The 55,461-nt window shown below is 69.5% G+C and carries 56 protein-coding genes and 4 pseudogenes (1 of these 60 only partly in view); 37 read left to right on the top strand and 23 right to left on the bottom strand.

Going from position 1 to position 55,461, the window contains the following annotated elements:
• Both ACIO5D_RS35615 and ACIO5D_RS35610 read left to right on the top strand, forming a co-directional pair.
• Positions 1-133 carry the 3' portion of a TerD family protein gene (locus tag ACIO5D_RS35615; RefSeq protein WP_363611937.1) on the top strand. It extends 449 nt beyond the left edge of the window, so 133 of the gene's 582 nt are visible here — the last part of the coding sequence; its start codon lies off the left edge, out of view; the stop codon is at positions 131-133.
• Between the two features lie 240 nt (positions 134-373).
• Positions 374-1,354 carry a TerC family protein gene (locus ACIO5D_RS35610; protein WP_363611939.1) on the top strand — a complete coding sequence of 327 codons (981 nt, stop codon included), beginning with the start codon at positions 374-376 and terminating at the stop codon, positions 1,352-1,354.
• A gap of 99 nt (positions 1,355-1,453) precedes the next feature.
• Here ACIO5D_RS35610 and ACIO5D_RS35605 read toward each other — a convergent pair whose 3' ends face one another.
• Together ACIO5D_RS35605 and ACIO5D_RS35600 are read right to left on the bottom strand one after the other, a co-directional pair.
• Positions 1,454-2,107 (bottom strand): MBL fold metallo-hydrolase, encoded by a 654-nt coding sequence (locus tag ACIO5D_RS35605; protein WP_363611941.1) that lies wholly within the window; start codon positions 2,105-2,107, stop codon positions 1,454-1,456.
• 89 nt (positions 2,108-2,196) lie between these two features.
• Positions 2,197-3,000 (bottom strand): maleylpyruvate isomerase family mycothiol-dependent enzyme, encoded by an 804-nt coding sequence (locus tag ACIO5D_RS35600; RefSeq protein ID WP_400800242.1) that lies wholly within the window; start codon positions 2,998-3,000, stop codon positions 2,197-2,199.
• A gap of 270 nt (positions 3,001-3,270) precedes the next feature.
• Here ACIO5D_RS35600 and uvrA point away from each other — a divergent pair, with 270 nt between their 5' ends.
• The 11 genes from uvrA (at position 3,271) to ACIO5D_RS35545 (ending at position 16,312) form a co-directional block, all read left to right on the top strand.
• Positions 3,271-6,180 carry an excinuclease ABC subunit UvrA gene (gene uvrA / locus ACIO5D_RS35595; protein WP_400653781.1) on the top strand — a complete coding sequence of 970 codons (2,910 nt, stop codon included), beginning with the start codon at positions 3,271-3,273 and terminating at the stop codon, positions 6,178-6,180.
• A gap of 105 nt (positions 6,181-6,285) precedes the next feature.
• The gene (locus tag ACIO5D_RS35590; protein ID WP_400757858.1) at positions 6,286-6,723 is read left to right on the top strand and encodes a Rieske (2Fe-2S) protein; all 438 of its coding nucleotides are present in this window, start codon (positions 6,286-6,288) and stop codon (positions 6,721-6,723) included.
• A 51-nt stretch (positions 6,724-6,774) separates the two neighbouring features.
• Positions 6,775-8,877, top strand: a complete 2,103-nt coding sequence (gene uvrC / locus ACIO5D_RS35585) for an excinuclease ABC subunit UvrC (protein ID WP_400653783.1) — start codon at positions 6,775-6,777, stop codon at positions 8,875-8,877.
• 124 nt (positions 8,878-9,001) lie between these two features.
• Positions 9,002-9,907 carry an RNase adapter RapZ gene (rapZ, locus tag ACIO5D_RS35580; protein WP_363611951.1) on the top strand — a complete coding sequence of 302 codons (906 nt, stop codon included), beginning with the start codon at positions 9,002-9,004 and terminating at the stop codon, positions 9,905-9,907.
• Between the two features lie 190 nt (positions 9,908-10,097).
• On the top strand, positions 10,098-11,069 hold the full coding sequence (gene yvcK / locus ACIO5D_RS35575) for a uridine diphosphate-N-acetylglucosamine-binding protein YvcK (RefSeq protein ID WP_400654037.1): 972 nt from the start codon (positions 10,098-10,100) through the stop codon (positions 11,067-11,069).
• A complete protein-coding gene (gene whiA, locus ACIO5D_RS35570; RefSeq protein WP_148642545.1) occupies positions 11,060-12,040 on the top strand; it encodes a DNA-binding protein WhiA in 981 nt (326 codons plus the stop codon). The genes yvcK and whiA overlap by 10 nt, the downstream gene beginning before the upstream one ends.
• Positions 12,041-12,348: 308 nt before the next feature.
• Positions 12,349-13,353, top strand: coding sequence for a type I glyceraldehyde-3-phosphate dehydrogenase (gene gap / locus ACIO5D_RS35565; protein WP_400653786.1), 1,005 nt, complete (start codon positions 12,349-12,351; stop codon positions 13,351-13,353).
• Between the two features lie 147 nt (positions 13,354-13,500).
• Positions 13,501-14,706, top strand: coding sequence for a phosphoglycerate kinase (locus ACIO5D_RS35560; protein ID WP_363611958.1), 1,206 nt, complete (start codon positions 13,501-13,503; stop codon positions 14,704-14,706).
• A gap of 4 nt (positions 14,707-14,710) precedes the next feature.
• Positions 14,711-15,496, top strand: coding sequence for a triose-phosphate isomerase (tpiA, locus tag ACIO5D_RS35555; RefSeq protein WP_363611960.1), 786 nt, complete (start codon positions 14,711-14,713; stop codon positions 15,494-15,496).
• 87 nt (positions 15,497-15,583) lie between these two features.
• Positions 15,584-15,820: a preprotein translocase subunit SecG gene (secG, locus tag ACIO5D_RS35550; protein ID WP_363611962.1), complete on the top strand. Its 237-nt coding sequence runs from the start codon at positions 15,584-15,586 to the stop codon at positions 15,818-15,820.
• A gap of 204 nt (positions 15,821-16,024) precedes the next feature.
• Complete coding sequence (locus tag ACIO5D_RS35545; RefSeq protein WP_030308030.1) at positions 16,025-16,312, top strand: RNA polymerase-binding protein RbpA; 288 nt, start codon at positions 16,025-16,027, stop codon at positions 16,310-16,312.
• An 80-nt stretch (positions 16,313-16,392) separates the two neighbouring features.
• Here the strand turns inward: ACIO5D_RS35545 and pgl are convergent, their stop codons facing one another.
• The 5 genes from pgl to tkt all read right to left on the bottom strand — a co-directional run bounded on the left by pgl (position 16,393) and on the right by tkt (position 23,324).
• Positions 16,393-17,181: a 6-phosphogluconolactonase gene (gene pgl, locus ACIO5D_RS35540; RefSeq protein WP_363611964.1), complete on the bottom strand. Its 789-nt coding sequence runs from the start codon at positions 17,179-17,181 to the stop codon at positions 16,393-16,395.
• Complete coding sequence (gene opcA / locus ACIO5D_RS35535; protein WP_400800239.1) at positions 17,178-18,338, bottom strand: glucose-6-phosphate dehydrogenase assembly protein OpcA; 1,161 nt, start codon at positions 18,336-18,338, stop codon at positions 17,178-17,180. Before opcA ends, pgl begins: the two co-directional genes overlap by 4 nt.
• The gene (gene zwf / locus ACIO5D_RS35530) at positions 18,335-19,924 is read right to left on the bottom strand and encodes a glucose-6-phosphate dehydrogenase (RefSeq protein WP_363612024.1); all 1,590 of its coding nucleotides are present in this window, start codon (positions 19,922-19,924) and stop codon (positions 18,335-18,337) included. Before zwf ends, opcA begins: the two co-directional genes overlap by 4 nt.
• Positions 19,925-19,985: 61 nt before the next feature.
• Positions 19,986-21,125 (bottom strand): transaldolase, encoded by a 1,140-nt coding sequence (tal, locus tag ACIO5D_RS35525; RefSeq protein ID WP_363611968.1) that lies wholly within the window; start codon positions 21,123-21,125, stop codon positions 19,986-19,988.
• 99 nt (positions 21,126-21,224) lie between these two features.
• Positions 21,225-23,324: a transketolase gene (gene tkt / locus ACIO5D_RS35520; protein ID WP_400800236.1), complete on the bottom strand. Its 2,100-nt coding sequence runs from the start codon at positions 23,322-23,324 to the stop codon at positions 21,225-21,227.
• A gap of 476 nt (positions 23,325-23,800) precedes the next feature.
• Here tkt and ACIO5D_RS35515 point away from each other — a divergent pair, with 476 nt between their 5' ends.
• A complete protein-coding gene (locus tag ACIO5D_RS35515) occupies positions 23,801-24,742 on the top strand; it encodes a heme o synthase (RefSeq protein ID WP_363611972.1) in 942 nt (313 codons plus the stop codon).
• Between the two features lie 79 nt (positions 24,743-24,821).
• On the opposite strand, the gene ACIO5D_RS35510 is transcribed toward ACIO5D_RS35515, so the two are convergent.
• Entirely contained in the window at positions 24,822-25,463 is a 642-nt protein-coding gene (locus tag ACIO5D_RS35510) for a DUF2461 domain-containing protein (protein WP_363611974.1), read from the bottom strand.
• Between the two features lie 72 nt (positions 25,464-25,535).
• On the opposite strand from ACIO5D_RS35510, the gene ACIO5D_RS35505 reads away from it, so the two are divergent.
• Positions 25,536-25,871 carry a hypothetical protein gene (locus tag ACIO5D_RS35505; RefSeq protein ID WP_363611976.1) on the top strand — a complete coding sequence of 112 codons (336 nt, stop codon included), beginning with the start codon at positions 25,536-25,538 and terminating at the stop codon, positions 25,869-25,871.
• A 109-nt stretch (positions 25,872-25,980) separates the two neighbouring features.
• On the opposite strand, the gene ACIO5D_RS35500 is transcribed toward ACIO5D_RS35505, so the two are convergent.
• Positions 25,981-26,970 (bottom strand): heme A synthase, encoded by a 990-nt coding sequence (locus tag ACIO5D_RS35500; RefSeq protein ID WP_400800262.1) that lies wholly within the window; start codon positions 26,968-26,970, stop codon positions 25,981-25,983.
• A 222-nt stretch (positions 26,971-27,192) separates the two neighbouring features.
• Between ACIO5D_RS35500 and ACIO5D_RS35495 the strand changes: the two genes are divergently transcribed.
• Together ACIO5D_RS35495 and ACIO5D_RS35490 are read left to right on the top strand one after the other, a co-directional pair.
• Complete coding sequence (locus tag ACIO5D_RS35495; RefSeq protein ID WP_400653797.1) at positions 27,193-28,527, top strand: choice-of-anchor A family protein; 1,335 nt, start codon at positions 27,193-27,195, stop codon at positions 28,525-28,527.
• A 301-nt stretch (positions 28,528-28,828) separates the two neighbouring features.
• Positions 28,829-29,518 carry an LAETG motif-containing sortase-dependent surface protein gene (locus ACIO5D_RS35490; protein ID WP_400800234.1) on the top strand — a complete coding sequence of 230 codons (690 nt, stop codon included), beginning with the start codon at positions 28,829-28,831 and terminating at the stop codon, positions 29,516-29,518.
• Positions 29,519-29,715: 197 nt separating this feature from the next.
• Here ACIO5D_RS35490 and ACIO5D_RS35485 read toward each other — a convergent pair whose 3' ends face one another.
• Positions 29,716-29,976, bottom strand: a complete 261-nt coding sequence (locus tag ACIO5D_RS35485) for an RICIN domain-containing protein (protein WP_400800231.1) — start codon at positions 29,974-29,976, stop codon at positions 29,716-29,718.
• Between the two features lie 25 nt (positions 29,977-30,001).
• Between ACIO5D_RS35485 and ACIO5D_RS35480 the strand changes: the two are divergent.
• Positions 30,002-30,142, top strand: a pseudogene (locus ACIO5D_RS35480) (IS5/IS1182 family transposase); the annotation flags it as partial.
• An 11-nt stretch (positions 30,143-30,153) separates the two neighbouring features.
• Here ACIO5D_RS35480 and ACIO5D_RS35475 read toward each other — a convergent pair.
• Positions 30,154-31,323 (bottom strand): damage-control phosphatase ARMT1 family protein, encoded by a 1,170-nt coding sequence (locus ACIO5D_RS35475; RefSeq protein ID WP_400800229.1) that lies wholly within the window; start codon positions 31,321-31,323, stop codon positions 30,154-30,156.
• 191 nt (positions 31,324-31,514) lie between these two features.
• Between ACIO5D_RS35475 and ACIO5D_RS35470 the strand changes: the two genes are divergently transcribed.
• From ACIO5D_RS35470 to ACIO5D_RS35455, 4 genes are all read left to right on the top strand, one after another.
• On the top strand, positions 31,515-32,042 hold the full coding sequence (locus tag ACIO5D_RS35470; protein WP_400800226.1) for a hypothetical protein: 528 nt from the start codon (positions 31,515-31,517) through the stop codon (positions 32,040-32,042).
• A 35-nt stretch (positions 32,043-32,077) separates the two neighbouring features.
• Complete coding sequence (locus tag ACIO5D_RS35465) at positions 32,078-32,473, top strand: hypothetical protein (protein WP_400800223.1); 396 nt, start codon at positions 32,078-32,080, stop codon at positions 32,471-32,473.
• A gap of 258 nt (positions 32,474-32,731) precedes the next feature.
• A complete protein-coding gene (locus tag ACIO5D_RS35460; protein WP_363611990.1) occupies positions 32,732-33,235 on the top strand; it encodes a hypothetical protein in 504 nt (167 codons plus the stop codon).
• 136 nt (positions 33,236-33,371) lie between these two features.
• The gene (locus ACIO5D_RS35455; protein WP_400800221.1) at positions 33,372-33,902 is read left to right on the top strand and encodes an SgcJ/EcaC family oxidoreductase; all 531 of its coding nucleotides are present in this window, start codon (positions 33,372-33,374) and stop codon (positions 33,900-33,902) included.
• A gap of 272 nt (positions 33,903-34,174) precedes the next feature.
• Here the strand turns inward: ACIO5D_RS35455 and ACIO5D_RS35450 are convergent, their stop codons facing one another.
• Positions 34,175-34,498 (bottom strand): hypothetical protein, encoded by a 324-nt coding sequence (locus tag ACIO5D_RS35450; RefSeq protein ID WP_363611994.1) that lies wholly within the window; start codon positions 34,496-34,498, stop codon positions 34,175-34,177.
• Between the two features lie 9 nt (positions 34,499-34,507).
• Complete coding sequence (locus ACIO5D_RS35445; protein WP_400653810.1) at positions 34,508-35,017, bottom strand: helix-turn-helix domain-containing protein; 510 nt, start codon at positions 35,015-35,017, stop codon at positions 34,508-34,510.
• Between the two features lie 279 nt (positions 35,018-35,296).
• Between ACIO5D_RS35445 and ACIO5D_RS35440 the strand changes: the two genes are divergently transcribed.
• Both ACIO5D_RS35440 and ACIO5D_RS35435 read left to right on the top strand, forming a co-directional pair.
• Entirely contained in the window at positions 35,297-35,866 is a 570-nt protein-coding gene (locus tag ACIO5D_RS35440; protein ID WP_400653812.1) for a DUF3291 domain-containing protein, read from the top strand.
• A 47-nt stretch (positions 35,867-35,913) separates the two neighbouring features.
• A complete protein-coding gene (locus tag ACIO5D_RS35435) occupies positions 35,914-36,081 on the top strand; it encodes a hypothetical protein (protein WP_400653814.1) in 168 nt (55 codons plus the stop codon).
• An 84-nt stretch (positions 36,082-36,165) separates the two neighbouring features.
• On the opposite strand, the pseudogene ACIO5D_RS35430 reads toward ACIO5D_RS35435, so the two are convergent.
• Together ACIO5D_RS35430 and ACIO5D_RS35425 are read right to left on the bottom strand one after the other, a co-directional pair.
• Positions 36,166-36,360, bottom strand: a pseudogene (locus ACIO5D_RS35430) (hypothetical protein); the annotation flags it as partial.
• Positions 36,361-36,412: 52 nt separating this feature from the next.
• A pseudogene (locus ACIO5D_RS35425) lies at positions 36,413-36,505 on the bottom strand (hypothetical protein); the annotation flags it as partial.
• Between the two features lie 359 nt (positions 36,506-36,864).
• On the opposite strand from ACIO5D_RS35425, the gene ACIO5D_RS35420 reads away from it, so the two are divergent.
• From ACIO5D_RS35420 to ACIO5D_RS35395, 6 genes and pseudogenes are all read left to right on the top strand, one after another.
• A complete protein-coding gene (locus ACIO5D_RS35420; RefSeq protein ID WP_400800218.1) occupies positions 36,865-38,046 on the top strand; it encodes an ice-binding family protein in 1,182 nt (393 codons plus the stop codon).
• Positions 38,047-38,306: 260 nt separating this feature from the next.
• The gene (locus ACIO5D_RS35415; RefSeq protein WP_400653818.1) at positions 38,307-39,035 is read left to right on the top strand and encodes a DUF5819 family protein; all 729 of its coding nucleotides are present in this window, start codon (positions 38,307-38,309) and stop codon (positions 39,033-39,035) included.
• Positions 39,025-40,158, top strand: a complete 1,134-nt coding sequence (locus tag ACIO5D_RS35410; RefSeq protein ID WP_400653820.1) for an HTTM domain-containing protein — start codon at positions 39,025-39,027, stop codon at positions 40,156-40,158. The genes ACIO5D_RS35415 and ACIO5D_RS35410 overlap by 11 nt, the downstream gene beginning before the upstream one ends.
• 30 nt (positions 40,159-40,188) lie before the next feature.
• On the top strand, positions 40,189-40,596 hold the full coding sequence (locus ACIO5D_RS35405) for a thiol-disulfide oxidoreductase DCC family protein (RefSeq protein ID WP_400653822.1): 408 nt from the start codon (positions 40,189-40,191) through the stop codon (positions 40,594-40,596).
• Between the two features lie 350 nt (positions 40,597-40,946).
• Positions 40,947-41,225: pseudogene (locus tag ACIO5D_RS35400) on the top strand (DUF6879 family protein); the annotation flags it as partial.
• A gap of 197 nt (positions 41,226-41,422) precedes the next feature.
• Positions 41,423-41,698, top strand: coding sequence for a hypothetical protein (locus ACIO5D_RS35395; protein ID WP_400653824.1), 276 nt, complete (start codon positions 41,423-41,425; stop codon positions 41,696-41,698).
• 196 nt (positions 41,699-41,894) lie between these two features.
• Here the strand turns inward: ACIO5D_RS35395 and ACIO5D_RS35390 are convergent, their stop codons facing one another.
• The 6 genes from ACIO5D_RS35390 to hemC (ACIO5D_RS35365) form a co-directional block, all read right to left on the bottom strand.
• Positions 41,895-42,704, bottom strand: a complete 810-nt coding sequence (locus ACIO5D_RS35390) for a hypothetical protein (RefSeq protein WP_400653826.1) — start codon at positions 42,702-42,704, stop codon at positions 41,895-41,897.
• A gap of 570 nt (positions 42,705-43,274) precedes the next feature.
• On the bottom strand, positions 43,275-43,478 hold the full coding sequence (locus ACIO5D_RS35385) for a DUF397 domain-containing protein (RefSeq protein WP_400653828.1): 204 nt from the start codon (positions 43,476-43,478) through the stop codon (positions 43,275-43,277).
• A gap of 112 nt (positions 43,479-43,590) precedes the next feature.
• A complete protein-coding gene (locus ACIO5D_RS35380; RefSeq protein ID WP_400653830.1) occupies positions 43,591-44,445 on the bottom strand; it encodes a hypothetical protein in 855 nt (284 codons plus the stop codon).
• A gap of 872 nt (positions 44,446-45,317) precedes the next feature.
• Positions 45,318-46,103 carry an IS21-like element helper ATPase IstB gene (gene istB / locus ACIO5D_RS35375; RefSeq protein ID WP_400653832.1) on the bottom strand — a complete coding sequence of 262 codons (786 nt, stop codon included), beginning with the start codon at positions 46,101-46,103 and terminating at the stop codon, positions 45,318-45,320.
• Positions 46,100-47,242, bottom strand: coding sequence for a Mu transposase domain-containing protein (locus ACIO5D_RS35370; protein ID WP_400653834.1), 1,143 nt, complete (start codon positions 47,240-47,242; stop codon positions 46,100-46,102). The genes istB and ACIO5D_RS35370 overlap by 4 nt, the downstream gene beginning before the upstream one ends.
• 201 nt (positions 47,243-47,443) lie before the next feature.
• A complete protein-coding gene (hemC, locus tag ACIO5D_RS35365) occupies positions 47,444-48,382 on the bottom strand; it encodes a hydroxymethylbilane synthase (protein WP_400653836.1) in 939 nt (312 codons plus the stop codon).
• A 99-nt stretch (positions 48,383-48,481) separates the two neighbouring features.
• Here hemC (ACIO5D_RS35365) and hemC (ACIO5D_RS35360) point away from each other — a divergent pair, with 99 nt between their 5' ends.
• Positions 48,482-49,408 carry a hydroxymethylbilane synthase gene (hemC, locus tag ACIO5D_RS35360; protein WP_400653838.1) on the top strand — a complete coding sequence of 309 codons (927 nt, stop codon included), beginning with the start codon at positions 48,482-48,484 and terminating at the stop codon, positions 49,406-49,408.
• Here hemC (ACIO5D_RS35360) and ACIO5D_RS35355 read toward each other — a convergent pair.
• Positions 49,405-50,376, bottom strand: coding sequence for a hypothetical protein (locus ACIO5D_RS35355; RefSeq protein ID WP_400653840.1), 972 nt, complete (start codon positions 50,374-50,376; stop codon positions 49,405-49,407). The two genes, hemC (ACIO5D_RS35360) and ACIO5D_RS35355, sit on opposite strands and share 4 nt — an antisense overlap.
• 34 nt (positions 50,377-50,410) lie before the next feature.
• Positions 50,411-50,584 (bottom strand): hypothetical protein, encoded by a 174-nt coding sequence (locus ACIO5D_RS35350; RefSeq protein WP_400653842.1) that lies wholly within the window; start codon positions 50,582-50,584, stop codon positions 50,411-50,413.
• Positions 50,585-51,450: 866 nt separating this feature from the next.
• Here ACIO5D_RS35350 and ACIO5D_RS35345 point away from each other — a divergent pair.
• The 6 genes from ACIO5D_RS35345 (at position 51,451) to ACIO5D_RS35320 (ending at position 55,049) form a co-directional block, all read left to right on the top strand.
• Entirely contained in the window at positions 51,451-51,726 is a 276-nt protein-coding gene (locus ACIO5D_RS35345) for a hypothetical protein (protein ID WP_400653844.1), read from the top strand.
• Complete coding sequence (locus ACIO5D_RS35340) at positions 51,686-52,231, top strand: DUF6879 family protein (RefSeq protein WP_400653846.1); 546 nt, start codon at positions 51,686-51,688, stop codon at positions 52,229-52,231. The genes ACIO5D_RS35345 and ACIO5D_RS35340 overlap by 41 nt, the downstream gene beginning before the upstream one ends.
• A 39-nt stretch (positions 52,232-52,270) precedes the next feature.
• Positions 52,271-53,122: a helix-turn-helix transcriptional regulator gene (locus ACIO5D_RS35335; protein ID WP_363612008.1), complete on the top strand. Its 852-nt coding sequence runs from the start codon at positions 52,271-52,273 to the stop codon at positions 53,120-53,122.
• Between the two features lie 468 nt (positions 53,123-53,590).
• Positions 53,591-54,043, top strand: a complete 453-nt coding sequence (locus ACIO5D_RS35330) for an NUDIX domain-containing protein (RefSeq protein ID WP_363612010.1) — start codon at positions 53,591-53,593, stop codon at positions 54,041-54,043.
• Positions 53,968-54,549 carry a hypothetical protein gene (locus ACIO5D_RS35325; protein WP_400800215.1) on the top strand — a complete coding sequence of 194 codons (582 nt, stop codon included), beginning with the start codon at positions 53,968-53,970 and terminating at the stop codon, positions 54,547-54,549. The genes ACIO5D_RS35330 and ACIO5D_RS35325 overlap by 76 nt, the downstream gene beginning before the upstream one ends.
• A gap of 146 nt (positions 54,550-54,695) precedes the next feature.
• The gene (locus ACIO5D_RS35320) at positions 54,696-55,049 is read left to right on the top strand and encodes a hypothetical protein (protein ID WP_400800212.1); all 354 of its coding nucleotides are present in this window, start codon (positions 54,696-54,698) and stop codon (positions 55,047-55,049) included.
• Positions 55,050-55,461 lie beyond the last annotated feature (412 nt).

Below are 55,461 nucleotides of genomic sequence, written 5' to 3'. Positions count from 1 at the left end.
CCCGCACACCGGGCAGATCATGGCGAAGGTGTTCCGCGAACCGGCCGGCGGCTGGGGGATGCTGGCGATCGGCGCACCGGCCCGCGGCCGGACCTTCCAGGACCTGCTGCCGGCGATCGAGCCCTTCCTGTAGGCCCCGGTCTGTAGGCCCCGACCGAGAGGGTTCTTTACCTTCTTTACCTTCCTTTGGCCTTCCTGTTACTCTCGATGGCAGCGGAGGGGAGTATTCCCCCGCAGCTGTCCCGTCATCACGGGTGCCCCGAGCGGCGCCCCGGGGCGCTGGTCCGTGCGGCGCCCCGGAGCGGGCCCGGCGGGCGGAAGAGACCTCCGGCAGTGACGATGTCTGTCTCGCCTACCTGCCGGAGGAGCAGTAGTGGACGTTTCCGTAGCCATGTGGGTCTCAACGATCGGTGTGTTGATCGCACTGATCGTGGCCGACTTCTTCATCGGAGGGCGCAAGCCGCACGAGGTCTCCATCAAGGAGGCCGGTATCTGGACCGCGGTCTGGGTCGTGCTGGCGCTGATCTTCGGCGGGTTCCTCTGGTGGCACTCCGGCTCGACGCCGGCCGGTGAGTTCTTCGCCGGTTACATCACCGAGAAGTCGCTCAGTGTCGACAACCTCTTCGTGTTCATCCTGATCATGGGCAAGTTCGCGGTGCCCAAGATCTACCAGCAGCGTGTGCTGATGTTCGGTGTGATCATCGCGCTGGTGCTGCGCGCGGGCTTCATCGCCGGCGGCGCCGCCCTGGTCTCCACCTTCTCCTGGGTCTTCTACTTCTTCGGCGCGTTCCTGGTCTGGACGGCCTGGAAGCTCATCAAGGAGGCCCGCGCCGAGGAGGCCGACGAGGAGTTCGAGGAGAACCGCCTGCTCAAGTCCATCGAGCGGCGCTTCCCGTCGACCGACGTCTACCACGGCACCAAGCTGTTCATCCAGGAGAACGGCCGTCGGCTGATGACGCCGATGCTGATCGTCATGCTGGCGATCGGCACCACCGACGTCCTGTTCGCGCTGGACTCGATCCCCGCGATCTTCGGTCTCACCCAGGACCCGTACATCGTCTTCACCGCCAACGCCTTCGCCCTGATGGGTCTGCGGCAGCTGTACTTCCTGATCGGCGGGCTGCTGAAGAAGCTGGTCCACCTCTCGTACGGGCTGTCGGTGATCCTCGGCTTCATCGGCGTGAAGCTGGTGCTGCACGCGCTGCACGAGAGCGGTGTGCACGTGCCGGAGATCAGCATCCCGGTCTCGCTGGGCGTCATCGTGGTGGTGCTGGCCGTCACGACCGTGACCAGCCTGATCGCCGCGAAGAAGCAGGACCGCAGCGGCGACCACCCGGAGAAGATCGACGCCTGATCCACCGGCCCCGGCCGGACGAGCACGGCGGACCCGCGACCGAGCAGTGGTCGCGGGTCCGCCGCCTTTCCGCTTCCGGGAGCCCGTCGGGCCGGGGGGCTACCAGCCGCGCTCGCGCCACTCCTGGAGGTGCGGGCGCTCGGCACCGAGGGTGGTGTCGTTGCCGTGGCCGGGGTAGACCCAGGCCTCGTCGGGCAGGACGTCGAAGATCTTCTCGTTGACGTCCCGGAACAGGCTCTCGAAGGCTGCCGCGTCGCCCCAGGTGTTGCCGACGCCGCCCGGGAAGAGGCAGTCGCCGGTGAACACGTGCGGGTGGCCCTGCGGGTCGTCGTAGACCAGCACGATCGCGCCGGGGGTGTGGCCGACCAGGTGCCGGACGGTCAGCTCGACCTGGCCGACCCGGACCGTCCCGCCGTCCTCCAGCAGCACTTGGGTCGGCACGTCGATGCCCTCGGCGTCGTACCGCCCGGCGGCGGTCCGGGCGCCGGTGGCCGCGACCACCTCGGCCAGTGCGCCCCAGTGGTCGTGGTGCCGGTGCGTGGTGACGACGGTGGCCAGGCTCTCGCCCACCGACTCCAGCAGCACCGGCGCCTCGGCGGCCGCGTCGATCAGCAACTGCTCGTCGGTGGCCCGGCAGCGCAGCAGGTAGGCGTTGTTGTCGTACGGGCCGACGGCCACCTTGGTGATGATCAGATGGGCCAGCTCGCGCACGTCCGGCGGTCCGCCGACCTTCACCGCTCCGTGGTACGTCATCCGTCCGCTCCTCGTCGTGTCGGGTCCGCCGGGCACCTCGCCCGGCCGAGTCGTCGCTGCTGCCAGCATGGTCGGCCGACCGCCCGGTGTCAGCCCAGGGGCGGGAGCGACGGCAGCGCGGTGCGGGCGTCGGCGAGCTGGACGCCGCCCCGGTGGACCTGGAGGCCGTCGCCGTCCGAGCGGCCGGCGAGCCAGGCGGCCAGCGCCCGCACCGGGCCCTCGGCGGTCAGCCCGGGTGCGTCCGGGGCCGCGCCGATCCGGGCCCGGTCCTCGGTGTCGTCGGCGATCAGCTCGACCGGGGGCAGTTCCGCGCTGTCGGCCAGCCGTGCGGCCAGGCGATGGAATTCGGCCACCGCGAAGGACTCCGGCCAGTGCGCGGGGGTGTGACCGGCGTCCAGGTCGACGTGGTGGTACTCGAGCTCCATCAGCCGCTTCCAGGGGATCTCCGCGGCCTCGAAGGTGTAGCCGGCCCGGTGGCGCACCTCGGCCGACCAGGCCTCGGCGGGCAGCTCCGCGGCCGCGGCGGCGAACCGCTCGGCGGACTCGCGCAGGTCGGCGAGCTGCGCGTCCAGCGGGCGCGGCGCGCCCTCCTCGATGCCCTGGTCGCGGGCCTCGGCGCTGGCGTACTGGGGGATGTCGGTGCCGGTCCGGGCCCCGTTCAGCAGGTTGACCAGGGAGTCGGCGTTGCGGGCGAGGTGGGCCAGCACATGCCCCCTGGTCCAGCCGGGCAGGGCCGAGGGCTCGGCGACCGCCTCGGGCTTCAGGCCGGCCACGGTGTGCAGCAGCCGCCCGGTGCTCTCGGCGGCCAGACGCAGCCGCTCGGCGGCCGTGGCTGCGGGGGTGGTGGCGGTGGCGGCTGCGGAGCCGGCGGTGTCGGTCTGCGGGTCGGTCATCGGTCGGGCCCTCCGATCGGCTGGTTCTCGGCGTTGCCCGCGCGGGGCTCCGCTCGTTGACCAGCCGACGCTACCGCTGATCCCGGCCCTGAGCAGGAGCTTTTTCGGACTGGGTGCGGACGCGCCAGGTCACGACCGCACTCGTTCGGGTGAACTCCACTGGACATGGTCGAGAATCGAACGCATGAGCTATAGGCTGGCTGCCGCATCCTGGAAGAAGTACACATCTCACCGCAAGCCATCTCGCCCCGGAGAAAGGCGCCAGAAGCAGTGGCCGACCGCCTCATCGTCCGCGGTGCTCGCGAGCACAATCTGAAGAACGTCTCGCTCGACCTGCCCCGCGACTCCCTCATCGTCTTCACGGGCCTCTCCGGCTCCGGCAAGTCCTCGCTCGCCTTCGACACGATCTTCGCCGAGGGCCAGCGCCGCTACGTGGAGTCGTTGTCCTCCTACGCCCGTCAGTTCCTCGGGCAGATGGACAAGCCCGACGTCGACTTCATCGAAGGCCTCTCCCCGGCCGTCTCGATCGACCAGAAGTCCACCAACCGCAACCCCCGTTCCACCGTCGGCACCATCACCGAGGTGTACGACTACCTGCGCCTGCTGTTCGCCCGGATCGGCAAGCCGCACTGCCCGCACTGCGCCCGCCCGATCGCCAAGCAGTCCCCGCAGGCCATCGTCGACAAGGTGCTGGAGCTCACCGAGGGCACCCGGTTCCAGGTGCTCAGCCCGGTGGTCCGCGAGCGCAAGGGCGAGTTCGTCGACCTGTTCGCCGACCTCCAGTCCAAGGGCTACGCCCGCGCCCGGGTGGACGGCGCGACGATCCAGCTCGCCGAGCCGCCCAAGCTCAAGAAGCAGGAGAAGCACACCGTCGAGGTGGTCATCGACCGCCTCACCGTCAAGGAGAGCGCCAAGCGCCGGCTCACCGACTCGGTGGAGACGGCCCTGCGGCTCTCCGGCGGCATGGTCGTGCTCGACTTCGTCGACCTCCCGGAGGACGACCCCGAGCGCGAGCGGATGTACTCCGAGCACCTCTACTGCCCGTACGACGACGTGTCGTTCGAGGAGCTGGAGCCGCGCTCGTTCTCCTTCAACTCGCCGTTCGGCGCCTGCCCGGACTGTTCGGGTCTGGGCAACCGGATGGAGGTCGACCCGGAGCTGGTCGTCCCCGACGACGAGAAGTCGCTGGACGAGGGCGCCATCCACCCCTGGTCCGGCGGCCACACCAAGGAGTACTTCCAGCGCCTGATCGACGCGCTCGCCGGCGAGCTGGGCTTCCGCACCGACATCCCCTGGGCCGGGCTGCCGGCCCGCGCCAAGAAGGCGCTGCTGTACGGGCACAAGCACCAGGTCGAGGTGCGCTACCGCAACCGCTACGGGCGCGACCGGTCCTACACCACGGGCTTCGAGGGCGCGGTCCCGTTCATCCAGCGCCGGCACACCGAGGCGGAGAGCGACAGCAGCCGCGAGCGCTTCGAGGGCTACATGCGCGAGGTGCCCTGCCCGACCTGCGAGGGCACCCGGCTCAAGCCGGTGGTGCTGGCCGTCACCGTCGAGGGCCGCTCCATCGCGGACGTCTCGGCGATGTCGATCAGCGACTGCTCGGACTTCCTCGGCGCGATGAAGCTCAACGCCCGGGACAAGCAGATCGCCGAGCGCGTCCTCAAGGAGGTCAACGAGCGGCTGCGGTTCCTGGTCGACGTCGGCCTGGACTACCTCTCGCTCAACCGGGCGGCCGGCACCCTCTCCGGCGGCGAGGCCCAGCGCATCCGGCTCGCCACCCAGATCGGCTCCGGCCTGGTCGGGGTGCTCTACGTGCTGGACGAGCCGTCCATCGGCCTGCACCAGCGCGACAACCACCGCCTGATCGAGACCCTGGTCCGGCTGCGGGACATCGGCAACACCCTGATCGTCGTCGAGCACGACGAGGACACCATCAAGATGGCCGACTGGGTGGTCGACATCGGCCCGGGCGCCGGCGAGCACGGCGGCAAGGTGGTGCACTCCGGCTCGCTGAAGCAGCTGCTCACCAACAAGGAGTCGCTGACCGGCCAGTACCTCGCCGGCAAGCGCTCCATCCCGATCCCGGCCGGCCGCCGCGAGCGGGACAGGAAGCGCCAGCTGACGGTGCACGGCGCCCGCGAGCACAACCTCAAGGACGTCACGGTCGGTTTCCCGCTCGGGACGTTCACCGCGATCACCGGGGTCTCCGGCTCGGGCAAGTCCACCCTGGTCAACGACATCCTCTACACCCACCTCGCCCGGGAGCTGAACGGCGCCCGCAGCGTGCCGGGGCGGCACACCCGGATCACCGGCACCGACCTGGTGGACAAGGTGGTGCACGTCGACCAGTCGCCGATCGGCCGGACGCCGCGCTCCAACCCGGCCACCTACACCGGCGTGTTCGACCACGTCCGGCGGCTCTTCGCGGAGACCCAGGAGGCCAAGGTCCGCGGCTACCTGCCCGGCCGGTTCTCCTTCAACGTCAAGGGCGGCCGCTGCGAGAACTGCTCGGGCGACGGCACCATCAAGATCGAGATGAACTTCCTGCCGGACGTCTACGTGCCGTGCGAGGTCTGCCACGGTGCCCGGTACAACCGGGAGACGCTGGAGGTCCACTACAAGGGCAAGTCCATCGCCGAGGTGCTGGACATGCCGATCGAGGAGGCGCTGCACTTCTTCGAGGCCGTCCCGGCGATCGCCCGGCACCTGAGGACGCTCAACGACGTCGGCCTCGGCTACGTCCGGCTCGGCCAGTCCGCGCCGACGCTCTCCGGCGGTGAGGCGCAGCGCGTCAAGCTCGCCTCCGAGCTGCAGAAGCGCTCCACCGGGCGGACGGTCTACGTGCTCGACGAGCCCACCACCGGCCTGCACTTCGAGGACATCAGCAAGCTGATCAAGGTGCTCTCCGGGCTGGTGGAGAAGGGCAACACGGTGATCGTCATCGAGCACAACCTCGATGTGATCAAGACCGCCGACTGGGTCGTCGACATGGGCCCCGAGGGCGGTTCCGGCGGCGGCACCGTGGTTGCCGAGGGCACCCCGGAGCAGATCGCGGCGGTCTCGGAGAGCCACACCGGCAAGTTCCTCCGGGACATCCTCCCGGGCGAGTTCACCGACGCCCCGGTCGCTCCGGTCAAGGCGAGGGCCCCGCGCAAGCGGGCCGCCGCCAAGAAGTAGCGCGCGACATCCCGCCCGGCCGCCCCCGTCGACGGAGGCGGCCGGGTAAGCGCCGCATAGACTTCCGCCGACGCGCGCAGCAGCCGATCCCAGGAGTGAACCACGATGTCAGAGGCCCCCGAGAGCCCCGCCACCTCCCGCCGCACCCTGCTCTGCGGGGCGGCGGCCGTCCTCGCGGCCGGCGGCGGCGCCCTGGCGGTCTCCGGCTGCTCCTCGTCCTCCTCCGACTCCTCAGGTGGCGCCAAGTCCCCGGTGGACGTCGGTCCGGCGGCCGGTGTGCCGGTCGGCGGCGGCACCGTCTACCGCGACAAGAAGATCGTGGTGACCCAGCCGACGGCGGGGGAGTACAAGGCGTTCAGCGCCAAGTGCACCCACGCCGGCTGCATCGTCGACCAGGTCAAGAACCAGCAGATCCAGTGCCCCTGTCACGCCAGCCGGTTCGGCATCACCGACGGCGCGGTGCAGGACGGTCCGGCCCCCACCCCGCTGCCCGCCTACACCGTCGTGGTCGAGGGCGGCAACCTCAAGGTGACCCCGAGCTGAAGCAGTTGATCTCCCCTCCGCAGCCCCGGCCCGACTCGGTACGGTGGACCCATGGCTGACCCGTCCACCTACCGCCCGGCACCGGGTGCGATCCCGACCTCACCGGGTGTCTACAAGTTCCGCGACGCCCACGGGCGGGTCATCTACGTCGGCAAGGCCAAGAGCCTGCGGCCGCGGCTGTCGTCCTACTTCCAGGACCTCGCCGGGCTGCACCCGCGCACCGCGACGATGGTCACCACCGCCGCCTCGGTGGAGTGGACGGTGGTCTCCACCGAGGTCGAGGCGCTCCAGCTGGAGTACTCCTGGATCAAGGAGTTCGACCCCCGGTTCAACGTCAAGTACCGCGACGACAAGAGCTACCCGGAGCTGGCGGTCACCCTCGGCGAGGAGTACCCGCGGGTCCAGGTGATGCGCGGGGCGCACAAGAAGGGCGTGCGCTACTTCGGTCCGTACGGGCACGCCTGGGCGATCCGCGAGACGGTCGACCTGCTGCTGCGCGTCTTCCCCGTCCGGACCTGCTCCAACGGCGTCTTCAAGCGCGCCGGCCAGGTCGGCCGGCCCTGCCTGCTCGGCTACATCGGCAAGTGCGCCGCGCCCTGCGTCGGCAAGGTCTCGGCGGACGAACACCGGGCGCTGGCCGAGGACTTCTGCGACTTCATGGCCGGGCGTACCGGCAACTACCTGCGCCGGCTGGAAGAGCAGATGCGGGAGGCCGCCGAGGATCTGGAGTACGAGAAGGCCGCCCGGCTGCGCGACGACATCGGGGCGCTCAAGCGCGCGATGGAGAAGAACGCGATCGTGCTCGCCGACGCCACCGACGCGGACCTGCTCGCCGTCGCCGAGGACGAACTGGAAGCCGCCGTCCAGATCTTCCACGTCCGCGGCGGCCGGGTCCGCGGCCAGCGCGGCTGGGTCACCGACAAGGTCGAGGACGTGGACACCGCGGGGCTGGTCGAGCACGCCCTCCAGCAGCTCTACGGCGGCGGCAACGAGGCGGTGCCGCGCGAGGTGCTGGTGCCCGCGCTGCCCGAGCCGGCCGAACCGGTCCGGGAGTGGCTGGCCGGTCTGCGGGCCGGCCAGGCGGGCAAGGCGGGCCAGGTGGACCTGCGGGTGCCGCAGCGCGGCGACAAGAAGGACCTGATGGCCACCGTGCAGCGCAACGCCCAGCAGGCGCTGGCGCTGCACAAGACCAAGCGCGCCTCCGACCTCACCACCCGCAGCCGCGCCCTCCAGGAGATCGCCGACGCGCTGGAGCTGGACTCCGTCCCGCTGCGCATCGAGTGCTTCGACATCTCCCACCTCCAGGGCGAGGACGTGGTCGCCTCGATGGTGGTCTTCGAGGACGGCCTGGCCCGCAAGAGCGAGTACCGCCGCTTCCAGATCAAGGGCTTCGAGGGCCAGGACGACGTCCGCTCGATGCACGAGGTGATCAGCCGCCGCTTCCGCCGCTACCTCCAGGAGCGCGAGCAGACCGGCGAGTGGGCCGTCCCCGAGGCCGACGACCCCGGTGCCGAGGCCGGTGCCGTCGACCGGGCGGCCCCGGGCCAGGAGGCCCCCGCAGGACCGGTCGACCCGGAGACCGGCCGCCCGCGCCGCTTCGCCTACCCGCCGCAGCTGCTGGTGGTGGACGGCGGCCAGCCGCAGGTCGCCGCCGCCAGACGCGCCCTGGACGAGCTCGGCATCGACGACATCGCCCTCTGCGGCCTGGCCAAGCGGCTGGAGGAGGTCTGGCTGCCCGGCGAGGACGACCCGGTGGTGCTGCCCCGCAGCAGCGAGGGCCTCTATCTGCTCCAGCGGGTCCGCGACGAGGCGCACCGGTTCGCGATCGGCTACCAGCGCACCAAGCGTTCCAGGCGACTCACCGCCGGAGAACTGGACTCCGTCCCCGGCCTCGGCGAGACTCGCCGCCGGGCGCTGCTCAAGCACTTCGGTTCGCTGAAGAAGCTCCGGGCGGCCACCGTCGACGAACTCTGCGCCGTCCCCGGCATCGGGCGGCGGACCGCGGAGACTGTTGCGGCAGCGTTGTCCTCCCGTACACCGGCGGCACCGGCCGTGAACACCGCGACCGGCGAGATCATCGATGACAGTGCCGACGAGGCCGCCGAGCCGGCGCCCGCCGCAGCCCAGACCGCACCATCCCGGGAGACGCCATGACGGCCGACGCCGACCGTCAGCCCGCGCGCCCCGCGTTCACTCGCCCGAGTGAGCCGGGGAAGCGCGGCCGCGCCACGCGCGTTCTCCTCAGCAGAACCACCGAGAGCGGGGAACCGAAGTGACGATGTCCGACGATGGGGGTACCCCCCGGCCGCCGGCCGCGGGGGAGAACACCCCGGAGCTAGTGATCATCTCAGGTATGTCCGGAGCCGGCCGCTCCACCGCGGCCAAGTGCCTGGAGGATCTGGGCTGGTTCGTGGTCGACAACCTGCCGCCCGCCCTGATCCCGACCATGGTCGACCTCGGCGCCCGTTCCCAGGGCAACGTCGCCCGGATCGGCGCCGTGGTGGACGTCCGTGGCCGCCAGTTCTTCGACGACCTGCTCACCTCGCTGGACGAGCTGGAGAAGCGCGGCGTCCGGCTCAGCGTGGTCTTCCTGGACTCCTCCGACGACGCGCTGGTCCGCCGGTTCGAGAGCGTGCGCCGCCCGCACCCGCTCCAGGCCGACGGCCGGATCGTCGACGGCATCGCCCAGGAGCGGGACCTCCTGCGCGAGCTGCGTGGCGAGGCCGATCTGGTGATCGACACCTCCAACCTCAACGTGCACCAGCTGCGCGCCAAGCTCGACGCCCAGTTCGCCGACCACGACGAGCCCGAACTGCGCGCCACCGTGATGTCCTTCGGCTTCAAGTACGGCCTGCCGGTCGACGCCGACCTGGTGGTGGACTGCCGCTTCCTCCCCAACCCGCACTGGGTGCCCGAGCTGCGGGCCCGGACGGGCACTGACGCGGACGTCGCCGACTACGTCTTCCAGCAGCCCGGCGCCAACGAATTCCTCAACGGCTACGCCGAACTGCTGAGGATCGTCACCGAGGGGTACCGACGCGAGGGGAAGCGCTACATGACCCTTGCCGTAGGCTGCACCGGTGGCAAGCACCGCAGCGTCGCGATGTCCGAGCGCCTGACGAAGCGTCTCATCGCCGATGGTGTCGAGACGGTGCTCGTCCACCGTGACATGGGACGGGAGTAGCCGCCGCGCCCCTGCCGGCCCGCCGGCGGAGACCGGCGGCGGGCGAGAGGAACGCGAGGTAGGTGTGACGGGATACGTGCCCGGGCGGCAGTTTCAGAACAAGACCGCCGACCGGACGGGGGGCCCGTCGCGCACCACGGCGCCCAGTCGGCCGCGGACCAGCCCGGCCCGCACCAACCCGGCACCCAGGATCGCCGCCCTCGGCGGCGGCCAGGGCCTGTCCGCCTCGCTCTCCGCGCTGCGCCGGCTCACCACCGACCTCACCGCCGTGGTCACCGTCGCCGACGACGGCGGCTCCAGCGGGCGGCTGCGCGAGGAGCTCGGGGTGCTGCCCCCGGGGGACCTCCGCAAGGCGCTGGCCGCGCTCTGCGGGGACGACGACTGGGGCCGCACCTGGTCCGAGGTGATCCAGCAGCGCTTCACCGGCACCGGCGAGCTGGGCGGCCACGCCGTCGGTAACCTGCTGATCGTCGCGCTCTGGGAGAAGCTCGGGGACCCAGTGGCCGCCCTGGACTGGGTCGCCCGGCTGCTGAACGTCCAGGGCCGGGTGCTGCCGATGTCGGCGGTGCCACTGGACATCGAGGCGGTCGTCCGGGGCCACGACCCGGCGCGCCCGGGCGAGCTGTCCGCCGTGCGCGGCCAGGCCAGCGTCGCGGTGACGCCGGGCACGGTGCAGTCGATCCGGCTGCTGCCGGACGGGCCGCCGGCCGTCCCGGAGGCCGTCACCGCCGTCCGGGAGGCGGACTGGGTGGTGCTCGGCCCCGGCTCCTGGTTCACCAGCGTGCTGCCGCACCTGCTGGTGCCCGAGCTGGCCAAGGCGCTCACCGAGACCCGCGCCCGCCGGCTGCTCACCCTGAACCTGGCCCCGCAGCCCGGCGAGACCGAGGGCTTCACCCCGCAGCGCCACCTGGAGGTCATCGCCGACCACGCCCCCGCCCTCGCGGTGGATGCGATCCTGGTGGACGAGCGCGCCGTCAGCGGGGGCGCCTTCGGTCAGGCGGACCTGGCCGGCCTGGAGAAGGCCGCCGAGCGGATGGGCGCGGCCCTGGTGCTCGACCGGGTCGCCCGCGCCGACGGCACGCCGCGACACGACCCGGAGCTCTTGGCAGCCGCGTACGACCGGATTTTCCGGACACATGGAAGGATCGGGCCATGGCGATGACTCCAGCGGTGAAGGACGAAATCAGCCGGCTCCCGGTCACGAGGGCCTGCTGCCGCAAGGCGGAGGTGTCGGCGATCCTGCGATTCGCGGGCGGGCTCCACATCGTGAGCGGCCGCATCGTGATCGAGGCGGAGCTCGACACCGGCGCGGCGGCACGGCGACTGCGCAAGGACCTGCTGGAGATCTTCGGACACTCCTCGGACCTGGTGGTGATGGCACCCGGCGGCCTGCGGCGCGGCAGCCGCTACGTGGTCCGGGTGGTCAAGGACGGCGAGCTGCTGGCGCGGCAGACCGGCCTGGTGGACGGCCGAGGCCGCCCCATCCGGGGCCTGCCCCCGGCGGTCGTCTCCGGCGCGACCTGTGACGCCGAGGCGGCCTGGCGCGGGGCCTTCCTGGCGCACGGCTCGCTCACCGAGCCGGGCCGGTCCTCCTCGCTGGAGATCACCTGCCCCGGCTCCGAGGCGGCCCTGGCCCTGGTCGGCGCGGCCCGCCGGCTGGGCATCCCGGCCAAGGCCCGCGAGGTGCGCGGGGTGGACCGGGTGGTGATCCGCGACGGTGACGCCATCGGCGCGCTGCTGACCCGCCTGGGCGCCCATGAGTCGGTGCTGGCCTGGGAGGAGCGCCGGATGCGGCGCGAGGTGCGGGCCACCGCCAACCGTCTGGCCAACTTCGACGACGCCAACCTGCGCCGCTCGGCCCGCGCCGCCGTCGCGGCCGGCGCCCGGGTGCAGCGCGCGCTGGAGATCCTGGGCGAGGAGGTCCCCGAGCACCTGGCCGCCGCAGGCCAGCTGAGGATGCAGCACAAGCAGGCCTCGCTGGAGGAGCTGGGCGCCCTGGCCGACCCGCCGCTGACCAAGGACGCGGTGGCCGGCCGGATCCGCCGGCTGCTGGCGATGGCGGACAAGCGCGCCTCCGAGCTCGGCCTGCCCAGCACCGAGGCCAACCTGACCGACGAGATGGCGCTGAACTAGGCCTGGCCGGCCCTGATCCGGCCGGTGAAACCGACGACCGGTGCCCCTGACAGGGGGCACCGGTCGTTTCGCGTTCGAACCGAGGGGACCAAGGGCCCGGCGGGCCTCCGGAGGGCGGGACCAACTGCCCGCAAGGCCAAGGACGGAAGCCCTGCCCGCGCCCTCTTGACACGCCACGCCAAGGGCTCCGGCCCGGCCTGATGTGCCCTCCCAGGCCTTGGAGAGGTAGGGTCATGGGTGGTCGGGGACATCCCAAATTTCACCCCCGTCGGCATAGCTCCGGCGTACCTAACGAGGAGATCGGTTTCGTGACGATCCGGGTAGGCATCAACGGATTCGGCCGCATTGGCCGCAACTTCTTCCGTGCGGTTCAGGCCCAGGGCGCGGACATCGAGATCGTCGGTGTCAACGACCTGACCGACACCAAGACCCTGGCGCACCTGCTCAAGTACGACTCCATCCTGGGCACCTTCCCCGGCGAGGTCTCGCACACCGAGAACAGCATCACCGTCAACGGCAAGACCTTCAAGGTCATCGCCGAGCGTGACCCGGCCAACCTGCCCTGGGGCGAGCTGGGCGTCGACATCGTCATCGAGTCGACCGGTATCTTCACCAAGGCCGAGGCTGCGAAGAAGCACGTCACCGCCGGTGCGAAGAAGGTCATCATCTCGGCGCCCGCCACCGACGAGGACGTCACCATCGTCATGGGCGTCAACGACGAGAAGTACGACGCCGCGAAGCACACCGTCATCTCCAACGCCTCCTGCACCACCAACTGCGTGGCGCCGCTGGCCAAGGTGCTGAACGAGAACTTCGGCATCGTCAAGGGTCTGATGACCACGGTGCACGCGTACACCAACGACCAGGTCACGCTGGACTTCCCGCACAAGGACCTGCGTCGCGCCCGCGCCGCCGCCCTGAACATCATCCCGACCTCCACCGGTGCCGCCAAGGCCACCGCGCTGGTGCTGCCGGAGCTGAAGGGCAAGCTGGACGGCACCTCGCTGCGCGTCCCGGTCCCGACCGGTTCGATCACCGACCTGGTCGTCACCCTGGAGCGCGAGGTCACCGTCGCGGAGGTCAACGAGGCCTTCCAGAAGGCCTCCGAGGGCTCCCTCAAGGGCATCCTGCAGTACACCGAGGACCCGATCGTCTCCTCCGACATCGTGAACTCGCCGTTCTCCACGATCTTCGACTCGCTGATGACCATGGTCCAGGGCAACCAGGTCAAGGTCTTCGGCTGGTACGACAACGAGTGGGGCTACTCGAACCGTCTCGTCAACCTGACCACCCTCGTCGGCGGCCAGCTCTGACGCAGCGGGAGCTGACGTGATGTAGGGGTGAGGGCCCGGACGGCGTGTGCGGCCATCCGGGCCCTCGCTCTGCGCTCCCTCACCCCTCGGCGGCCCGGTGCAGTGCCGCCCCTCTGCACCACATCTCCCCAGGAGACCCGGAGACCTGTGAAGACCATCGAAGACCTCGACGTCGTCGGCAAGCGCGTGTTCGTCCGTGCGGACCTGAACGTCCCGCTGTCCGACGGCACGATCACCGACGACGGCCGGATCCGCGCCGTCGCCCCGACCATCGCCAAGCTCGTCGAGCGCGGTGCGAAGGTCGTCGTCGCCTCCCACCTCGGCCGCCCCAAGGGCGAGCCGGACCCGCAGTTCTCCCTCGCACCGGTGGCCGTCCGCCTTGGTGAGATCCTCGGCCGGTCGGTGTCCTTCGCGACCGACACCGTGGGTGAGAGCGCGAAGGCCACCGTCGCCGCCCTGGCCGACGGCGAGGTCACGCTGCTCGAGAACCTGCGCTTCAACGCCGGTGAGACCAGCAAGGACGACGCCGAGCGCGGCGCCTTCGCCGACCGGCTGGCCGAGCTGGCCGACCTGTACGTCGGCGACGGCTTCGGCGCGGTGCACCGCAAGCACGCCTCGGTGTACGACCTGCCGGCCCGCCTGCCGCACGCCGTCGGTGACCTGATCGCCACCGAGGTGGGCGTGCTCAAGCGCCTCACCGAGGAGGTCGAGCGCCCGTACGTGGTCGTGCTCGGCGGCTCCAAGGTGTCCGACAAGGTCGGCGTGATCGACAACCTGCTCGGCAAGGCCGACCGCATCCTGATCGGCGGGGGCATGGCGTACACCTTCCTCGCGGCCCAGGGCCACGAGGTCGGCATCTCGCTGCTGCAGAAGGACCAGATCCCGACGGTCCTGGACTACCTGAAGCGCGGCGAGGAGAACGGCGTCGAGTTCGTGGTGCCGGTGGACGTCGCCATCTCCGGGAGCTTCCCGGACACCAGGACGCACGCCCCGGTCGAGGACTTCGAGATCGTCGACGCGGACAAGATCCCCGCCGACAAGGAGGGCCTGGACATCGGCCCGAAGACCCGCGAGCTGTTCGCGGCGAAGCTGGCCGACGCCCGGACGGTGTTCTGGAACGGTCCGGTGGGCGTCTTCGAGCACCCGGCCTTCGCCGAGGGCACCAAGGCCGTCGCGCAGGCCCTGCTCGACAGCGACGCGTTCACCGTGGTCGGTGGCGGCGACTCCGCCGCGGCCGTCCGCATCCTGGGCTTCGACGAAACGAAGTTCGGGCACATCTCGACCGGCGGTGGCGCCAGCCTTGAGTACCTGGAGGGCAAGACCCTTCCCGGTCTCGCCGCCCTGGAAGGCTGAGGCAATGACTGAGCGTCTCCCGCTGATGGCGGGCAACTGGAAGATGAACCTCAACCACCTTGAGGCCATCCAGCACACCCAGAAGCTGGCCTTCGCGCTGGCCGACAAGGACTACCAGGCCGTCGAGGTCGCCGTCCTGGTGCCGTTCACCGATCTGCGCTCGGTGCAGACCCTGGTCGACGGCGACAAGCTGAAGATCAAGTACGGCTCGCAGGACATCTCGAAGCACGACTCCGGTGCGTACACCGGTGAGGTCTCGGGCCCGATGCTGTCCAAGCTGAAGTGCACCTACGCGGTGATCGGCCACTCGGAGCGCCGGCAGTACCACGGCGAGAACGAGGAGATCGTCAACGCCAAGGTCAAGGCCGCCTACCGCAGCGGGATCACCCCGATCCTGTGCATCGGCGAGCCGCTGGAGATCCGCAAGGCCGGCACCCACGTCGAGTACACCCTGGCCCAGCTCGACGGCGGCCTGCAGGACGTCCCGGCCGACCAGGCCGAGTCGATCGTGGTCGCCTACGAGCCGGTCTGGGCGATCGGCACCGGCGAGGTGGCCACCCCGGAGGACGCCCAGGAGGTCTGCGCGGCCATCCGTCGGCGGATCGCCGAGCTGTACAGCGCCGAGCTGGCCGACAAGGTCCGTGTGCTGTACGGCGGTTCGGTCAAGTCCTCCAGTGCGGCCGGCCTGATGGCCAAGCCGGACATCGACGGCGGCCTGATCGGCGGTGCCTCCCTGGACGCCGACGAGTTCGTCAAGATCGTGCGCTACCGTGACCAGGCAGTAGGCTAACGCCGCCGCAGCAACGTAGGCTTTGGGGCCGGACCGCCGTACGCGGCCCGGCCCCTTCGCCGAAGATACGAGAGAGTTGGTCCCGTCGTGGTTATCGGGTTCTCGATTGCCCTGATCATCTTCAGCCTGCTGATGATCCTCCTGGTGCTGCTGCACAAGGGGAAGGGCGGCGGCCTGTCCGACATGTTCGGTGGCGGCGCGATGTCCACCGGTGGCGGTTCGGCGGTGGCCGAGCGCAACCTCGACCGCATCACGATCATCGTCGGCGGCGCCTGGTTCGCCTGCATCATCGTGCTCGGCCTGGTGCTGAAGTACAAGAGCTGAGGTATTCCTGACGCCCCGTCGCCCCAGCGCCTATCCTGGGAGCGGCCGGGGCGGATGCGGTGGTGGTGGAACCTTAACTGCTGCTTACACTAGGACGACTTCGCCACCGACGCGCACCGCGGCGGGTCGGCGCACCAGCACGCAGGGAGTCAGACCGTGGCAAGTGGCAATGCCATCCGTGGCAGCAGGGTCGGAGCCGGCCCGATGGGCGAGGCGGAGCGCGGCGAGTCCGCCCCGCGCAACCGGATCTCCTTCTGGTGTGCCAACAAGCACGAGACCCGCCCGAGCTTCGCCGCCGAGGCCGTCATCCCGGACACCTGGGACTGCCCGCGCTGTGGCTTTCCGGCCGGTCAGGACGAGCACAACCCACCGGCTCCCTCGCGCAACGAGCCGTACAAGACCCACCTCGCCTACGTCCGCGAGCGGCGCACCGACGCCGACGGCGAGGCGATCCTCGCCGAGGCGCTGGCCAAGCTGCGCGGCGAGATCTGAGCCCGGGGCCGGTACCCGGTCCAACGCCGAAGGGCGTCACCGTCGAACGGTGACGCCCTTCGGCGTTTCCTGCCCGGCCGTCAGGCCGAGGCGGGCGGGTACAGCTGCGGCGGGATCTGCGCCGCCGCGGCGCGGTCGAGCAGCCACAGGGTGCGGCCCCGCCCGTACGCGCCGGAGGCGGGCGCCTGGATCTCGCCGGGGCCGGACAGCGCCACCGCGACGGCGTCGGCCTTGTCCTCGCCCGCCGCCAGCAGCCAGACCTCGCGGGCCTCCCGGATGGCCGGGAGGCTGAGCGAGATCCGGGTCGGCGGGGGCTTGGGCGCACCGCGGACGCCGATCACCGTCAGCTCGGTCTCCCGTACGCCCGGGTGCTCGGGGAACAGCGAGGCGACATGGGTGTCCGGGCCGACGCCGAGCAGCAGCACGTCGAAGCAGGGCACGCCGAGCCGGTCGCCCGGCCCGGCGGCCTTCGCCAGCTCCTCGGCGTAGCGGGCCGCGGCGGCCTCCACGTCCGAGCCGTCCACGCCGTCCGAGGCGGGCATCTCGTGCACCCGCGCCGGGTCGAGCGGAACGGCGTCCAGCAGCTCCGCGCGGGCCTGGACGGCGTTGCGCTCGGGGTCCTGGGAGGGCACGAAACGCTCGTCGCCCCACCAGAGGTCCAGCCGGGCCCAGTCGACCGCGTCCCGGGCCGGGGAGGCGGCGATGGCGGCCAGCAGGGCGTTCCCGTTGCGCCCGCCGGTGAGCACCACCGAGGCGGTGCCGCGGGCGGCCTGGGCGTCCACGATCCGGGTGATCAGCCGGGCCGCGGCCGCCTGCGCCATCAGCTCCTTGTCCCGGTGGACGACCAGCTGCGGGGTGGCGGCGGTCACGAGTCGCTCCGCTTGGTGGTGCGCTTGGCCGCTTTGGCGGGGGCCTTCTTCGCCGCCGCAGGCTCCGCGGCCGGGGCCGCGCTCTCCGCGGACGCTTCCTCCGCAGCCGCCTTCTCCGCGGTGAGCACCGCGGCCGTCACCCGGGCCGGGTTGGCGACGGTGGCCTCGGCGACGGTGGCCTCGGCGATCGCGTGGGCGACCTTCTCGGCCGCCGCCGTCTCGGCGTTGGCCGGCTCGCGCAGCCGCTCCACGGGGGTGCGTACGGCCGTGGCGTAGATGTCGTCCGGGTCGAGCCGGCGCAGCTCCTCGGCGATCAGCTCGGACGTCTCACGACGCTTGAGCGCCACCTGGCGGTCCGGGGAGCCGGGCATCGAGAGGGTGCCCATCAGGCCGTCCGGGCGGTCCAGGGTGATGTCCCCGTCCGCGGTGCGCAGGTGCACCGCGGTGATGCCGGGGCCGCCGGTGACGACCCGCTCGACCGGCACGTGCAGCCGGTTGTGCAGCCAGAGGCCGAGCAGTTCCACGCTGGGGTTGTAGGACTCGCCCTCGACCACCGCGGAGGTGATCCTGGCGGGCCGCTGGTCCAGCGCGGCGGCCAGCATCGAGCGCCAGCCGGTGATCCTGGTCCAGGCCAGGTCGGTGTCGCCCGGGGTGTAGCTCTGGGCCCGCTGGGCGAGCTGGCCGACCGGGGACTCGGCGGTGACGGCGTCGGTGATCCGGCGCTGGGCGATCGAGCCCAGCGGGTCCTGCGCGGGGTGCGCGGGGGAGTTCTCGGGCCACCAGACCACCACCGGGGCGTCCGGCAGCAGCAGCGGCAGGACGACCGACTGGGCGTGCGCGACGAGCTCGCCGTGCATGCGCAGGATGACCGTCTCGCCGGAGCCGGCGTCCGAGCCGGCCAGGATCTCGGCGTCCAGACGGGTCTCGGCGCGGGCCCGGGGCGAACGCCCGGCGCGCTTGATGACCGCCAGGGTGCGCGAGGGGTGCTCGCGGGAGGCGTCGTTGGCGGCCTTGAGGGCGTCGTACGCGCTGCCCTCGTCGGTCACGATCACCAGGGTGAGCACCATGCCGGCGGCGGTGGAGCCGCTGATCCGGCGCGCCTCCATCAGGGCTGCGTTGATCTTGCTGGACGTGGTGTCCGTGAGGTCGATCTTCATGGCCGGCGCCAGCTCCTGCCGTCTCGTGCGAGCATCTCGTCCGCCTCGGCGGGGCCCCAGGTCCCGGCCGGGTACTGGGCGGGCCTGCCGTGGGTGTCCCAGTACCGCTCGATCGGGTCGAGGATCTGCCAGGAGAGCTCGACCTCCTGGTGACGCGGGAACAGGTTGGCGTCGCCGAGCAGCACGTCGAGGATGAGCCGCTCGTACGCCTCCGGGCTGGACTCGGTGAAGGACTCGCCGTAGGCGAAGTCCATCGTGACGTCGCGGACCTCGAAGGAGGTGCCCGGCACCTTGGAGCCGAACCGCACCGTCACGCCCTCGTCCGGCTGGACCCGGATGACCAGGGCGTTCTGCCCCAGCTCCTCGGTCGCGTAGGAGTCGAACGGCAGGTACGGGGCGCGCTGGAAGACCACCGCGATCTCGGTGACCCGGCGGCCGAGCCGCTTGCCGGTGCGCAGGTAGAACGGCACACCCGCCCAGCGGCGGTTGTTGATCTCCAGCTTGATGGCCGCGTAGGTGTCGGTCTTGGAGTCCGGGTCGATGCCGTCCTCGTCGAGGTAGCCGCCGACCTCCTCGCCGCCCTGCCAGCCGGCCGCGTACTGGCCGCGCACGGTGTGCCGGCCGAGGTCGGCCGGGAGCTTGACGGCGCTGAGCACCTTGAGCTTCTCGGCCACCAGCGCCTTGGGGTGGAAGGACGCCGGCTCCTCGATGGCGGTGAGCGCCATCAGCTGCAGCAGGTGGTTCTGGATGACGTCCCGGGCCGAGCCGATGCCGTCGTAGTAGCCGGCGCGGCCGCCGATGCCGATGTCCTCGGCCATCGTGATCTGGACGTGGTCGACGTACGACCGGTTCCAGATCGGCTCGAACATCTGGTTGGCGAAGCGCAGCGCCAGGATGTTCTGGACGGTCTCCTTGCCCAGGTAGTGGTCGATCCGGAAGACCTCGTCCCGGGGGAAGACCTCGTGGACGATCCGGTTCAGCTCCTGGGCGCTCTCCAGGTCGTGGCCGAAGGGCTTCTCGATGACGGCGCGCCGCCAGGAAGCCCTGCTGGGCCCCTCCTGCCCGTTGGCGGGCGAGGAGGGCGGATCGGCCAGACCGTGCTTCTTCAGCTGCTGGACGACGGTCGGGAAGAACTTCGGCGGGACGGAGAGGTAGAAGGCGAAGTTGCCGCCGGTGCCCTGCGCCTTGTCCAGCTCCTCGATGGTCTCGCGGAGCTTGTCGAAGGCGTCGTCGTCGTCGAAGGTGCCGTGGACGAAGCGCATGCCCTTGGCGAGCTGCTGCCAGACCTCTTCGCGGAACGGGGTCCGGGCGTGGTCCCGGACGGCGTCGTGGACCTCCTTGGCGAAGTCCTCGTCGTCCCACTCGCGCCGGGCGAAGCCGACGAGCGAGAAGCCCGGCGGCAGCAGACCGCGGTTGGCCAGGTCGTAGATGGCCGGCATCAGCTTCTTGCGGGACAGGTCGCCGGTGACTCCGAAGATGACCAGACCGGACGGCCCCGCGATGCGCGGGAGCCGTCGGTCGGCGGGGTCACGAAGCGGGTTGACGGGGGCCGGCGGACCATCGCCGGCGTCCGATTCGGACGTCAACTCGGGGTAGTCAGTGCTCACTGAAGGGGCTCCGCTTTCGTGCGCTGGCTGTGAGCGGGGGTCACTTCTCGTCGGCGAAGGAGGCGAGCGAGGCGGTGACGGTGTCGAGCAGCTCGTTCCAGGACTGCTCGAACTTCTCGACGCCCTCGTCCTCCAGCACCTGGACCACGTCGTCGTAGTCCACGCCGGCGGCGGCGATGGCGTCCATCACGGCCTTGGCGTCGGCGTAGTTGGGGACGATGGTGCCGCCGGTGATCACGCCGTGGTCGCCGGTGGCGTTCAGGGTGGCCTCGGGCATGGTGTTGACGGTGCCCGGGGCGACCAGCTCGGTGACGTACAGGGTGTCCGGCAGGGCCGGGTCCTTGACGCCGGTGGAGGCCCAGAGCGGGCGCTGCGGCTTGGCGCCGGCGGCCTCCAGGGCCGTCCAGCGGTCGCTGCCGGCGGTCTTGCCGTCGACGCTGCCGAAGACCTCCTCGTACGCCTGGTAGGCGAGGCGGGCGTTGGCCAGGGCGGCCTTGGAACGCAGCTGCCGGGCCTCGCCGCCGATCTTGTCGAGGCGCTTGTCGATCTCGGTGTCCACGCGGGAGACGAAGAAGGAGGCGACCGACTCGATCTGGGAGAGGTCCAGGCCCTTGGCCTTGGCGGCCTCCAGGCCGGTCAGGTAGGCGTCGATGACCGCGCGGTAGCGCTCCAGCGAGAAGATCAGCGTGACGTTGACGCTGATGCCCTTGCCGATGACCTCGGCGATCGCGGGCAGACCGGCCTTGGTGGCGGGGATCTTGATGAACACGTTCGGGCGGTCGACCAGCCACCACAGCTGCTTGGCCTCGGCGATGGTGGCGGCGGTCTCGTGGGCCAGCCGCGGGTCGACCTCGATGGAGACCCGGCCGTCGCGGCCGTTGGAGGCGTCGTAGACCGGGCGCAGCACGTCGGCGGCGTCGCGCACGTCCGAGGTGGTGATCATGCGGACGGCCTCGTCGGTGGTGACCTTGCGGACGGCGAGGTCGCGCAGCTGGCCGTCGTAGGAGCTGTCGCCGCCGCCGATGGCCTTCTGGAAGATGGTGGGGTTGGTCGTGACACCCACCACGTGCTTGTTCTGCACCAGCTCGGCGAGGTTGCCGGTGTTCAGCCGCTTGCGGCTGAGGTCGTCCAGCCAGATCGCCACGCCTTCGTCGCTGAGGCGCTTCAGTGCGTCAGTCATGGTGCTTCAGTCCTTACTTCTCTTTGTCTGTCTGTCTGTGGGGTCGTCAGACCGGCCGGGGGGCCCGATGTGCGGTCGGGCACCCCCGGCCAAGGGCCGTCAGCGGTTGACGGCCTCGAGCGAGCGCAGCGCGTTGTGCGCCTCGGCCACCACGGCCTCGGCGGTCAGGCCGAACTCCTGGAACAGCACCTTGTAGTCGGCGGAGGCGCCGAAGTGCTCCAGCGAGACGATCCGGCCGTGGTCGCCGACCAGCTCGCGCCAGCCCTGGGCGATGCCGGCCTCGACCGACACCCGGGCCTTGACGGTGGGCGGCAGCACGCTGTCGCGGTAGGCCTGGTCCTGCTCCTGGAACCACTCGAAGGACGGCACCGAGACCACGCGGGTCGCGATGCCCTCCGCCTCCAGGACCTCGCGGGCCTTGACGGCCAGCTGGACCTCGGAGCCGGTGCCGAGCAGGATCACCTGCGGGACGCCGTTGGAGGCCTCGGCCAGGATGTAGCCGCCCTTCGCGGTGCCCTCGGCGGAGGCGAACACCTCGCGGTCGAAGGTCGGGACGTTCTGGCGGGTGAGCGCCAGGCCGACCGGGCCGGGGTGGCTGGTCTGCCGCTCGATGACGGTGCGCCAGGCGACGGCCGTCTCGTTGGCGTCGGCCGGGCGGACGATGGACAGGCCCGGGATGGCGCGCAGCGAGGCCAGGTGCTCCACCGGCTGGTGGGTCGGGCCGTCCTCGCCGAGGCCGATCGAGTCGTGCGTCCAGACGTAGGTGACCGGCAGCTTCATCAGCGCGGCCAGGCGGACGGCCGGGCGCATGTAGTCGGCGAAGACCAGGAAGGTGCCGCCGAACACGCGGGTCCGGCCGTGCAGCGCGATGCCGTTCATGGTCGAGCCCATGGCGTGCTCGCGGATGCCGAAGTGGATCGTCCGGCCGTACGGGCTGGCGCTCTTCAGCGGGTTGCCCTCGGGGAGGAAGGAGCTCTCCTCGTCGATGGTGGTGAGGTTGGACTCCGCGAGGTCGGCCGAGCCGCCCCACAGCTCCGGGATCACCGCGCCGAGCGCCTTGAGGGTCTCGCCACTGGCCTTGCGGGTGGCGACCTCCTTGCCGGACTCGAAGACCGGGACGGACTTCTTCCAGCTCTCGGGCAGCTCGCCGGCCTGGATGCGGTCGAACTCGGCGGCGCGCTGCGGGTGGGCGGCGCGCCAGGCGTTGAACGACTGCTCCCACTCGCCGCGGGCGGCCTTGCCGCGCTTGATCACCAGGCGGGCGTGCTCGATGACCTTGTCGCTGACCTCGAAGGTCTTCTCCGGGTCGAAGCCCAGGACCTTCTTGGTGGCGGCGATCTCGGCGGCACCGAGCGCGGAGCCGTGCGCCTTGGCGGTGTTCTGCGCGTCCGGGGCGGGCCAGGCGATGATGGTGCGCATCGCGATGATCGACGGGCGGGAGGTCTCGGCCCTGGCCGCGTCCAGCGCCTCGGCGAGGGTGGCCACGTCGATGTCGCCGTTGGACCTCGGGGTGACCCGCTGAACGTGCCAGCCGTACGCCTCGTAGCGCTTGAGGACGTCCTCGGAGAAGGCCGTCTCGGTGTCGCCCTCGATCGAGATGTGGTTGTCGTCGTAGAGCGCGACCAGGTTGCCGAGCTTCTGGTGGCCGGCGAGCGAGGAGGCCTCGGCGGAGATGCCCTCCTCCAGGTCGCCGTCGGAGACGATGGCCCAGATGGTGTGGTCGAAGGGGGACTCGCCGGCCGGGGCGTCCGGGTCGAACAGACCGCGCTCGAAACGGGCGGCCATCGCCATGCCCACGGCGTTGGCGATGCCCTGGCCGAGCGGGCCGGTGGTGGTCTCGACGCCCGCGGTGTGGCCGTGCTCGGGGTGGCCCGGGGTGCGGCTGCCGGCGACCCGGAAGGCCTTGAGGTCGTCCAGCTCCAGGCCGTAGCCGGAGAAGTAGAGCTGGGTGTAGAGGGTCAGGCTGGTATGCCCGGGGGAGAGGACGAAGCGGTCGCGCCCCACCCAGGCCGGGTCGGTCGGGTCGTGGCGCAGGAAGCGCTGGAAGATCAGGTACGCCGCGGGGGCCAGCGACATGGCCGTCCCGGGGTGTCCGTTGCCGACCTTCTGGACCGCGTCCATGGCCAGCACACGGGCAGTGTCCACCGTCCGCTCGTCCAGCTCGGACCACTCGAATGCATTCGTCGGCGTCGTGCTCACCCTGTCTCAGGGCTCCTTCCGTTGTGAAGAGTGACCCCGTGAAGGGGACCGGGTCGGCCACGTCGCTGTGGCCCGACGCTTGGGTGGTGCCGGTCACGGAGGGTAGATCCCGCTTCTTCGTGCGAGCCTACCGTCCGGGCCGGGGCTCACCCTCCGTGGTTGCACAACCCACGTGTCCGGGCCACCATTCCCCGTCCGGGTGGACAGAGTCTTTGTCCAGCCTCGCCCAGGTTCGGACGGTTTGCCTCCCCGGCGCGCGGACGGGGGAGTTCCGGCCTCCGGAGGGCCGCCGAGGCATCCGTCCAGGCCACCGCGGCGGGGTTCACCCGGGGGTGTGCGATCCGCCCCGCCGGGGGACCCCGGAGCCGGTGGGGAGATATGGAGCGTCTAAGGTGGCGTGGTACGCGCAGGGCGGACGATTCGGGAACTTTGTTCCGGTGGACGCCTGCGAAGGTTCATCTTCAGTTGGGGTGTTAGTGACCGCCGTCGAATCCCGTCCCGCCGGGGTCACCGGGGCGACGCCTGCGCACCGGCCGTTCGGGGCCCGTGTCGGCGCATTCGTCGCTCTGACCAAGCCTCGGATCATCGAACTGCTGCTGATCACCACCGTGCCGGTGATGTTCCTGGCGCAGCGCGGTGTTCCGGATCCGCTGCTGGTGCTGGAGGTCGTCATCGGCGGCTACCTCTCGGCGGGCGGCGCCAACGCGCTGAACATGTACATCGACCGCGACATCGACGCGGTGATGTCGCGGACCGAGCGGCGGCCGCTGGTCACCGGCATGGTGTCGCCGCGCGAGGCGCTGGTCTTCGGCATCGCGCTGGCGATCGGCTCCACGGTCTGGCTGGCCTACTTCGTCAATGCGCTGTCGTCGCTGCTGGCGCTGTCGGCGCTGCTGTTCTACGTCTTCGTCTACACGCTCGGCCTGAAGCGGCGCACCGCGCAGAACATCGTCTGGGGCGGGATCGCCGGCTGCATGCCGGTGTTCGTCGGCTGGGCGGCGGTCACCAACTCGGTGTCCTGGTCGGCGCTGGTGCTCTTCCTGGTCATCTTCTTCTGGACGCCGCCGCACTACTGGCCGCTGTCGATGAAGGTGCGCGAGGACTACGAGCGGGCCGGCGTGCCGATGCTGCCGGTGATCAAGGGCAACCTGGCGGTCGCCAAGCAGATCGTCATCTACTCCTGGGTCATGGTCGCCGTCTCGCTGGCGCTGTGGCCGCTGGCGGAGACCAGCTGGCTGTACCCCGTCTCGGCGGTGCTGCTGGGCGCGGCCTGGCTGAAGGAGGCGCACGGGCTGTACGCCCGCGCCAAGGCCGGGGTGGTGGGCGCCAAGCTGAAGGAGATGCGCCTGTTCCACTGGTCGATCACCTATCTGACGCTGCTGTTCGTGGTGATCGCGGTGGATCCGTTCGTGAAGTAGAAGTAGGAGCCGCACCCGAAGGGCCCCGGTCGTCGACCGGGGCCCTTCGGCGTTCTTGCGCGGCCGTTCGGCGGCCCGTTCAGCGGCGCGGCAGACCACTCGGCCCGACGTGGCCGTCCAGCCAGTCCTTGAGGGGCTGGGAGGCGCGCAGGAAGCCGGTGATCCGGCGGTGGGCGGCCCGGGTGCCGAGCCACTCGGCGGGCGGCCACTCCTGCCAGGCGATCAGCCCCTTGTGGCGCAGCAGCTCGATCCTGGGGTGGTCCCTGGGGTAGCCGCGCGGGGCGGACTTCAGGCTGTCCCGGCCGACGACCTGGGGGCCGGCCGCGCGGACCCGGGCGATCACCCGCTCCAGCTCGGCGCCGCCGACGTCCTCGGCGACGGCCGCCCGGTAGCGCTCCAACTGGTCGGCCGCCAGCTGGTAGAGGCCGTTGCCGCAGGCCAGGCCGTCGGCGGAGAGCTGGATGTAGCCGCCGGCCGCCAGATGGGCGCCGATGTGGGTCTTGTACGGGGACTTGTCGGCGCTGAACCGGACGTCGCGGTTGGGCCGGAAGATCTTTCCCGGTCCGAACTCGGGTTCCAGCTCGGCCAGCAGCCGCTCCATCGGCTCGCGGACGGCCTGCTCGTACCGGGCCTTGTGGGACTGCCAGAAGGTCTTGGAGTTGTCGGCCTCCAGGTGCTCGTAGAAGTCGAGCGCCTCGGCCGGCCAGCCTTGGAAGGTCACCGTTCCAGTATGTGGCCCGGTGCACAGTCCGCTCCCGTCGCCAGCTCCGCTACCGATGGGTAGCATGCGGGCATGAGCAGCGCAGAGACCGCCACCACCGCCGCGCCGGACGCCCGCGCCGAGCGCCGCGCCAAGCGCATCGCCAAGCACCTCAGCAGCTTCGCCCGGCAGCACGGCGGCAGCGCCGACGGCGTCGTCGAGTACATGGGCTCCATCGGCACCCGGATCGTGGTGGTCGGCGCGGACGGCGCCTGGGGCGACCAGGTCGCCCCGAGCTACGCCGTCGGGCGCCGGGCCGCCGAACTGGCCGGGGTGACCCTGCACGACAGCTTCGAGGGCGAGCTGGGCCTCCGGGTGAAGACCGGCCCGTACGAGTGGAAGCGGATGGCCGGCATCCAGCTCGGCTGATCCCGCGTACGGCGACTGATCCCGCGTACGGCGACGGCCCGGCCCCCCGCTTCGGGGGGACCGGGCCGTACTGCCGTTCCGGCCGCTCGCCGTCCGCCTGTCGGCCGCCTCAGACCGTGGCGGCCTGCGGGGCCTGGGTCTGGGTCTGGGCCGGCAGCGGGGTGGCGGGCGCGTCCTCGCGGACCCGCAGCGCCAGCGGGATGCGCAGCGCGGCGATCCAGGTCAGCGTGGCGCCCAGCATGTGCAGGCCGACCAGGATCTCCGGCACGTCGGTGAAGTACTGGACGAAGCCGAGCACACCCTGGACCAGCAGCACCGCGAACAGCTCGCGGGCCCGGGCGCGGGCGGCCGGCGGGGCCTTCACGGCGGCGAAGACGAAGATCACCGCGATCGCCAGGCCGACCGAGACGAACGCCAGGTCGGCGTGGACCTGGGTGAGCCGGTCGTAGTCGATCGGGATCCGGGGGACGAGCTTGTTGTCCTTGGGCGTCCCCGGGTGGTGGCCTGCGCCGGTCACCAGCGTCCCGGCCGCCACCAGCAGGCCGATCACGGTGACCAGGACGTACGACAGCTGGACGATCGGGCGGGCCACCGCCGGCCGCGGCGGGCCGTCGCCCTCCTTCGTCCGCTCCCACATCAGCAGCGCGACCCAGACCAGGCCCATCGCGGCGATCAGGTGCAGCGCCACCGTGTACGGGTTGAGGCCGGTCAGCACGGTGATGCCGCCGAGCACGGCGTTGCTCATCACCAGCCAGAACTGCGCCCAGCCCAGCTTGGTCAGGCTTCGCCGCCAGGGCCGGTGACAGCGGGCGGCCAGGATCGCCCAGCCGACCGCGGCGCTCAGCACATAGGTGAGCATCCGGTTGGTGAACTCGACGATGCCGTGGAAGCCCATCTCGGGCGTCGGCGTCAGGCTCTCGTCGGTACAGCGGGGCCAGGTGGTGCAGCCGAGGCCGGAGGCGGTGAGCCGGACGGCGCCGCCGGTCACGACGATCACCACGCTCATCACCAGCGCGGTGAACGCGGCGCGCCGGACCATGGCGGCGGACGGCTGCCAGCGTTCGGCGAGCAGGGAGAAGGGGGTACGCACGGGATCAATCGTAGGCGGCCTTACAGGCGATCTTGGGGCGGGGCGGTGCCGCGCGGCCGGTTCTTTCCGGGTTTGCCTTCGAGGCAAGGCCGGTGGGCGCAAACGGGACTGTTCGGACATGGTGGTCATTGGTCTTGACCAATCACCCGTTTGGCCGAAAGAGTGCGGTTTGGTCCATACCTTTTTAGGGACCACTCCCACCCCCCCGCACCTCAAGCGGAGATCCTGCACATGCGCATACACATACCCGCCGCTGCGCTCGCACTCGGCGGATCCCTTGCCCTGGCCGGTCTCATCGCCCCGGCCGCCCACGCCACCGGCTCCGGCGAGCAGTGCCAGAGCCTCGGAGTGGCCAATCTCTACGGGGAGTTCATCGAGGGCGACGACACCCATACCCCCGACGCCGAAGGCGCGGTGGCGGTCGGCGGCAACGCCAACTTCACCGGCGGCTTCTCGGTCGGTCAGGAGCTCACCCCCGGCCAGATCGCGGCCCTGCCCGGCGGCAACGCGCTGGTCGTCGCCGGCAGCATCACCGGTCACAACACGCAGGTCATGAAGGGGAACGGCGTCTTCGGCTCGAAGGCCAACGCTGCCGTCATCGACGCGCACCAGGGCAAAATCAGCCAAGGTGCCTCCCCGATCGACTTCAAGGCCGAGTTCGCCAAGCTGCGCTCCGCCTCCTCCTCGCTCGCCGCCGCGCCGCAGACCGCCGGTGCCAAGGTCGAGGCGAAGGGTGCGGACCTCTACCTGAGCAGCGGCGACGCCAAGCTGAACAGCTTCACCGTCAGTGCCGGCACGCTCCAGGGCGCCACCAACGTCTTCATCAAGGTGCCGGCCGGTTCGGTCACGGTGATCAACGTGACCGGCGACGCGTACGACATGGCCGCCGCCAAGACCACCGGCTTCCACCTGTGGGACGCGGCCAAGGAGTCCTACGTCCTGGACGACAAGCTCCAGAGCGCCTCCGGCGGGGCCGTCCGGGCCAAGCTGCTCTGGAACTTCCCGACCGCCACCAAGGTGGTCAAGAACAGCCAGGCCGCCTGGGCCGGCACCGTGCTGGCGCCGAACGCCGCGTTCGACCTCGGCAGCGCCGGACCGGTCAACGGTTCGGTGATCGCCAAGTCGCTGACCGGCAAGGGCGGTGCCGAGACGCACCACTACCCGTTCACCGGCTGCCTGCCGACCGTCGTCCCGCCGCCGACCACCGTGCCCACCGTTCCGCCGGTGGTGCCGAGCGGTACGCCGTCGGCGACCACCACCCCGAGCACGCCCGGCACCCCGGGTACGCCGGAGGCCTCGGCGACCCCGGGGGCCTCCGGCAGCCCGTCCGCCCCGGCGAGCGGCCAGCCCAGCCCGGGTGCCTCGGCCAGCCCGTCGGCCTCCGTCTCGGCGGTGGCGAGTGCCGGAGCCTCGGCCAGCCCGTCCGCGGAGGCGAACGCCGGCGGCGGTCTGGCGCACACCGGCTCCGGGCCGGTCGTTCCGCTGGCGATCGGCGGGGCGGTCGTGATCGCCGCCGGTGGCGCGATCGTGGTGGCCACACGTCGCCGGGCGGCCAAGAAGGCCTGACCGCATGCCGATTGATCGTTCATGTTGCCCTCGGTGGTCGAATCGGACCGCCGGGGGCAACACTTTTTGGCCGGTGTGACGGAATCCATTCAAGTTTGCCGAATCGGTGTTGTGCGAGGTGACGGGTGTGATGGGCTGGCCATGCACATCCGGGGGCGGACGGACAGACGAAATCCGGCCGTACGACGGGGTGTGGTGAGGTGCGGGGGTGCCGGTAGAGTCCCCCCGGACAGCCGTAGCGGGCCACCGCCTGACCACTCAACAAGCCTGCTGCACAAGACCGTTCGGAGGGGACAACGAAATGGCGCGACAGCAGCGGCAGCTCGGCATCAGGAGCGCGGCACTCGCGGGAACGGCGGCGGCCGCCGTCCTCCTGCCCGTGGCCCTGGCGACCAACGCCTCGGCGCACATTCCCACGTGGACGACGAGCTGCGACAAGGTCGTGATCGACCTGACCAATTACAGCGACACGAACGGTGTGAAGAACACCGTCAGCCTCACCATCGACGGCGAAAAGGTGCTCGACCAGAAGGAGTTCGGCAAGGAGTACCACGGTGCCTTCCCGGTGAAGGACCACTCCGCGCCGGTCACCGCGACCTTTGTGGTCACGACCACCGAGGACCCGAAGAACAGCGACTGGAACAAGACGGAGACCAGGACGATCGAGGTCTGCCACACCCCGACTCCGACCCCGACCCCGACTCCGACTCCGACCCCCACGCCGACGCCGACGCCTACGCCCACCAAGACCCCCACGCCCACACCGACACTCACCCCGACCCCCACGCCCACCCGGACCCCGACGCCCACGGCGACGCCCACGCCCAGCCGGACGCCCACCCCGGTGCCCACCACCCCCGGCCCGGTGCTCGCCCAGACCGGTAGCAGCGACGCCACCCCCGCCATCGCGGCGGCCGGCGGCGGCGTCCTCCTCCTCGGCGGCGCCCTCGTCCTGATCACCCGCAAGCGGCGCGGCGGCAACCACAACTGACGTCACGTCGTAACAGGGTGGCCCCTCGCTCGGATGAGCGAGGGGCCACCGGCGGAACTCCGCGACGCCGCGCGCCCCGGGTCTCGTCATGACCCATGGTGCGCGCCTTCGCACCCAGGGCACGGGGCCGTACCGGTCCGCGGCCACGTCCGCGCCGAGGATCCACGCTGCGGGAGCCGGCCGGGCACTGACGAAGATCAGCGCGCGATCGCCGACCACTTCTGGTTGGCGCCGCCGGTGGACGCCCACTGATCGGCGGTGGCACCGTTGTTGGTGGCCCAGCCGCCCATCTCCAGCACGAGAACGCTGTGGCCGTTGGTGATCCGCCAGCCCCCGCTGGGGCTGTTGCGCTCCCAGCTCCAACTCTGCTTCATACCGCGGGTGCAGTCCCACTGGCGGACCGGTGCGCCGTTGTCGGTCCGCCAGTCCGCGACCTCCAGGCACTTTCCGCTGTGCACGTTTACCGAACCGGATGACCATGGCCTCGGGCGGTCGCGCGGCGGGCTGACCACCAAGCTGCACCTGGCTGTGGAACGGGGGCAGAAGCCACTGTCGCTGCGTGTCACCGCCGGCCAGCGCCATGACAGCCCGCAGTTCCAGCCGGTCTCGGAGGGCATCCGGGTGCCCCGCACGGGTCACGCCTGGGCGTGGACCTGGATGATGCCGTACTTGCCGCTGGTCCGCCACGGCTCCCCCGTGGCCTCCAGCCCGGCGACCACCGGTCCGTCCAGACCGACGATGACGTCCGACTTCAACGTGCGGAGCGCTGCCACAGGGGAGGGGAAGTGGCCGACCCGCTCGGCGAACGGGACCGTGGCGTCCCAGAGCTGGTCCCCGACGAGGCGGCGGTAGTTGAGGTCGCCCTTGGTGATCGTCAGCGTGGCGCCGGAGAGCTCGCTGCTGAGATCGGCGGGCATGTCGTGGAACGGCAGCGGCGCGCAGAAGAACTGGTGCGTGCGGACCGTGAGGGTGCCGCTGTTCATCGCCTGCCAGAGCCGGCGGCCGATCAGTTCCGCTTCCCGGCCCGGGCCGCTGCGGAGCCGGTCGACGGTCGCGAGGACGTCCGCGGTGGTCGCGTCCGACACGTAGTAGGGGAAGGGCTTGACGTACAGGACGACCTCGGCGGCGATCCCGCTCGCGAGGAGGTGGTCGATCAGGACGAGGTCGGGCAGCAGCTCCCGGCCGGCGTTGTCCGCGACGACGCGGACCCTCGGGTCGCGCGCGGCCGCGAGCATGGACCACAGGAGCGGGCCGTCGTCGGCGATCAGCGCGGGCAGCGGGGCGTCGTCGGCCGAGGCGGTGATCTGGAAACCGAGGTCGGCCCGGTTGCCCCAGAGCGCCGACGCGAGCAGCACCTCGCCCCGCTTCTCGGTGGCCAGAGAGGGCAGGCCGCTGAGGGCCGCCAGCTCGGCGTCGACGGCCGGGCCTGCGAGTTCGGCGTGCTTGAACGGTGCGAACGGGTCGATGCCCTGCCAAGTCCCGGGCCGGAAGTAGCCGGTGGCTTCGAGCAGCCTGCGGTAGAAGTAGCTCTCGGCCCACAGGAACGGCGCCTCGCTCCACGGCCGTCCGAACACGCCCTCGCCGCCCCACTCCAGCCACTGCTGGTGATCGTGGGCACTCTCGTCGAGCGGCTCCAGCACACCGCTGGTGCTCTCGGCGAGGAGTTCTTCGATCGCGGTTCGCTCGAACGGCCCGTAAGGCAGTGCGTCGAGCACCTGCTGGATGAGCTTGGGGTGCCGCTCGTGGAAGACGCCCCGGGCGAACGAACCGGGGGTGCCGCTCAGGATCACGGGTGCGGTGGGCATGTTCGGACTCCGGGTCGTGGGGATGGACATCTCGGCGGTCATCCTCGCGGAGGCGGAGGGCCCGGCCGTGAACCCCGGCTCCGAGGAGCCCGGAGTCGCATGCCGGGGTACCGTTGTCCGTTTCCGTCGTCGTCGCGACCGACGCAGGCGAGCCGGCGACCGCGCCCCGAGTTTCGCGAGATGGAGTCACCGTGTCCTCGAACGTCTTCCGCCGCGGCATCGGACGGCTGCTCTTCGACCGGGGGCCCGATGAGCTGAGGGTCTGGAGTGTGGCACAGGTGCCGAGGAGCACACTGTACGGTGCCCCCGTCGAGGCCAACATTCTGCTTGAAGGTACCGACGACATCGACCAGGCCGATCTTCTCCTGGTCGGCGAGGTACTCGGCAGGCTCGACCACTACCTTGAGACGGGGCTCCGCTTCGTGCGTGAGGCGTTGGAGGCCGACCCGGCTTTCTTCGGTCTCACCGAAGCGGAGTCGGAGTCCTACCGCGGCCTGCCTGTCGCAGACTTTCCTCTGGATTCCCCGCAGCTCAACTTCTACATCGACGAGTGGCACCTGCGTTTCGCCGAGGGGCGTATGCCCATCTGCGACCCCTACGGTCTCGTGATCGTGTTCAACGGGCAACGGCCGTTGAAAGTGGAGGACTTGAGCGACGCCACTGCCGTCGACGCCGATGGCACCGATGGCATCGACGGCTCGGGGCGACAGGATTCCTGAACCACCGGCAGGTTCTTCACGGAGTGCGACTCCGCATGATGTGGCCCGATGCCCTGGTCGAGACGGCGAAGCAGATCACCGTCCCGATCGAGTTCGCCATGCCGTGGGACAACGAGCGCATCCCGCGCGAGGCCGGCCTCGCGCTGTTCGACGCCTTCGCCTCGAAGGAGAGGACGTCGCACGCCAACGCGGCCCAGCACTTCGACATGCCCAGGTTCGAGGCCGACAGCGCGGTCCGGTTCCTCGCCCGGCATCTTGGCCGGACGGTCACCTCACCGGCCCGAGGTGAGCGGCAGCGGCGTCCGGTCCGCCGACCGGGCGCCGCGACCGCGGCCCGGGAGTCCTTCGGCCAGGTGGTGTCCTGGTCGTCTCGGCCAACAGCGACACGGACAAGCGCGAGTTGGACCAGCTCTGGGCCAGTACTCCGGTGACCGGGCGCCCGGCCCGCGAGGGCGCCACCCCTTCAGGCCGAGGAAGTCGGGCTGAAGGGGGCGCCGACGGCGAAGCGGCGTGCTCAGCGGGCGCCTGGGGCGTCCGGCAACCGCACGACGGCGGTACCGGCCTGGGACTCGCCGAACCGCCGGCTCCGCACCTCACAGCTCCACCTGATCCGACGTCACCACGCGACGATCATTGCGGGCAGGATGACCCACGCGGCGAGTGTCGCCGCGACACCACGGGAGACCCGCATGGCTGACTACTTTCCGTACCGCATCGTGACCAGGAGAGGGGACCTGACGCTGATCTGGCGGCCCGGCGAGGGCGATGCACCCGATGAGCTCCTCGTTGACGACCTCGGAGGACTCCTCGCGTTCCAAGACCTCAAGACGCTGCGGGAATACTGTGAGCGCAACGACCGGGAGCTCATCTGGGAGGGCGAAGGCACTCTCGATCTGGCCGTCGTACGGCGATGGGTCGAGCACCCCGACCTTGACTCGGTGTCGGCAGGACTGCTGTTGGAGGCGTGGAACTTCTTCGAAGACCTCTCCCGCAGCCTGAAGGCCGGCCCGCCCCTTCCCTCCCAGGGATCAATCCACGACAGCGCCTACGAAAAGATATTCGGCGGTGACGCTCTCGAACCGACCGCCGGCGAGGGGGCCTGGACGGACGAGGAGACCGCGGCCGTGCGCGAACTCCTCCGAGCCGGGCTGGACCTCTGGGAGCATGCCGTGCGTGGGTCCGGCACCGGCTGATCGAATCTCCGGGTCTTTCCGCGCACCCAGCTCAAGTGCCGCTGGACACCAGTCCTGTCGGCATGCGAGATCGACTGCGCTGGGCGAGGCTGGGTGAAGCCGTCCGTTCGACCACCGATGACCCAGGAGGTGCTGAATGAGACGCACGCACTATGCCGCGATCGCGGTCACCGCCGCTGTGCTGTTCACGGGAACCGGAGCGACGTACGCGGCCGGAAGCGACGTACGGCCTGCCGTGACGCACAGTACTCTGGCAGACACCGCGCAGCCCGCCACCGTCACGCCGCCCACTCCAGGGCAGATCGCCGCCCTGTTCGACAGCTGGAACGCGGCACTGGCCACCGGCGACCCGAACCGTGTCGCGGATCTCTACGCCCCGGGCGCCGTGCTGCTGCCCACCGTCGCAAGCATCCGCACCACCCGCGCCGGGATCGTCGATTACTTCACGAAATTTCTGGAGAGCAAGCCCGTCGGAAAGATCCAGGAGCGGTACATCAACATCCTGAATGATACGAGCGCCATCGACACGGGCCTCTACCAGTTCACGCTGACCGACAAGGACGGCAGCAAGAGCACGATCAACGCCCGCTACACCTACGTGTACGAGTTGCGTGGCGGCCACTGGCTGATCATCAACCACCACTCCTCGAAGGTGCCTACGGGCTGAGATCCGTCTCCTGGCCTCCGCCCCCTGTTCCATGCGGGTGCTGCGAGGCTCGCCCCACAGCCTCGCAGCACCCGACGTCGAAAATGTCCGTTTCGGTGGTCATCACCACGATCGTCAAGCCGCAGCAGCGTGTCTCAGCGCGCATTCACCCGCGCGGCCCCGGCCATCGGTCGGTACGCACACGGAGCCGGATACGACCGCTGCGTGCCGTTGACGCAGCCAGGGATGAGCGGCTATCCGCAGGGCGGAGACCGGTGGCCGCCGCGGCCTGACTACAGCGACGCCCGCGAGGCTGCCCCCGCGAAGGCGACATGCAGGTCGATGACGACCTCCTCGCCCTCCCAGCGGCCGCGCTCCGAGATCTCAAGGCCGATCAGTGCCAGATCACCAGCCTGGCCCCGCAGCTCGTACTGCTCATGGGTCTCCTCACCGAGGTCACCCAACTCGTCACGCTCCCAAGCGGCCACCGCGGCCTCGGCCACAGCCCTGGGCAGTCGCACCGTGACACGGCCGACCTGGGCGTCGACATGCTCCCCGATCGCTGCCAGCACCTTCGAGTCTTCCCGATACCGGACGTACTCCTCTTGATCCACCACAGGGCGAGGCTACTCGGACTGCTGGACCGGTCCCGACTGAATCAACCCGGCGTCTATGCGGTCAGAGCACTGGCCCTCAGCGGGCCGGGTCTCCCGGGTGATCCACTCAAGGTACGGCAGCGGCCCGGACAGGATCGGCAGTGCGATTACCTCCGGGATGAAGATCCAGGAGCGGTGCTGCCAGGGTTTGAGCGCGTCCTGGGCGAGCCGGCGGCGCACGGTCGACGCCGACATGAACGGGGCGATGCCCCGCCGGGCGGCCTCGCGGGCCAGTTCCGGGCACGACCAGCGTGAGAGCGGTACTTCACTCTCGGCAGGCAGCCGGCAGGTCGGCGCCCTGACCTCAGCGGCCTGCAGCGGTGTGAACGAGGCGGGACGGCCGCAGCGTTGACGGTCTTCGAGCCCGGGCAGGCCCGCCTGGGCGAACCGGCCACGCCAGCGGCGCACGGTGTCCAAATGCAGCCCCGTCTCCCGGGCGATGCATGCGTTGGAGCGTCCACGCGCGGCGTGCAGCACCACTGTGCACGCACCCGCAGCCTGCCCCGCCCGTCACCGCCCCAGCCCCCGTAATGACCGGTGCAAGAGGCCACTTGGGCAGGAAAAACGCAACTTCGACATGGGCCGCAGAGGCAGCTATCTTCACCTGGTCTTCGGCGATCGCCCACGGCCGCACAGGAGTTCCTTCAGGCCGAGCCACCCGCGACGGGACGAGTCGGTCACGCCCCACGAATCCTCGCCCCCATGCCCAAGCCACCGAACCAGGTCCACACCAGGCACCCCCCGACCAGGGAGAGACGCATGCCCCGTCTTGCGCTGTACACATTCGGCGTCCTGCAGTCACCTCTCGCCGATCCCGCACCTCTCACACGCGAACTCCACGACAGCGGCGAGGCCATCTACCGGAAGATCAGCCGGCACCCCGGATACCTCGCTCATGCCGAAGCGGCGGACGGCGGCCAGGGCACACACTTCGACCTGGACTGGGGTGCGTGGGGAGAGTTCGTCGTACCGACCTGGTACGGCAAGGGCCACACGGTGGAAACCATCGCCCTGGCCGCGACACTCTCACTCTGGGCCGACCTGCGCCCCGCCTTCGACGCCATCTACACCGGTCTGCACCGTGAGGCGCTGAACAGGCGTTACGACTGGTTCGAGAGGACAGGACACCCGGCTTACGTGTTCTGGTGGGTCTCCGACGGCGTGACACCCACCTGGCAGGACGGGGTTTCCAGGCTGGAACACCTCCACGACCACGGCTCCGCGCCGCACGCCTTCACCTTCCACCACTCGTTCGCCCCGGACGGAACTCCGACCAGGATCGAAGGCATCGGGCCGAAGAGCGACCGGTTCGCTGACAAGGAAGCCTGAACGACTGGGTTCGCTGTCAAACGCCTCGATTGAATGACGGCGAACAGATGCGTCTGCGCTACGGCGGATCCGCCAGTACCTGGGGCTTCGCCCTCTACCTCGCGAGCACCGACGAGCACCAAGACGCCATCCTGCCCACCAGCGGCTTCGCCGGCACCCCCGAAGACGCCCTCGACTGCGCCTGCGGCCTCTACCTCACCGACCCCAGCATCTGACCCCGCACCACACACAACACAGGCTCCACAGTCAACCCCCGAAGGATTTACGGAGCCGACCACTAGGCGCGTATTTGATTGTGATCAAGAGGCGGTCCGGGTGAGGTCTTTGATCCAGATCATCGAGGCGTGGAGGTGGAGGCCTGCGAGGTAGCTTTCCGGGGTCTTGTCATATCGGGTGGCGATGCCTCGCCAGGTCTTCAGCTTGTTGATCAGGCGCTCGACGGTGTTCCGGTCCTTGTAGAGCTCGGCGTCGTGGCCGACGGGCCGGCCGCCCTTGCCGCATCTCCCGCCACTGCCCGCCCGTCCGGAATCGCCAGATCACGCCCTCGAACTGCTGCCGCAGCCGCTCCGGGTACGGGCCGTACTCGCCGATCAGCAGGTACGGCTCGATGAACTCCCACTCCGCATCCGTCAGTTGCACTCGCGTCACACAAAACGATCTACCAGACCAGGGCCCGCCACGAGGGTGAATCCCGCAGATTGATTACAATCAAATACGCACCCTAGGCCGTTGTCGACTCGGTGTAACTGGGTGGAGGGCGATCGCCAAGCATATCTATTTGATTATGTGACCATGAGTGGCAATTCATTCGGAAATCACCCGTATGGATCGCGTGCAGATCTTCGGTGTCGGCTAATATAAAGTCGAACCTCTTCCCTGGGCGAATGAGGGATGGGTCGTCGAAATCTACGATGCCTGCCGACGGGAAGGGAGTGTCAGGTCGTCGGAGATCGATGATCGCGAACCTGCCATATTTCCCCACAGAAATAGGCTTTTAGATGACACTGAACATCTCTGGCGCGCTTAACTGGCGCGCAATTTCGACTTGGGTCGCGACGGTCGTGTTCATCGTCGCTGCCGCAATCACGACATCGCTGCTGCCGGCTCATGCCATTGCCACGGCCGTTCCCCTGGGGACGGCGAGCAGCTTCGCGGTTCTGGGTGGCCAGTCCGTCACCAACACCGGTCCCTCCGCCATCACCGGAGACCTCGGAGTGAGCCCGGGTTCGTCAATCACCGGGTTTCCGCCTGGTTTGGTGAGCGGGGCCATTCACCAGGCGGATGCGGTCGCGCTTCAGGCCCAGACCGATCTGACCACGGCGTACAACAACGCCGCGAGCCAGGCCACGAATGTCACCCTCACCTCCCCTGGAGACCTCGGTGGCCTGACGCTTGTTCCGGGTGTCTACACCGCCTCTTCTTCCATCGACCTCACGGGCACCCTCACGCTTGACGCGCAGGGTAACCCCAACGCGGTCTGGGTCTTCCAGGTCGGATCGACCCTGACGACGGCATCCGCCAGCCGTGTGCTCCTGATCAACGGTGCTGCGCCGTGCAACGTCTACTGGCAGATCGGAAGTTCTGCCACGCTCGGCACCAACACCACCTTCGTAGGCAACATCCTGGCACTGACCTCGATCGGACTTAACACCAGCGCGAGCATCGATGGCCGAGCGCTGGCTCGCAACGGCTCCGTGACGCTGGACACCAACCGGATCACCCTGCCCAGCTGCCCAACGACCACCACTGGCGGTACAACTGCCGGTACTACCACTGCCGGTACCACTGCCGGTACCACCACTGCCGGTACCACTGCCGGTACCACCACTGCTGGTACCACTGGCAGTACCACAGGCGGTCTCCTCGGCGGTGTGCTCGGCGGTGTGCTTACCACGGGTGGCACGACAAGCGGTCTCCTGGGCGGCGCGGTCGCCGGCAACACCACTGGTAGTACCACGGCGGGTGGCATCACCGGCGCTTCCGCGATCGGTGGCATCACCGGCGCTACCACAGGCGGTAACCACGGCGAGCACGGTGACCACGGAGGGCATGGTGACCACGGAGAGCACGGAGAGCACGGCGAGCACGGCGAGCACGGCGAGCATGGTGACCACGGAGAGCACGGCGAGCAGGGGTGTTCTCCGTGCGACGACAAGTGGGGCGAGCCCGTGAACTCGTAGCTGATTCGGGAAGTCAGGTGGGCACCACGACAGGCGGGCCATGAGCAGAGGCCCTCGTGCGTGAATGCGGCTCCGGAGTGCGGCCCTCGGGGGCTGCGTCCGAGGTGGCAGCCTGCTTGACAGACGCAAAAACTGGTGGCGCGCGGCGGATCGTCATGGACCCTGTCGCGCGCCCCAAGACGCTCAAGGCAAGCAGAGTCTAGGGAGCAGTCACAGTGGTAAGGACGGGGCCCAGTCGTGCGATGGGCGGCACAGAGTCCGTGAAGACGAAGGAAGCGGGCCGCCAACCGGCCGACGACGGCATCCCCGCCGACGTGGTGCAGGGCACGCAGCCGTCCGTCACCGAGTCCGGCGAGCAGCTTGCCGGCCTGTCAGGACTGTCGCGCCCGTTGGGGGCGGCCGCAGTCGTCGCTGTGGCTCTGTGCCTGGCAACATCCCTCGTCCACGTGCTGCTGGTATTTCTGTATGTAGCTCCCTCGAACCAACTGTCCCAGTACTACGGCAGGCAGCTCAATGCGTGGATCTTCCCGTTGTTCGAGCAGAACTGGCGGCTGTTCGCTCCGGACCCGGAGTCCGTGACTCGGCAGATTTCCGTGAGAACCGAGCGGACCTCAGCGGATGGTAACCGCGAGGTCAGTGACTGGTTCGACCTGACCGCCGTCGACGACTCCGACGTCGAGCACAACGTCTTCCCGAGCCATACAACGCAGAACATGCTGCGTCGATCCTGGATCGCTTATCTCGAAGCGTATGGAAGCGACGACCAGCCGCACTCCGAGCGGGCTGTGATGTTGCGGAGATACCTTCGCAACATTGCGGTGGAGCGACTCGCCGTCCATCAGAACGTTACGTATGAGGCCATCCAGTTGCGGGTGATTACTCGGCCCATCGCGGCGCCCACCACGCCGGGCGGTCCGCGCCCGACCGCACCAGCCTCGGTCGACACCAGGTACCTGCCCTGGTGGAAGGTGGCATCCAATGGAAACTGAGCAGACTCCAGTTCCGGCGCTCTCTCCGCGCCACACGGCCCTGCGGAACGGTGACGCCGGCAGCCAACGGATGCCCCGCCGAATCGGCGCGCTGGGCAGCGCCGTGACCGATCGACCGATGTCCCTGTACGCGGCGGCAGTGCTGCGCATCGGGTACGGCCTGCTCTACCTGGCCTTCCTGCTGAGGGAGTTCCCGCACCGCGACGAGATCTGGGGTCCTGGTTCGCCGTGGACGCCCGCCCTGGCGAGGCAACTGTTCGATCAGACCGGCTGGTTCAGCATTCTTACCCTGTCTGACAGTCAGGCGTACTTCGAGATCTGCTATGCGACGGCTGTCGTCACGTCCGTACTGTTCGTCCTGGGTTGGCGGACCAGGATGGTGTCGCTCCTGTTCGCGGTCGTGGTGACCTCGTTCCATGCGCGGGCCATCTTCATGACGGACGGGGGAGACAACCTCATCCTCCTCATGGCCGTGTACCTCTCCTTGACTGCCTGCGGCCGACGCTGGTCCCTCGACGCGCGGAGGACACGCCTCGTAGCCTCGGGCGATGCAGAGCACTCGGTGTCAGGTCCGAGAGCGCCTGGCTTCTGGTATCAACTCGGCGTCACACGCAAGCTGTTGAGCACGGTGCTGCACAACTGCGCCATGGTCGTCATCGCGGCTCAGGTCTGCATCGTCTACGGATCCGCAGGCTTCTACAAGGTGCAGGGCGGCTCCTGGGGAAACGGGACTGCCCTCCACTACGTCATGAACCTCGACCTGTTCCGGCCCTGGCCGGCGTTGTCACTCATGGTGGACAGCCACCCCATCCTGATCGCCGTCGCCACCTACATGACGGTGCTGTTGCAGGTGGCCTTCCCGTTCGTGCTGTTCGGCAGGCTGAAGTACATCGTCCTGACAATGCTGCTCGGGATGCACGTGGGCATCGCCGTTCTGATGGGTCTTCCGCTCTTCTCCGGAGCCATGATCGTCGCGGATGCCGTATTCCTGCCGGACCGCTTCTACGCATTCCTGGGACAACTGTGGCGGCGCACCTTTCAACGGGCAGTTGCCGTGGGAGCAGGGGAACCATCCCAGAGGGAGAGCCCAGTCGTACCGGCGCAGCCCGGATCGGCCGGCTGAGGCCAAGATGTGCGAGGAACTGTTCCAGCCGTGGACGGAGACGAGATGAGCGGCGCGGCCGCCAGCACAGAACCAGTGCTGGCGTACGACGGGGACTGCGGCTTCTGCCAAGTCACGATCGATCGGATCCGCCGGCTGGCCGGTCCGCAGATCGAAGCCGTACCGTGGCAGGTTCTGCCGGAGCAGCTCACCTCCCCACACCTGGCGCGGCTGGACCGGGAGGTGCTCCTCTTCCACAACGGCGCGGTCCGCGCGGGCGGGGCAGACGCGTTGGCTCGATTCGTCGGATCCTCATCGGCCCGCCGGTACCAACTGGCAGCCGCCGCGGCCGGCCTGCCCGGCGTACGAACCTGCGCCCGTCAGGTCTACGCCCTGGTGGCGAAGAACAGGCGGCACATGCGCGGCAGTACGGCCTCCTGCGCCCTGCCCCGGCCCTGAGTCACCCCAGCACGAACACATTGGCCCTTCGCGGGGAGTGCGTTGAGGTCGCTGTCCTCGGACCGGGCTGGGTCACCGGCTTGATCGAGGAACTCCGGGAGATGGCGGTGAGCTTCTCAGAGTCCCTCGCCAAGGACCGGGCATCCGTCTACAACATCATCACCCGCCGCGCCGCCTGAGCCCATCACCTGCGACACCGTATCCGGCGTCGGCGCAGGCTCCGGCTGAAGGCCGCCCTGCTCGGACGCTCCAGGGGCGGGCAGACCAGCAAGGTTCATTGCGCCGGTGACCGGAGGTGCCGCCCGCCGGCGTTCGTCCTGACCGAGGGGCAGACCGCGGACAGCCCGCAGTTCATCCCCTACGAGTACGGCGGAACCGTTGTCAACCTCGCGTCCGGGGAACAGGTCCGGTGGTTGCCGAGGCGTCAGGCGTCGGACCTGGCACTTCCGGGAAACGACTTCTGGGTCTTCGACGGGGGGACGGTTGTCTTCAACCACTTCACCGGTGACGGGGACTGGGCTGAACCTCCGAAGGAGCTCCGGACCGAACCGGCTGTGGCGAAGCTGTGCGTGGACGCCTTCGAATCGGTCTGGGAGCGGGCCACCCCGCACGACCGGTACAACGTCTGACCCTCGCCGCAGCAGCTACGAACACCGGACAGCCGGCTCATGCCGTCAGCTTCCCCGTCATCCAGCGCTCAAGCCGCACGGAAGGCACTCATTTCAAGCGGTTCCGGCTCAACTTCTGTGGCGGGCCCACCAGCCGTGATGTCGGTGGCAGGTGGTGGGATGGCCGCACCCTGAAGGACGCCTGGTGGGAGATTCCGATGCCCGTGTACCCGTCGCTTACCCGTGCTCTGGCGGAGGCGTTGATCGATGTTCTCTGGTTCATCGAGGGCTGCGAAGACGAGCAGATGGATCCGGACGACGCTGTCAAAGTCCTGGAGGGCGTTGCCCACCTTGTGAGCCGGTTGTCGAGTGATCAGCGCAGCGAGTTCATCCACCTACTCGGGACGATGGCTGAAGAAGAGGCCAATCCTTCGCGCCGCGAGTTCCTGGAGGGCTTCCCAGAAGGTTGCGGGCTTGTGGAGGATGCGGGGTGACCTGGGCTCTATGAGCGGAGCAGCACCCGCTTGCGGAGGAGGTCGAAGCCAGCGCGGCCAACCATCCGGCGACGGCCCGGGGTGAGGGCGGTCGCGCGGTGGTGCATCGGAGGATGCATTTCACCTGAGTTGGTCAATATTTAGGAGTGTGCGGTCCAAGGCCTGCGGTCGACGACAGTCGATCCGACCAACTGGCTCACCAATCGGCGCTGATCTGATCAGCGACCGAGAAGTCGGTCTCGCAGTCAGGGCAGGTTGCGTTTCCGAAGACGTAGGTCAGCGTCTGCGCGACCTCGCGTTGCCCGTCCGCGAGCGCGATGTCATGGAGTCGTTGGCCGATGCTGTCCAGCTCTGCGGGAGCCGCTGGTCGTAGGGCTCTTGTCTCGATGTCGCCGTCCGAGAGTGCATAGTCGTCGCTGGTGGAGAAGAAGCCACGCTCGCCGAGGACGATGAACAAGCTCGCGTCGCAGCCTGGGCATGAGATCTCGTATTCCTCGTTCCCGAGCCCCCAGGCCAGGTCTTCACTCCAGCCCACGACACCTTCGAAGCCCAGCATGGCTTCCATGAGGTGGATGTACTCGGTGCGGTCCGAAGCGGTTCGACGGTACTGATTCACAGTTCTCAGCAGTGCCGCGATCTCCGCCGCATGCTCTGAGAGGATGTCGCCGGCCCCGTGCAGCTGACCGGCGCCGGCCGTGATCGCACCCGCCAGGACGAGGGCGTTGACCGCCTGTTCCCGGTTCCTGCTCTCCGCCGTGCCGGCCAGCCAGGGCAGTGCTGCGAAGCTGGCCGAGTAGACGCTGCCCTGGTGACACAAGGCCGACCACAGGTCGTGCCAGAGCTCGGCGCTCGGCTCTGCTGCGATCCGGTCCAGCAGGGGCGGTATGTCCTCGGCGGCACCGTAGGCATGGCTGAGTTGCGACCAATCCGTCATGCCGAGATCCAACCAGGCCGATGGGCTCCTTGCCGAAGCGGGATGGCGCTCGCCGGCTTCGAAGAAGTCCAACTCGGACGCCGGTAACGCAGCATGTCCGCAGGCTGCCACAGCTGTCCGTCCGGAGTCGCGCCGATATCCGCCCGAGGCCCCTGATACCCGGAGCCTCGGACGCGCGACTCAACCAGCGGTTACGGGACAACCTTAGCGATCGACGTCCGTCGGGCTCGCGCTGATCACTCAGCGCGAGCCCCAGTTGGACTCGGCCGCGAACAGGCGACACCTGAACACGCGAGCCCACCAGTCCCGGGGGCCGAACCGGCCTGCGATCGCTCCCCGGTTGTCCTGAGTCTCCGTGTGAATGTGCGGGAAGCGCACTCTCACCCTTCGAGTGCGGAGACTGCCCGGCGTCAGCGAGGTCGCCGATCCCGCGCCGATTGTTGTTCACCTCGGCTCGTGCGAGGCCTGGGCCGAGCAGTGTGGTGTGCCGCTTCGGGAGACCGTTGTCCGTGCGGGCGAGATCGTTGCTGATGTCATCGAGGCACGGGGGTCGTTCGGGATGACCTGCCTCGGCGGGATTCTGGTCTGCGGGGCGTAGTTGTCGGTGGCCCCTTGCGAGGCGCAAGGGGCCACCGAAACGATTCACTGCGCGCCGCCGCCGAAGTGGTCGAACTCGCCGGCCTTGATGCCTTGGAGGAACTTGGCGAACTTGGTGGGGGTGGTGCGGACGATGATGTCGCCGGTGTCGGACTCGCGCAGTTCGACCAGCCCGTTGGCGGTACGTACCTTGACACACGTGTCGTTCGCGGCGGAGCGGCTGGACTTCTGCCAAACGGAGCCGGCCATGATTGCTTTGCACCTGTCGGCTCCTCCGGCAGTTGCGCGACTGCCTGAACCGGGAGATCGACGAGGAACTGCTGGTTCGGTATCGAGTGCTTCTTCGGGCGCGGGGCGGGCATCAGGTCGTTTGAAGCTCGGTGAGCAGCCGTGCGGCCTCCTGGCGCGCGGGCTCGACCCGGGGGTCCTCCGGATGAGCGTCGGGCTCGGCGAATTTCGCGAACACGAACAGCTTCATCACCTTGCCGTCCCGGCTCTCCAGATCGTGGTGTCGTTCCCGCCGCACGCGCTCCGCGAGAGCCGGGACGGCCATGGAAGCCGCCAGTAGTGAGGCGGCGTCCAGGCCGCGTGGCGCGTTACCCCAGTCCTCCCAGTCGAACAGGCAGAAGCACGGACCGGTGACGTTCGCCCAGTTGAGGTCGGCGTGAGCCGGAAGCCACTGGCGGACGGCCGCGTCGGCCCGGCCCGGAAAGGCGGTCCGGATCGTCTCGGTGACGAGAGACTGTGTGATCGGTTCGGTGTCGGGTGTCGCGATGCGCGTCCGCTGCCTTCCGAGCGAATCCAGCGTGGTGCCCAACTCCTTCCACCACGCGTCCGGAAGGCGCGGATCGGCGGAGAGCACGCTGGTACTGACCGGAGTCCCGGGCAGCAGGGTGGTTTCGTCCGCCCGCCACAGCGCGGCGTCCACGGAGTCGCGCCAGGACACGGACTGCCGCCAGTAGGGCTTGGCGATGCCGGTCAGCGTCTCGGCACACTCGGTGCCGTTCCAGCCCTGCCCGAGAACCTTGTGCAGAGGTCGTCGCTCGACACGAACCCAGGTCTCGCGGCTCGTCCGCGCCCCGACCGAGCGTCGCTTGCGTACCACCGTGTCCGTGTCGAGCCGGACTTGAAGCGTCCGTGCGACGCGATCGAGCACCTCATCGATCGGTTCGACCCGCAGATCCACGACGCGGCCATTGGCTACCGAGGGCGTCATGCCGGTGACCGTAACAGCGGAGTCGGCTCCGTGGAGCGACTTCGTCCCCGAGCATTCCGGACGACCAAGAGCGGAGTCTCGTCGTCGGGACGGGCGACGACGACGAGCAGGCGGGCGGCCATTCGTCGTGACGCGGCGGCCCCTCGCTCGGATGAGCGAGGGGCCGCCTTCGTATGCGGCGCGGGCGGTTGTCCGTGGGGATTCGGCTGCCGCGACGGTCGGAGTTGTGCACGATCACGTTATTCCCCACGGCTGCGGTCACGTAATTCCCCAGGATCTGGTTGGGACTGTATACCCATGCCTGTCGGGTGATCATGAGCCGTGCGATGATGTGGAAATGAGCATTTCTCGAAGGGGCCGTGCCTCGTAAGAAGCCTGTGTCGCTCCGGACTCACGACGTCCCGCGGACGAGTCCCTGGGTGCGCTACCGCGATGTCCGCGGCCTGTCCGGGGCGGCCAACGCCGCCATCCGGCGGCTGGAGAGCCAGCGGTGGCTGCCGGGACATCTATCTGCTGCCGTCAGCGTGTGGACTGCCCACGTCCACGGCACTCAGCGCCGCTGGCGGCCGTGGGAGGCCGAATTCACCTGCCCATGTTGCGGCGAGGAATGGGCCCGAGACTCTCTGGCGGATGCTCTCACCATGCTGCCACCACGATCTGCACGTGAACTACGGCGGGTGGTCGACGCATTGGATGAGGTTCTGCACCGGCGAACCTGCCACGATCCCCATGCACCGTCGGAGTTGCCCTGGTGGCGACGTCGATGCTGAACGTGTCCGTGCTCGATGTCGACTCGATGCGCAGAGGCCTGCGGCGGGGCCAGCTGTTTCCTCGGCGCCGTCACCGCCGCAGCCCTTCTTAACTGGCCCCGATCATGATCGCCCGGACTGAGTCTGGCTGATCGGCGGCTTGTCGGTGGGGTTCTTGGGGCGTTTGTTCGGCCTGTAGCTGGGGCCGTTCATGATGACCTGGTGACTGGTGTTGATGAGCCGGTCCAGGAGGGACTCGGCGACGACGGGGTTGGGGAAGAGCGGATACCAGTCGCTGGGTGCCCGGTTGCTGGTGATGATCAGGGACCGACCCTGCCGCTCGCTGACCAGCTCGTAGAGGTCGTCGGCCCGGGCCGCGGTGAGCTGGCGCATCGCGAAGTCGTCGAGGATGAGGACGTCGGGTCGGATCAGCTCGCGGATCCGCTTCTCCCAGGTTCGGTCTGCGTGGCCGCCGGCCAGGTCCGCCAGGATCCGGCTGGTCTTGGCGAAGCGGACGTTGGCGCCCTGGCGGACGGCCAGGTGGCCTAGGGCCTGAGCGATGTGGGTCTTGCCGACGCCGACCGAGCCGAACAAAATTACGGACTCGCCGGCGTGCAGCCAGCGCAGGGCGGCGAGGTCGCGGATCTGGGCTGCGGGCAGCTTCGAGGAGGCTGCGAAGTCGAACTCCTCCAGGGTGACCTGCTGCTCGAACTTCGCTCTCTGCAGACGCCGTTGGAAGGCGACGGTCTCACGGCGGGTGATCTCGTCCTGGCAGAGGACCTGTAGGAAGTCCAGGTGCCCGAGCTCACCGCCGTGGGCCTGAAGCAGGCGGGCGTCGAGGGTCTCCAGCATCCCGGATAGCCGAAGCGCCTTGAGTGACTCGCGAAGGGCCGTGTTCATCACGCTCATCGGGCGGCCTCCTGACTGTCGTCGCGACCCTGGTCGTCGCGGAGTTCGCCCTGCGTCTGGGTGGGGATGGCGGAGGCGAACAGTTGCTGGGGCCCGTGGAGGAAGGCCGCCGCTCCGGCGTTGCCCGTCTCTGGCTCCGGGTCGGTCTCGGTGTCGGCGATCAGGATGCCTTTGATGGTGCGGTAGGACGGGTCGCCGACCGTCATTGCCTTGGCGCAGGCCGCCTCCAGCCTGCTGTCGCCGTACTTCTTGCGCAGGGCGATCACCCCCTGGGCGGCGCGGAGCCGGTAGATCGCGTTGACCTCCAGCAGCTGGCCGATCACCATGCCGCAGGCGTCGCCGACCTCGGCCGCCTGGGTGCGGCACCAGATCGGCGTGCGCATCTGGAAGGCGATCTTCTCCGGCGGGTAGTCGCTCTTGTCGGTGCGCTTGCCCTGTTCGAGGGCGGCGTGGGTCTTGACCAGCTCGCCGTCGTGGAAGATCTGGACCATGGCGGCGGTGGAACGGACGTCGCCGCACCGACCGATCAGCTTCCAGGGCACCGAGTAGAGGGTGCGGCCGACCTTGATGTGGATGTCCGGGCCCACCGTGGCGGTGGACCAGCAGGCCAGGACGAACGGTGTGTCCGGCAGTGGCAGAAGGGCCTGGACCTCGATGGCCTCGAACACCGACAGCGGGGCGGCCCCGCCCGGCGGCCGGCACTGCCGCCCGCCGGCGACGCCCTTCGCCCGGGTGACGGCCTCGGACTGCATGTGCTCGACCGAGGTGAACTGGCGCCCGCTCCAGAACGAGTCGCGGAGGTAGGGCATGGGCCGCTCGACCCGCGGCTTGCCCTTCGGACGCAGGGCTCTCGCCGGGTCCACCAACGCCCCGTAGTAGGTGGCGAGTTCGGCATACGCTCTGTTGATCTTCGGGTGGTAGAGGTCGGGCTTGTCGACACCCGTGCGCAGGTTGTCCGGCACCAGCCGACGCGGGACGCCGCCGAAGAACCGGAACGCCTCGACGTGGGCCTCGGTCCAGGCGTGCTGGTTCATGTGCAGCACCGGGCGGACGAACATGTGCCGCGAACATGGCAGCACCATCACGAACGCCCAGACCCGGTGCCGCTTGCCGGTGCGCGGGTTCGTCCACTGCCCCATGAACCCGTAGTCGATCTGGGCCTCCGAGCCCGGCTCGACGACTCTCCTGAGGTGGAGCAGGGGGTTGGCGCTCGCGGGCCGACCCCACGCGGTGCGCTCACCAGTGTGTCTGGGCCGCGGGCCCCGGGGCGATGGATGACACGGCCGGCAGCCCACGCCCGGACAGGTTTCGGGGCGAGCTGGGCACTGACGCGAGGTAGGTCAGTGCGAGATGGCGTCGATCAGGTCGCGGGCACCGTCGCGGATCAAGGTGGCGGCGACTCCCATGCCGAGGGCCTCCGGGCTGAGCCGGCCAGCCGATTGCCGGGCCTCCAGCACGGTGGCGCCGTCCGGCGAGAAGACCATCGCGCGAAGGCCGAGGCGCCCGTCTGCGAAGGACCGGGCGAACCCGGCGATCGGACTGTTGCAGTGCCCGCGCAGGACGTTCAGCAGGGCCCGCTCGGCGGTGATCTCCCGCGTTGTCGCGTGGTCGCCGAGCGGGGTGAGGAGGTCGATCAGCTCGGTGTCGTCCTCGCGGCACTGCAGGCCGAGCACGGCGGCGCCGAGCGGCGGGCACATCTGCTCGACGGTCAGGATCTCGCTGATCCGGTGCTGTTCGCCGATGCGCTCCAGCCCGGAGGCTGCCAGCACCAGGGCGTCGACCTCCCCGGCGTCGAGGGCCGCCAGCCGCAGGTTCGCCGTCCCGCGGATCGGCACCAGGTCCAGGTGGGGGTGGCTGCGGGTGAGCTGGGTGATGCGCCGCACCGCCGAGGTGGCGACCCGGGTGCCGGGCGGCAGCTGGTCGATGGTGAGGCCGCCTGGGTGGATCAGGGCGTCGCGGATGTCCGCGCGGGCGGGGTGGGCGGCGAAGACGGTGCCCGGGGTGACCAGCGGGTCGCCGGCCACGTCCTTCATGCAGTGCACCGCGAGGTCGCAGACGCCGGTCTGCAGGGCGTCCTCGATGTCGCCGGTGAAGGCGCCCTTGTCGTGGAGCTTGGCCTGTTCGCCGGGCTCGCGATCGCCGGCCGCGACGAACGGCACCAGCTCGGTGGCCACGTCAGGATGGAGGGTGGCCAGGTCGGTGCGGACCTGGGCGACCTGGGCGAGCGACATGGCCGAGGCGCGGGCGCCGATGCGGATGGTGCGGCGGGTGGAGGGCATTCGATCTCCATTCATGATTCCGACATACCGTCGGAAAAAGGTCGGGCCATGCTCAAGTAACATGCGGTCAACATCTGCTCAGATGCTTGGAGTTGGGGAATGCGGACGCTGATTGTCGGATCGCGGGCCAGTCACCTCGCGCGAGCGCAGGTCAGGGAGTTCCTGGCGCCGCTGCGGGAGCGCTTCCCCGACGTCGAGTTCCGCCACCAGGTGATCCTTGAAGGCGGTGACCGGGACCGGAAGGCGGCCCTTTCGCAGGTGTCGGCCCGCTCGGGTGGCAGCGCGTTCTCCACCGAGCAGGAAGCCGCGCTGGCGCGGGGCGAGGTGGACGTGATCGTTCACTCGCTGAAAGACCTGCCGACCAGCAACCCGCCCGGCCTGGTGCTGCTGCCCCCGCCCGGCCGCGAGGACGTGCGGGACGCGCTGTGCGGCTCCACGCTGGCCGGCCTGCCGCAGGGCGGGCGAGTCGGCACCTCCGCGGCCCGCCGGATCGCCCAGTTGCTGCACCTCCGTCCGGACCTGGCGTTCGTGCCGATCCGCGGCAACGTCCCGCCGCGGCTGAACAAGCTCAAGACCATGAACCTGGACGGCGTCGTTCTGGCGGCGGCCGGGCTGGTGCGGCTCGGCCTGGACGACGCGATCGGCGAGCTGCTGCCGCTGGACCAGTTCCCCCCGAGCCCCGGCCAGGGAGCGCTGGGGATCCAGATCCGCGAGGACAACGAGTCGGCCCGCGAGATCCTGGCCGGCACCGGGGACGCAGTGGTGGACGCGGAGGTGCGGGCCGAACGGGCGATGCTCGGCGAGCTGCACGGCGGGTGCTCGGTGCCGGTCGGCGCCTACGCGAAGGCCACCGGCGAGACGCTGTCGCTGCACGCGCAGGTCACCTCCCTGGACGGGACGAAGCAGGTCGAGGCCCGCCTCTCCGGCCCCGTCTCGGAGCCGGAGAAGCTGGGCATCCAGGTGGCCGGCCTTCTCCTGGACCAGGGCGCCGAGGCGATCCTGGCGGAGATCCGCCCGGCCGGTTAGCCGGTCAGCAGCCGGGCGAGGTCACCGGCGGCGTAGGTGATGATCCGGTCGGCGCCGGAGCGCTTGAGCATCGTGAACAGCTCCAGCAGTGGCCGGAAGTCCCGCCGCCCGGTGCCCGGGTCGATCGGGGCCAGACGCGTGTACTCGCCGGAGACGGAGAACGGCACCAGCGGCGCCGACGTCTTCTGCTTGAGGCTGGTGAGCACGTCCACCGAGAACATCCCCGGCTCCAGCAGCAGCATGTCCGCCCCCTCGCCGACGAAGGCCAGGCCGGTGTCCACCGCGGTATCCGGCTGGCGCGGACTGATCTGGAACGGCCGGTGGGTGCCGGAGGCGGGGGTGGCCCGCATGGTGGCCCGGTAGCCCTCGTAGAGGGCGGAGTCGAAGATCAGGTGCGGCATGGTCGCCACGTCGCGATGGCCGTGTTCGTCCAGGGCCTGACGCACGCAGGCGGTGGTACCCCGGATCATCGCGGCCGGTCCCACGATGTCGGCGCCGGCCCCGGCCTGGATGACGGCCTGGGCGGCGATCATCGCCGCCGTGCGGTCCAGGTCGATCCGTCCGCCGCTGGTCAGGTGGCACTCACCGGTATCGGTGTGGCCGCACAGGCAGTTCTCGGTCATCACCGCGATGCCCGGCTCGGCGTCCTTGGCGGCGTGGATGGCCCGCACCATCAGGCTGTCCGGTGCGCCGGCCCCGGACGCCTCGGCGTCGCGATGCAGGCTGTTGGCGAACACCTTCACCGAGCGGATGCCCAGGGCGGCGAGGTCGCGCACCGTCTGTGGGATCTCGGCCACCGTGACGGTCGGCATCGGCCGGTCGGCGTCCTCGTTGCCCTCGCGGACCAGCAGGACCATCGACAGGTCGGCCGCCGTCAGCGAGGGACCCTCCAGGAAGCTGCGGACGGCGGCCCGGCCGTGCAGCCGGGCGACGTCCGTGATCGCTGTGCCGTGCTGGGTGGTGGTCATGTCGTCCTCTCGATCGTGGCTGCGGGCGCGTGAATCAGCGGGCGCCGGAGGCGGCCAGGGCGGGCGGGTGTATCGGTGGGCGGCGCGGGCCCGGCAGGCGGCGGATCGCCGTGCGGGCCGCCCGGCGGGGGTGGACGAAGAGCCGGCGGCTGGTGGGAACGGAGGCGGGGTCGCGGACCAGGAAGAAGCTGCTGCTGCATACGCGCATGTCGAAGGAACCGGGCGTCAGGCCGGTGCTGGGGGCTTGGATGTGCCGTGCAGAGGGAAGGGACCGATCTCGCCCGGCCGCCCGCTTGGCTGGTACATAGTCAACTACCTTCCGTAGTGATACCGGTGGTGCCAGCAGGGGGTGCATTTCTCGCGCGGGGGGCCGCTTTGGGGGGCCAGGATCGGGCACCAGTCAGTCAAAGGTTTGGGGGACGGGCATGATGGCACCAGACGGCATCGGCACCGTGCTGAGGCGGATTCGGGAGGCGGCCACACTCACCCGCGAGGAGCAGGCCCTGCTCTTACAAGCGGCTCCGCAGGCACCCCGAGTGGGGCTACCTCACGCCACTCGAAATCCGCCAGCGGCGCCAGCAAGGCCACACCCTCGCGGCGTAGATGGAGAGTGTCCGAGCCGAGGGTGGAACTTCAACGCGCACCCATGGTGTGTGCAGTGTGGTCGTACTGCTGTCGTTGCCGCCCCCTTCCTGAGTCGCGCCGCTGTCGGTCACCCGGAGGGTGCCCGATCCTGAAGCCCGGATCGGGCCAACGTAGTTGTGCGCGCAGTGCCGCGGTCGGGAGGCCACCGTTCATCGGTCCGGAGGCTGGGCAGCGGGGTGCGTCAAGCCCATACGTCGCTTCGACCCGGACATCTTGGAGCGGACGCAGGATGCCATCCGAGCTGCCGGCTTCGAGGTCGCCCCGGACCCGAGCCCGCTGGTCGCTTCTCCAAGGCCGTGTCGGGTTGTTGCCGCGGTTACCAGCGAAGGTGGACCGGCCGTGCCACGAGGCAGTGTGTCGCGTCATCAGCTATTGGGTAGTGCCGACAAAGCGCGAGTACCCGCAACCGGCTCGACACAGGAGATGGCCATGAGCCTAGAGTTCTTCGGGATCGACCCTGAGACGGAGAAAGACGGCTCGCCCACGGTGTGGGTCGAGGACGAGACGGCGGATCTGATCTTTCAGGGCGAGACAGCAGATGCGTTGCTGGCCGCTGAAGTTGGCAGCAAGAGCTGGGCACCCGGCCACTCGGCAGGGATCCCCGTTCACGAGTCGGTCATTCGGATCCCGGCACGTATGGTGCCGATCATCAGGGAGGCGTGTTGTGTCGCAGAACGCAGGGCAGCCGGTGGTGCCCGGCTTTGATGACCTGCTGGCCGGGGCTCAACGGTCGGCGGTGCATCTGGAGATGCGAGACGCCTACGGCGTGGGTGGCGAGTCCTCCGGTTTCAGGCGGTGGCAGAAGACCGGCGAGCGGGACAACGACCCGAGCTCGGACTACTGGCGGCCGTGGGTCGAGCAGATCGCGGCGACTGTTGCCCGTGGCGTGGTGATCCGCCGCGCCCGGATCGTGTCGGAGCCTGTGACCGACTACATCCGGTACGAGTACGGCGGCACCGTTGTCAACCTCGCGTCCGGGGAACAGGTCCGGTGGTTGCCGAGGCGTCAGGCGTCGGACCTGGTACTTCCGGGGAACGACTTCTGGGTCTTCGACGGGGGGACGGTTGTCTTCAACCACTTCACCGGTGACGGGGACTGGGCTGAACCTCCGAAGGAGCTCCGGACCGAACCGGCTGTGGCGAAGCTGTGCGTGGACGCCTTCGAATCGGTCTGGGAGCGGGCCACTCCGCACGACCAGTACAACGTCTGACCCTCGCCGCAGCAGCTACGAACACCGGACAGCCAGCTCATGCCGTCAGCTTCCCCGTCATCCAGCGCTCAAGCCGCACGGAAGGCGCTCGCAGATCGACTTCAGGGCATCCGGAAGGATGCGGGGATCAACGGGCGTGAACTGTCTGCCCGGTGTGGCTGGCACCCTGCCAAGACCTCACGCATCCAGGATGGCCAAACCGCCCCGTCCGAAGCCGACATCAGGGCGTGGTGCGAGGCGTGCGGAGCCGGAGATCAGGTGGACGACCTGATCGCGGTGTCAAGGGCCGTCGAGTCCATGTACATGGAGTGGCGAAGGCTTCGGGCCGGCGGCCTTCGGAACCTCCAGGACTCGTACGCCAAGCTGTACGAGGAGACCAAGGCGTTTCGCTTCTACACCTCGGACGTGATCCCTGGTGTTCTCCAGACCTCGGCTTATGCGACAGCGATCATGTCCCGCTTTGTTGATGCGAGCCGGACGTCCGATGACCTGGAGCGGGCTGTCGCGGCCAAGATGGAGCGGGCGAAGGTGATCCATACTGGTGATCACCGCTTCGTTTTTGTCGTTGAAGAGTCCGTGCTGCGCTACCGGCTCGGGAACGCGGAGGTGATGGCAGGTCAACTTGGGCATTTGCTCGCCGTCATCTCACTGCCGCGTGTCAGCCTGGGGATCATTCCATTCACCGCTGAGCGGACCATATGGCCCGTGGAGTCCTTCCGGGTCCACGACGATCAGCGAGTGCAGGTCGAACTCGTCTCAGCTGCCGTGAACGTGACAACGCCCGGTGAGGTGCGCGAGTACGTACGAACGTTCGCTGAGCTGCAATCACTTGCCGTCTATGGGGCAGAGGCTCGGGCTCTTATCGTGGCGGCGACAGAGGCACTGGGCTGATCAGAGCGCAACTATCCGCAACTTTCTTGAGGCCGGCTTCTGGCTCTTCCTACGCTCGTCACGAGAGGTGAATCCCGAGCGAAGAGGAGCCGGCTATGTCTGGCTGAGTACGACTCCAGCGTCGCCGCTGCTGTGTGCTCGAAGCCGTGTTCGTCCGGCTGGCCGTTCTGCGAGTGAGGCGAAGCGAAGTGCCTGCGCAAGGGGCCGGCCGAGGAGCACGCTGGGTGGCTGCTGTTCGATCTCTGCACCCCGGCTCTCTGGGTCGTCCACCGCCCCAGGAGCGTAAGTTCCCGTAGCTGCCGCCGCAGCCGCGCAAGCGGTCGCGCATACGAAGCGCGGGCGCTATCGGCACCGCCGCTGACATTACGTAGGGTGATCAGAATATCACGGATTTGGTGTGCGGGTCGTCGGGTGCGGGATGGTGGGTCGACCGCGCGAGCGGCGTGCGGACGTGGAAGGGGCCGAACGTTGAAGAAGATCGCTGCGAAGCTCTGGCGGATCATCAGGGGTCCGATGCAGTGGCGCGTTCTGTGGCTGTGGCACTCGAAGTTCATGGTCGGCGTGACGGGCATCGTTCGTGACCAGGACGGCCGAGTGCTGCTGCTGAAGCACCGGATGTGGCCGGAGGGTCGGCAGTGGGGCTTGCCAACCGGCTACGCGAACGCGAAGGAGACCTTCGAGGACACCATCGTGCGCGAGGTCCGCGAGGAGGCCGGGCTCACGGTGAAGGTGTGCGAACTGGCGCACCTGAAGAGCGGTTACAAGCTGCGTGTCGAAGTCGCCTACGAGGCCCTGTACGTCAGCGGCCGGATCAAGGTGGCCTCGTTCGAGATCCTGGAGGCTCGATGGTTCTCACCGGACAATCTTCCCGAGGGAGTGCAGGAGTCGCACCAACAGTTGATCGGACGTCGGCGGTTCTGACCCTCGGTCGATCGCTCACGCCCTCGTGCCTGGGGCCGAACGAGCACCTGGCCGGCGACCTGGCCGAGCAGTCCGAGCTGGCGTATCTGCTGGCCGCGCGACGGGCGACGACGGCGCTCGACCAGGCGCACCCGCACGTGACGTTCTCGCTGCTGCACTGGGTGCTGGACACCTGGGTGGATGACGCGGCGCGGGAGGTGTTCCGGCAGGGCGCGTATCTACTGGCCGACCGGTACCGGGAATTGGGATTGAGTCAGCTGTTGCCGATTGATCGGGTGTGGGTCGGGGTGCGCTCGATCCGGTCCGATGCGTTCGGCGGGTTTCACCACCCGAACCAGGGTTACCGGCATCTCCAGTTGGCGTCGGTGATCACGCGGTACGGGCGGCTGAGCGATCCCCGGTTGGCCTCACCGGAGCTGGTGGCGCTTGACCTGCTGCGGTCCTACGCTCATGACTGCCTGCACTTCGGTTCGTTCCGTGAGTACCGGCTCACGAGGGGCAGGTGATACGCAGCCGGTACGGGATCAACTGGCGTGACCTACAAGGGCGAACGTACTCCGCCCGCGATAGGGACGACGCCACGTCGACGCGGAATCTGGGCATCGTGATGGAGGGGGCCACTGATCGGGAGGCCCGGACGATCGCAGCTGCGGTGGCCGACCGCCTGGGCCTGGCCGGGCGCGTCGCCGTGCATGACCGCCTGGCTTTCCGCGATACCACGGGGCGGCTGGAGCCGGCCGACTTCGACCACGTCGAGCCCGGTGTTGCGACCCTGTTCCACCTGGCGATGGCCGGATACGAACACGGCGTCGGGGCTCGGTACCAGTGCTTCCTCGCAGAGATGGGCGGGGCCGACGCGGAGACGTTGCACGAACTGATAGTCGGGGCCGTGATCACCGGTGATCTGGCCAAGCTGGCGGGGTGGCTCGATCAGCGGCACGGTTCACGAGCGTTCCCCCGTATCTTCCGCTCGCCGGCCTACACGGGACCTGACCCCGGAGAGTAGGACCGGGACAGACCCTCGGTACGCCGGGCTGGTCGACCGATACCGGAGGGACCTGGAATCACCGGGCTCGACCCCTGTCTATCCCGCGTCTCTTGGCCCGTCTCACTGTCGGTTCGGACCAGCTTTCGGCGCTAGGTTCCGCGGACACCTTTCCGGCGGCCACCTTGGCCGCGCTGAGCTCTTCCTCTGTCTGACGGCTGGCGATCAGGGGCCCCGGTGTGTCGGACTCGCTGTTGACGCGTGCGGTCACGGCGGCCCCCCCCCCCGGGGGGGGGGGGGGCCCCCGGGGGGGGGGGGGGGGGGGGGGGGGGGGGGGGGGGGCGAAGCCGGTCCAGGCGGTACGGGTGGGCAGCCGGTGGACGGTCCGGCCGGTGACGGCGTTGAGGATCACGGCGGCCCGGTGGGCGCCGAG

Source organism: Kitasatospora sp. NPDC087315, assembly GCF_044744345.1.
Classification (GTDB): Bacteria; Actinomycetota; Actinomycetes; order Streptomycetales; family Streptomycetaceae; genus Kitasatospora.
The sequence above is the reverse complement of the archived record's forward strand: the minus strand, read 5'-3'. Positions and strand labels throughout refer to the sequence as shown.

What these genes read in the sequence shown, in the direction of transcription:
- ACIO5D_RS35605 (WP_363611941.1), bottom strand. Translation starts at nt 2,107, where the DNA reads ATGACGTACCACGGAGCGGTGAAGGTCGGCGGACCGCCGGACGTGCGC.
- ACIO5D_RS35600 (WP_400800242.1), bottom strand. Translation starts at nt 3,000, where the DNA reads ATGACCGACCCGCAGACCGACACCGCCGGCTCCGCAGCCGCCACCGCC.
- ACIO5D_RS35590 (WP_400757858.1), top strand. Translation starts at nt 6,286, where the DNA reads ATGTCAGAGGCCCCCGAGAGCCCCGCCACCTCCCGCCGCACCCTGCTC.
- uvrC (WP_400653783.1), top strand. Translation starts at nt 6,775, where the DNA reads ATGGCTGACCCGTCCACCTACCGCCCGGCACCGGGTGCGATCCCGACC.
- rapZ (WP_363611951.1), top strand. Translation starts at nt 9,002, where the DNA reads ATGTCCGACGATGGGGGTACCCCCCGGCCGCCGGCCGCGGGGGAGAAC.
- whiA (WP_148642545.1), top strand. Translation starts at nt 11,060, where the DNA reads ATGGCGATGACTCCAGCGGTGAAGGACGAAATCAGCCGGCTCCCGGTC.
- tpiA (WP_363611960.1), top strand. Translation starts at nt 14,711, where the DNA reads ATGACTGAGCGTCTCCCGCTGATGGCGGGCAACTGGAAGATGAACCTC.
- ACIO5D_RS35545 (WP_030308030.1), top strand. Translation starts at nt 16,025, where the DNA reads ATGGGCGAGGCGGAGCGCGGCGAGTCCGCCCCGCGCAACCGGATCTCC.
- opcA (WP_400800239.1), bottom strand. Translation starts at nt 18,338, where the DNA reads ATGAAGATCGACCTCACGGACACCACGTCCAGCAAGATCAACGCAGCC.
- tal (WP_363611968.1), bottom strand. Translation starts at nt 21,125, where the DNA reads ATGACTGACGCACTGAAGCGCCTCAGCGACGAAGGCGTGGCGATCTGG.
- ACIO5D_RS35505 (WP_363611976.1), top strand. Translation starts at nt 25,536, where the DNA reads ATGAGCAGCGCAGAGACCGCCACCACCGCCGCGCCGGACGCCCGCGCC.
- ACIO5D_RS35495 (WP_400653797.1), top strand. Translation starts at nt 27,193, where the DNA reads ATGCGCATACACATACCCGCCGCTGCGCTCGCACTCGGCGGATCCCTT.
- ACIO5D_RS35490 (WP_400800234.1), top strand. Translation starts at nt 28,829, where the DNA reads ATGGCGCGACAGCAGCGGCAGCTCGGCATCAGGAGCGCGGCACTCGCG.
- ACIO5D_RS35475 (WP_400800229.1), bottom strand. Translation starts at nt 31,323, where the DNA reads ATGCCCACCGCACCCGTGATCCTGAGCGGCACCCCCGGTTCGTTCGCC.
- ACIO5D_RS35465 (WP_400800223.1), top strand. Translation starts at nt 32,078, where the DNA reads ATGATGTGGCCCGATGCCCTGGTCGAGACGGCGAAGCAGATCACCGTC.
- ACIO5D_RS35460 (WP_363611990.1), top strand. Translation starts at nt 32,732, where the DNA reads ATGGCTGACTACTTTCCGTACCGCATCGTGACCAGGAGAGGGGACCTG.
- ACIO5D_RS35455 (WP_400800221.1), top strand. Translation starts at nt 33,372, where the DNA reads ATGAGACGCACGCACTATGCCGCGATCGCGGTCACCGCCGCTGTGCTG.
- ACIO5D_RS35440 (WP_400653812.1), top strand. Translation starts at nt 35,297, where the DNA reads ATGCCCCGTCTTGCGCTGTACACATTCGGCGTCCTGCAGTCACCTCTC.
- ACIO5D_RS35435 (WP_400653814.1), top strand. Translation starts at nt 35,914, where the DNA reads ATGCGTCTGCGCTACGGCGGATCCGCCAGTACCTGGGGCTTCGCCCTC.
- ACIO5D_RS35420 (WP_400800218.1), top strand. Translation starts at nt 36,865, where the DNA reads ATGACACTGAACATCTCTGGCGCGCTTAACTGGCGCGCAATTTCGACT.
- ACIO5D_RS35410 (WP_400653820.1), top strand. Translation starts at nt 39,025, where the DNA reads ATGGAAACTGAGCAGACTCCAGTTCCGGCGCTCTCTCCGCGCCACACG.
- ACIO5D_RS35395 (WP_400653824.1), top strand. Translation starts at nt 41,423, where the DNA reads ATGCCCGTGTACCCGTCGCTTACCCGTGCTCTGGCGGAGGCGTTGATC.
- ACIO5D_RS35385 (WP_400653828.1), bottom strand. Translation starts at nt 43,478, where the DNA reads ATGGCCGGCTCCGTTTGGCAGAAGTCCAGCCGCTCCGCCGCGAACGAC.
- ACIO5D_RS35380 (WP_400653830.1), bottom strand. Translation starts at nt 44,445, where the DNA reads ATGACGCCCTCGGTAGCCAATGGCCGCGTCGTGGATCTGCGGGTCGAA.
- istB (WP_400653832.1), bottom strand. Translation starts at nt 46,103, where the DNA reads ATGAGCGTGATGAACACGGCCCTTCGCGAGTCACTCAAGGCGCTTCGG.
- ACIO5D_RS35370 (WP_400653834.1), bottom strand. Translation starts at nt 47,242, where the DNA reads ATGGGGCAGTGGACGAACCCGCGCACCGGCAAGCGGCACCGGGTCTGG.
- hemC (WP_400653836.1), bottom strand. Translation starts at nt 48,382, where the DNA reads ATGCCCTCCACCCGCCGCACCATCCGCATCGGCGCCCGCGCCTCGGCC.
- hemC (WP_400653838.1), top strand. Translation starts at nt 48,482, where the DNA reads ATGCGGACGCTGATTGTCGGATCGCGGGCCAGTCACCTCGCGCGAGCG.
- ACIO5D_RS35355 (WP_400653840.1), bottom strand. Translation starts at nt 50,376, where the DNA reads ATGACCACCACCCAGCACGGCACAGCGATCACGGACGTCGCCCGGCTG.
- ACIO5D_RS35350 (WP_400653842.1), bottom strand. Translation starts at nt 50,584, where the DNA reads ATGCGCGTATGCAGCAGCAGCTTCTTCCTGGTCCGCGACCCCGCCTCC.
- ACIO5D_RS35345 (WP_400653844.1), top strand. Translation starts at nt 51,451, where the DNA reads ATGAGCCTAGAGTTCTTCGGGATCGACCCTGAGACGGAGAAAGACGGC.
- ACIO5D_RS35335 (WP_363612008.1), top strand. Translation starts at nt 52,271, where the DNA reads ATGCCGTCAGCTTCCCCGTCATCCAGCGCTCAAGCCGCACGGAAGGCG.
- ACIO5D_RS35325 (WP_400800215.1), top strand. Translation starts at nt 53,968, where the DNA reads ATGGTTCTCACCGGACAATCTTCCCGAGGGAGTGCAGGAGTCGCACCA.